This is a genomic window from Vibrio sp. L85 (assembly GCF_963871815.1).
Taxonomy (GTDB): Bacteria; Pseudomonadota; Gammaproteobacteria; order Enterobacterales; family Vibrionaceae; genus Vibrio; species Vibrio harveyi.
Map to the genome: position 1 here is coordinate 1 of NZ_CAWMYL010000246.1, position 57671 is coordinate 57671.

At 44.8% G+C, this 57671-nt stretch carries 54 protein-coding genes (1 of these 54 running past the window's edge); 21 read left to right on the forward strand and 33 right to left on the reverse strand.

Going from position 1 to position 57671, the window contains the following annotated elements:
- Positions 1-174: 174 nt before the first annotated feature.
- The 3 genes from AACR11_RS26840 to aroG form a co-directional block, all read right to left on the reverse strand.
- Positions 175-1737: a methyl-accepting chemotaxis protein gene (locus AACR11_RS26840; protein ID WP_029788561.1), complete on the reverse strand. Its 1563-nt coding sequence runs from the start codon at positions 1735-1737 to the stop codon at positions 175-177.
- A gap of 221 nt (positions 1738-1958) precedes the next feature.
- Complete coding sequence (locus tag AACR11_RS26845; protein ID WP_017190759.1) at positions 1959-3131, reverse strand: MFS transporter; 1173 nt, start codon at positions 3129-3131, stop codon at positions 1959-1961.
- Between the two features lie 168 nt (positions 3132-3299).
- Entirely contained in the window at positions 3300-4352 is a 1053-nt protein-coding gene (gene aroG, locus AACR11_RS26850; protein ID WP_009696367.1) for a 3-deoxy-7-phosphoheptulonate synthase AroG, read from the reverse strand.
- A 476-nt stretch (positions 4353-4828) separates the two neighbouring features.
- Between aroG and AACR11_RS26855 the strand changes: the two genes are divergently transcribed.
- Entirely contained in the window at positions 4829-5812 is a 984-nt protein-coding gene (locus tag AACR11_RS26855; protein ID WP_005452383.1) for an OmpA family protein, read from the forward strand.
- A gap of 522 nt (positions 5813-6334) precedes the next feature.
- Here the strand turns inward: AACR11_RS26855 and cyoE are convergent.
- The 4 genes from cyoE to AACR11_RS26875 are packed head-to-tail and all read right to left on the reverse strand — an operon-like array spanning position 6335 to position 9574.
- The gene (cyoE, locus tag AACR11_RS26860; RefSeq protein ID WP_005452385.1) at positions 6335-7243 is read right to left on the reverse strand and encodes a heme o synthase; all 909 of its coding nucleotides are present in this window, start codon (positions 7241-7243) and stop codon (positions 6335-6337) included.
- Complete coding sequence (locus tag AACR11_RS26865) at positions 7236-8255, reverse strand: COX15/CtaA family protein (protein ID WP_029788564.1); 1020 nt, start codon at positions 8253-8255, stop codon at positions 7236-7238. Before AACR11_RS26865 ends, cyoE begins: the two co-directional genes overlap by 8 nt.
- Positions 8256-8267: 12 nt before the next feature.
- Positions 8268-8810, reverse strand: coding sequence for a hypothetical protein (locus AACR11_RS26870; protein ID WP_029788565.1), 543 nt, complete (start codon positions 8808-8810; stop codon positions 8268-8270).
- Entirely contained in the window at positions 8807-9574 is a 768-nt protein-coding gene (locus AACR11_RS26875) for an SURF1 family protein (RefSeq protein WP_005452391.1), read from the reverse strand. The genes AACR11_RS26870 and AACR11_RS26875 overlap by 4 nt, the downstream gene beginning before the upstream one ends.
- Here AACR11_RS26875 and AACR11_RS26880 point away from each other — a divergent pair.
- A complete protein-coding gene (locus AACR11_RS26880; protein WP_005452392.1) occupies positions 9573-9809 on the forward strand; it encodes a DUF2909 family protein in 237 nt (78 codons plus the stop codon). The two genes, AACR11_RS26875 and AACR11_RS26880, sit on opposite strands and share 2 nt — an antisense overlap.
- A 2-nt stretch (positions 9810-9811) precedes the next feature.
- Here AACR11_RS26880 and AACR11_RS26885 read toward each other — a convergent pair whose 3' ends face one another.
- Genes AACR11_RS26885 through coxB form a run of 4 tightly spaced genes read right to left on the reverse strand, consistent with a single transcriptional unit; the run spans position 9812 to position 14135 of the window.
- Positions 9812-10696, reverse strand: a complete 885-nt coding sequence (locus AACR11_RS26885) for a cytochrome c oxidase subunit 3 (RefSeq protein WP_029788566.1) — start codon at positions 10694-10696, stop codon at positions 9812-9814.
- A gap of 11 nt (positions 10697-10707) precedes the next feature.
- The gene (locus AACR11_RS26890) at positions 10708-11313 is read right to left on the reverse strand and encodes a cytochrome c oxidase assembly protein (protein ID WP_029788567.1); all 606 of its coding nucleotides are present in this window, start codon (positions 11311-11313) and stop codon (positions 10708-10710) included.
- A gap of 21 nt (positions 11314-11334) precedes the next feature.
- Positions 11335-12975 carry a cytochrome c oxidase subunit I gene (gene ctaD, locus AACR11_RS26895; protein WP_029788568.1) on the reverse strand — a complete coding sequence of 547 codons (1641 nt, stop codon included), beginning with the start codon at positions 12973-12975 and terminating at the stop codon, positions 11335-11337.
- Complete coding sequence (gene coxB, locus AACR11_RS26900; RefSeq protein ID WP_017818637.1) at positions 12972-14135, reverse strand: cytochrome c oxidase subunit II; 1164 nt, start codon at positions 14133-14135, stop codon at positions 12972-12974. Before coxB ends, ctaD begins: the two co-directional genes overlap by 4 nt.
- 330 nt (positions 14136-14465) lie before the next feature.
- Between coxB and AACR11_RS26905 the strand changes: the two genes are divergently transcribed.
- A complete protein-coding gene (locus tag AACR11_RS26905; protein WP_029788569.1) occupies positions 14466-16160 on the forward strand; it encodes a phospho-sugar mutase in 1695 nt (564 codons plus the stop codon).
- Positions 16161-16248: 88 nt separating this feature from the next.
- On the opposite strand, the gene AACR11_RS26910 is transcribed toward AACR11_RS26905, so the two are convergent.
- Positions 16249-16668, reverse strand: coding sequence for a GNAT family N-acetyltransferase (locus AACR11_RS26910; RefSeq protein ID WP_005452398.1), 420 nt, complete (start codon positions 16666-16668; stop codon positions 16249-16251).
- A gap of 89 nt (positions 16669-16757) precedes the next feature.
- A complete protein-coding gene (locus AACR11_RS26915; protein ID WP_005452399.1) occupies positions 16758-17390 on the reverse strand; it encodes a LysE family translocator in 633 nt (210 codons plus the stop codon).
- Between the two features lie 250 nt (positions 17391-17640).
- On the opposite strand from AACR11_RS26915, the gene AACR11_RS26920 reads away from it, so the two are divergent.
- The 3 genes from AACR11_RS26920 (at position 17641) to AACR11_RS26930 (ending at position 19591) form a co-directional block, all read left to right on the forward strand.
- A complete protein-coding gene (locus AACR11_RS26920; RefSeq protein ID WP_029788570.1) occupies positions 17641-18468 on the forward strand; it encodes an AraC family transcriptional regulator in 828 nt (275 codons plus the stop codon).
- A gap of 71 nt (positions 18469-18539) precedes the next feature.
- Entirely contained in the window at positions 18540-19283 is a 744-nt protein-coding gene (locus tag AACR11_RS26925) for an AzlC family ABC transporter permease (RefSeq protein ID WP_029788571.1), read from the forward strand.
- Positions 19280-19591, forward strand: a complete 312-nt coding sequence (locus AACR11_RS26930) for an AzlD domain-containing protein (RefSeq protein WP_009696378.1) — start codon at positions 19280-19282, stop codon at positions 19589-19591. The genes AACR11_RS26925 and AACR11_RS26930 overlap by 4 nt, the downstream gene beginning before the upstream one ends.
- Before the next feature lie 8 nt (positions 19592-19599).
- Here AACR11_RS26930 and AACR11_RS26935 read toward each other — a convergent pair whose 3' ends face one another.
- Together AACR11_RS26935 and AACR11_RS26940 are read right to left on the reverse strand one after the other, a co-directional pair.
- Positions 19600-20214, reverse strand: coding sequence for a fumarylacetoacetate hydrolase family protein (locus AACR11_RS26935; RefSeq protein WP_029788572.1), 615 nt, complete (start codon positions 20212-20214; stop codon positions 19600-19602).
- A 204-nt stretch (positions 20215-20418) separates the two neighbouring features.
- Positions 20419-21510 carry a porin gene (locus AACR11_RS26940; RefSeq protein ID WP_009702400.1) on the reverse strand — a complete coding sequence of 364 codons (1092 nt, stop codon included), beginning with the start codon at positions 21508-21510 and terminating at the stop codon, positions 20419-20421.
- A gap of 564 nt (positions 21511-22074) precedes the next feature.
- On the opposite strand from AACR11_RS26940, the gene AACR11_RS26945 reads away from it, so the two are divergent.
- From AACR11_RS26945 to AACR11_RS26955, 3 genes are all read left to right on the forward strand, one after another.
- On the forward strand, positions 22075-23043 hold the full coding sequence (locus AACR11_RS26945) for a porin (protein WP_029788573.1): 969 nt from the start codon (positions 22075-22077) through the stop codon (positions 23041-23043).
- A 435-nt stretch (positions 23044-23478) separates the two neighbouring features.
- Positions 23479-24318, forward strand: a complete 840-nt coding sequence (locus AACR11_RS26950; protein ID WP_029788574.1) for a DMT family transporter — start codon at positions 23479-23481, stop codon at positions 24316-24318.
- A 62-nt stretch (positions 24319-24380) separates the two neighbouring features.
- The gene (locus tag AACR11_RS26955) at positions 24381-24995 is read left to right on the forward strand and encodes a glutaredoxin domain-containing protein (protein WP_005452412.1); all 615 of its coding nucleotides are present in this window, start codon (positions 24381-24383) and stop codon (positions 24993-24995) included.
- A 67-nt stretch (positions 24996-25062) separates the two neighbouring features.
- Here AACR11_RS26955 and AACR11_RS26960 read toward each other — a convergent pair whose 3' ends face one another.
- The 3 genes from AACR11_RS26960 to AACR11_RS26970 all read right to left on the reverse strand — a co-directional run bounded on the left by AACR11_RS26960 (position 25063) and on the right by AACR11_RS26970 (position 26990).
- The gene (locus tag AACR11_RS26960) at positions 25063-25197 is read right to left on the reverse strand and encodes a hypothetical protein (protein ID WP_005452414.1); all 135 of its coding nucleotides are present in this window, start codon (positions 25195-25197) and stop codon (positions 25063-25065) included.
- 134 nt (positions 25198-25331) lie between these two features.
- A complete protein-coding gene (locus AACR11_RS26965; RefSeq protein ID WP_005452418.1) occupies positions 25332-25679 on the reverse strand; it encodes a hypothetical protein in 348 nt (115 codons plus the stop codon).
- Between the two features lie 120 nt (positions 25680-25799).
- Entirely contained in the window at positions 25800-26990 is a 1191-nt protein-coding gene (locus tag AACR11_RS26970; protein ID WP_079325280.1) for a multidrug effflux MFS transporter, read from the reverse strand.
- A gap of 111 nt (positions 26991-27101) precedes the next feature.
- Between AACR11_RS26970 and AACR11_RS26975 the strand changes: the two genes are divergently transcribed.
- Entirely contained in the window at positions 27102-27989 is an 888-nt protein-coding gene (locus AACR11_RS26975; RefSeq protein ID WP_017190772.1) for a LysR family transcriptional regulator, read from the forward strand.
- 257 nt (positions 27990-28246) lie between these two features.
- Positions 28247-30067: a putative bifunctional diguanylate cyclase/phosphodiesterase gene (locus AACR11_RS26980; protein ID WP_005452427.1), complete on the forward strand. Its 1821-nt coding sequence runs from the start codon at positions 28247-28249 to the stop codon at positions 30065-30067.
- Positions 30068-30101: 34 nt separating this feature from the next.
- Here the strand turns inward: AACR11_RS26980 and AACR11_RS26985 are convergent, their stop codons facing one another.
- Together AACR11_RS26985 and AACR11_RS26990 are read right to left on the reverse strand one after the other, a co-directional pair.
- On the reverse strand, positions 30102-31388 hold the full coding sequence (locus tag AACR11_RS26985) for a peptidoglycan DD-metalloendopeptidase family protein (RefSeq protein ID WP_005452428.1): 1287 nt from the start codon (positions 31386-31388) through the stop codon (positions 30102-30104).
- Positions 31389-31511: 123 nt separating this feature from the next.
- A complete protein-coding gene (locus tag AACR11_RS26990; protein WP_005452429.1) occupies positions 31512-32141 on the reverse strand; it encodes a hypothetical protein in 630 nt (209 codons plus the stop codon).
- Between the two features lie 149 nt (positions 32142-32290).
- Between AACR11_RS26990 and AACR11_RS26995 the strand changes: the two genes are divergently transcribed.
- The 4 genes from AACR11_RS26995 to AACR11_RS27010 all read left to right on the forward strand — a co-directional run bounded on the left by AACR11_RS26995 (position 32291) and on the right by AACR11_RS27010 (position 37635).
- The gene (locus tag AACR11_RS26995) at positions 32291-32692 is read left to right on the forward strand and encodes a GFA family protein (protein ID WP_029788578.1); all 402 of its coding nucleotides are present in this window, start codon (positions 32291-32293) and stop codon (positions 32690-32692) included.
- A gap of 157 nt (positions 32693-32849) precedes the next feature.
- The gene (locus AACR11_RS27000) at positions 32850-33521 is read left to right on the forward strand and encodes a YoaK family protein (protein ID WP_005452432.1); all 672 of its coding nucleotides are present in this window, start codon (positions 32850-32852) and stop codon (positions 33519-33521) included.
- Between the two features lie 409 nt (positions 33522-33930).
- Entirely contained in the window at positions 33931-35295 is a 1365-nt protein-coding gene (locus tag AACR11_RS27005; protein ID WP_005452434.1) for a YjiH family protein, read from the forward strand.
- 468 nt (positions 35296-35763) lie between these two features.
- Positions 35764-37635, forward strand: a complete 1872-nt coding sequence (locus tag AACR11_RS27010) for a methyl-accepting chemotaxis protein (RefSeq protein WP_009696385.1) — start codon at positions 35764-35766, stop codon at positions 37633-37635.
- A gap of 59 nt (positions 37636-37694) precedes the next feature.
- Here AACR11_RS27010 and AACR11_RS27015 read toward each other — a convergent pair whose 3' ends face one another.
- The 3 genes from AACR11_RS27015 to AACR11_RS27025 all read right to left on the reverse strand — a co-directional run bounded on the left by AACR11_RS27015 (position 37695) and on the right by AACR11_RS27025 (position 40460).
- On the reverse strand, positions 37695-37997 hold the full coding sequence (locus tag AACR11_RS27015; protein ID WP_079325282.1) for a hypothetical protein: 303 nt from the start codon (positions 37995-37997) through the stop codon (positions 37695-37697).
- A 243-nt stretch (positions 37998-38240) separates the two neighbouring features.
- Positions 38241-39398, reverse strand: a complete 1158-nt coding sequence (locus tag AACR11_RS27020) for an amino acid permease (RefSeq protein ID WP_005452440.1) — start codon at positions 39396-39398, stop codon at positions 38241-38243.
- Between the two features lie 750 nt (positions 39399-40148).
- Positions 40149-40460, reverse strand: coding sequence for a hypothetical protein (locus tag AACR11_RS27025; RefSeq protein ID WP_029788580.1), 312 nt, complete (start codon positions 40458-40460; stop codon positions 40149-40151).
- A 140-nt stretch (positions 40461-40600) separates the two neighbouring features.
- On the opposite strand from AACR11_RS27025, the gene AACR11_RS27030 reads away from it, so the two are divergent.
- On the forward strand, positions 40601-40936 hold the full coding sequence (locus AACR11_RS27030; RefSeq protein ID WP_029788581.1) for a helix-turn-helix domain-containing protein: 336 nt from the start codon (positions 40601-40603) through the stop codon (positions 40934-40936).
- An 88-nt stretch (positions 40937-41024) separates the two neighbouring features.
- A complete protein-coding gene (locus AACR11_RS27035) occupies positions 41025-41756 on the forward strand; it encodes a hypothetical protein (protein ID WP_029788582.1) in 732 nt (243 codons plus the stop codon).
- Between the two features lie 86 nt (positions 41757-41842).
- Here AACR11_RS27035 and AACR11_RS27040 read toward each other — a convergent pair whose 3' ends face one another.
- The 7 genes from AACR11_RS27040 to AACR11_RS27070 form a co-directional block, all read right to left on the reverse strand.
- A complete protein-coding gene (locus tag AACR11_RS27040) occupies positions 41843-42589 on the reverse strand; it encodes a phosphatase (protein WP_029788583.1) in 747 nt (248 codons plus the stop codon).
- A gap of 26 nt (positions 42590-42615) precedes the next feature.
- Positions 42616-43350 (reverse strand): nucleoside/nucleotide kinase family protein, encoded by a 735-nt coding sequence (locus tag AACR11_RS27045; protein ID WP_005452446.1) that lies wholly within the window; start codon positions 43348-43350, stop codon positions 42616-42618.
- A 9-nt stretch (positions 43351-43359) separates the two neighbouring features.
- Entirely contained in the window at positions 43360-43878 is a 519-nt protein-coding gene (locus AACR11_RS27050) for an MltR family transcriptional regulator (protein ID WP_029788584.1), read from the reverse strand.
- 59 nt (positions 43879-43937) lie between these two features.
- Positions 43938-45209 carry a zinc-binding dehydrogenase gene (locus AACR11_RS27055; protein ID WP_005452448.1) on the reverse strand — a complete coding sequence of 424 codons (1272 nt, stop codon included), beginning with the start codon at positions 45207-45209 and terminating at the stop codon, positions 43938-43940.
- A 47-nt stretch (positions 45210-45256) separates the two neighbouring features.
- Positions 45257-46669, reverse strand: a complete 1413-nt coding sequence (locus tag AACR11_RS27060; RefSeq protein ID WP_114145673.1) for a PTS mannitol transporter subunit IICB — start codon at positions 46667-46669, stop codon at positions 45257-45259.
- A 13-nt stretch (positions 46670-46682) separates the two neighbouring features.
- A complete protein-coding gene (locus AACR11_RS27065) occupies positions 46683-47126 on the reverse strand; it encodes a PTS sugar transporter subunit IIA (protein WP_005425097.1) in 444 nt (147 codons plus the stop codon).
- A 478-nt stretch (positions 47127-47604) separates the two neighbouring features.
- Positions 47605-48324: a GntR family transcriptional regulator gene (locus tag AACR11_RS27070; protein WP_009702404.1), complete on the reverse strand. Its 720-nt coding sequence runs from the start codon at positions 48322-48324 to the stop codon at positions 47605-47607.
- A 313-nt stretch (positions 48325-48637) separates the two neighbouring features.
- On the opposite strand from AACR11_RS27070, the gene mngA reads away from it, so the two are divergent.
- The 3 genes from mngA to manA all read left to right on the forward strand — a co-directional run bounded on the left by mngA (position 48638) and on the right by manA (position 54942).
- Complete coding sequence (mngA, locus tag AACR11_RS27075) at positions 48638-50572, forward strand: PTS 2-O-a-mannosyl-D-glycerate transporter subunit IIABC (RefSeq protein WP_029788585.1); 1935 nt, start codon at positions 48638-48640, stop codon at positions 50570-50572.
- A 421-nt stretch (positions 50573-50993) separates the two neighbouring features.
- Positions 50994-53633, forward strand: a complete 2640-nt coding sequence (gene mngB / locus AACR11_RS27080; RefSeq protein WP_029788586.1) for a mannosylglycerate hydrolase — start codon at positions 50994-50996, stop codon at positions 53631-53633.
- A gap of 115 nt (positions 53634-53748) precedes the next feature.
- Positions 53749-54942: a mannose-6-phosphate isomerase, class I gene (gene manA, locus AACR11_RS27085; protein WP_029788587.1), complete on the forward strand. Its 1194-nt coding sequence runs from the start codon at positions 53749-53751 to the stop codon at positions 54940-54942.
- Between the two features lie 237 nt (positions 54943-55179).
- On the opposite strand, the gene AACR11_RS27090 is transcribed toward manA, so the two are convergent.
- Together AACR11_RS27090 and AACR11_RS27095 are read right to left on the reverse strand one after the other, a co-directional pair.
- Entirely contained in the window at positions 55180-55566 is a 387-nt protein-coding gene (locus AACR11_RS27090) for a GlcG/HbpS family heme-binding protein (protein WP_029788588.1), read from the reverse strand.
- A 9-nt stretch (positions 55567-55575) separates the two neighbouring features.
- Complete coding sequence (locus tag AACR11_RS27095) at positions 55576-56544, reverse strand: aldo/keto reductase (protein ID WP_079325284.1); 969 nt, start codon at positions 56542-56544, stop codon at positions 55576-55578.
- Positions 56545-56685: 141 nt separating this feature from the next.
- Here AACR11_RS27095 and AACR11_RS27100 point away from each other — a divergent pair, with 141 nt between their 5' ends.
- Entirely contained in the window at positions 56686-57561 is an 876-nt protein-coding gene (locus AACR11_RS27100; protein WP_029788590.1) for a LysR family transcriptional regulator, read from the forward strand.
- Positions 57562-57570: 9 nt separating this feature from the next.
- Here AACR11_RS27100 and AACR11_RS27105 read toward each other — a convergent pair whose 3' ends face one another.
- Positions 57571-57671, reverse strand: the 3' end of a protein-coding gene (locus tag AACR11_RS27105; protein WP_029788591.1) for an SgrR family transcriptional regulator. It continues 1672 nt past the right edge of the window; 101 of the gene's 1773 nt are visible here — the last part of the coding sequence; its start codon lies beyond the right edge, outside the window; its stop codon occupies positions 57571-57573.

Here is a 57671-nt window from a genome sequence, read left to right on the forward strand (position 1 = left end):
AATGTTTGGTTTCACTGTAGAAAACGTAGTGAACACAGCAAAAGAACTGCTAGCTTAATCGCTTAGTATTATCAGTTTTCTCTATTGCGAATTTGAAAACTGAAAAGCCCCGCTTCGGCGGGGCTTTATTTTATCTAATCATTTTTCAACAACGATTCAGCTAACTGGTTGGAATCACTTCTCTTCAAACTGAATGGCTAGTCGATAGAAATCTTGGACTTGCTCTTTCAACTGCTTACTGTTTTGCTCTACAGAATGTGTTGCCGCTAAGTTCTGCTCTGCTGTCGAAGCAATAGAATGAATGTGCTGATTTACGTCGCTAGAAAGCTGCAACTGCTTATTAGCAGAGTCCGCGACATTCACCATCAAACCACTCATGGTTTGCATCATCTGCTCGACTTCAGATAATCGCAATGCACTTTGCTCTGCGACATTTGAACAAGTGTCCGTTTGTTCTTTGTTGGCAATAATGTCTTTCTGCCAACCTTGAATCGTTGTAAGCATGGTTTCAATGGATGCTTTAATTTGCTCAGTCGCATTCGAAGTACGCCCTGAGAGCGCTCTTACTTCATCAGCAACAACAGCAAAACCACGACCTTGTTCACCCGCTCGCGCAGCTTCAATTGCAGCATTAAGTGCTAGCAGATTAGTTTGGTCGGCAATCCCGCCAATCTCTTCCATTAATTGGCTTACCTTTTGCGCTTGATCGCTCAATTGATAAGTCGTTTCTGTCGCTTTCTCAGCTTGTAAGCTAAGTTGCGCTAAGTTGGTATGAGTTTGGTCGATGGTCTTTTTCGCCATCAGACATGACTGCAACGTATCGTCTATCAGTAGATGCGCGTCGTTAGTACTGGATGAAACTGAATTTGCAGACGCTTCCATCGACTCTGTCGCATCGCGAACTTGCCGAATGTCTATGTTCTGCTGAGTTAGCGCTGATGAAACTTCTGCCGTCGTGCTGCTAAGCTCTTCTGCGCAACTTTGTAAAGGCAGAGCTGAGTCCGTCATACGTCCTAACACGGTGCGAATACGGGCAGAGAGCATCTTGATATGGAAATCTGCAATCGAGAATGGTTTATTTCCGGAATACACCAGACGACTTACACTGTCGTACTGCGCTTGTAACCTTTTAAATTGCAGAGGCGTATCAACAAGTTCCTGGCGGAAGAGAACAGCTAAAACACCTGCCGGTAACAATGTCGTTAACCAAGCAAGAGGACCTTCAAGTGACAGAGCCAAGCTCGTTACTGGTGCTACTAACGCACCAAGAAGAATTGCATAGCGCAAGGTGTCATTTAACTTCAACGCCCACGCTCGACCGGATTTCTCTGCTTTTAGAAGCCCTTGGTACGCTTTAGAAGCGATATCCACCCACTCTCGCTTGGGCTTAACACGAACCGATTGATAACCCACAACTTGATGGCCTTCATAAATTGGGGTTACGTAAGCATCGACCCAATAGTAACCACCCGACTTCGTACTGTTTTTTACAATTCCGCGCCACGCTTTACCTTGTTTTAGGCGAGCCCACATATCACCAAAAGCGGCTTTGGGCATATCTCCGTGGCGAACGATATTGTGGTTTTGTCCGAGCAGTTCATCGTGACTGTATTCAGCAATTCTGCAAAACGCATCATTGCAATAAGTGATAACACCTTTGAGATCGGTGGTGGAGACCAGTTCGTCAGAATCTCCTACGAGGTTTTCTTGAGCTTTATTGAAAGTTGAGGCTGACATAGATGAGACTTCTATAGTTTTTATTAAATTGCGACAGGATATATACACGATTGTTATATTTATTACAAAATGCTAGAGAAAAAATCTTACCGATGCGACATTTAAAGCCCAAAAAACTCACTTAGATAACAATAATTAATCAATAATGTTACGGGTTGTGAGCTGATAGACAAAAAAGACCCAGCCTTAATAGCTGGGTCTTATAAAATTTTGAACTCAGTTTATGCAATTTGAGATTCAGAATTATTATTCGTTTTAACAATAAAGATTGCCATCACCAATAAGACAAAAGGTAAGACGTACAAATTCAAATTTTGCCACCCTACTGTCGACTCCAACCAACCAGACAAAAGTGCAGTAATGGTGACGCAACTAAATACGAAGAACTCGTTGAACGCCTGCGCTTTGCTTTTATTTTTCACTTCATAGCTCTGACTAAACAAACTGGTTGCGGCAATGAACATAAAATTCCATCCAACACCAAGTAAGATCAACGCCGTACTGAAGTGCCATATAGATAACCCATGCATGTTAATTGCTATGCACGCGATGAACAGCACACCACCAGCTAAAATCATTTTCTTTGCACCGAATAGTTCAATTAACCGACCAGTAAAAAAAGCAGGCACAAACATGCCCAATACATGCCATTCAATAACCCCAGCAGCTCTTGTGAAATCAAACCCACAGCCAATCATGGCTAACGGTGTCGCTGTCATTAGTATATTCATCACGGCATAGGCAACCATCGCTGCTAACACCGCAATCATAAAGTTAGGACGATAAATAATGTCCTTGAGAGAGTCTGGTTTTGCATAGCAATTTTGCGTATGCGCCGCTGGAAATCGTATCGTCTGTAGTAAAACTAATGCCGTTATATACAAGACAATGAGTACAGCAAAAGCACTAATATAAAGCCCATCTGTCGACCACTTTTGCGAATAGATAGCGAGGTTTGGTCCCAAAACGGCAGCTAGCACGCCACCTGCCATAGAAATCGAGATCGCTCGATGCCGTGCTGATTCATCACACACTTCTATCGCAGCAAATCGATATAAAGTACCAAAGCCAATCCCTACCCCTAGCAAAAAGGTGGAAGCACAAAACAAAGTAAAGTTTTGCAGAGATAGCGCATAGGTTGCCAACGACGCTCCAGCTATACCTATGATGTTACCTAAGCTAAAACCCAGACGGCGTCCCAGCTTTCCCATAATTAAGGACGCCGGGATCGTCGCAGACATTAATCCGAGAAACTGCAACGCTACTGGCAAAGTGATCATGCTTGAAGAAGGCGCAATTTGTTTACCGATAAGCGCAATGACAGAAATCAGAAGTATGTTTCCCGTCATCAATAAGGCTTGGCAAAGTGATAATAGCCAGACGTTTCTATTCATCTCATTCCTTGAGTGTTTTTTAATCTACCCAGACACCTTAACGGATTTAAGGCTAAAACACATGGGTTATGTGCGACAGGTTAAGCCATGACATAGCTAACTACTCTCTACTTAAACTAAAAAAGCCAGCGAGAAGCTGGCTTTTTGTGAGTGTTATTCGCTCAATTTTTATTTGGCACGACGCGCTTTTACTGCGTCGGATAGCTGACGTAGAACTGTTTCCGTATCTTCCCAGCCGATACATGCATCAGTAATCGATTGACCGTAAGTTGAAACTTTGCCATCAACCAAGTCTTGACGACCTTCAACAAGATGCGACTCAATCATCACACCGAAAATAGCATCTTCACCGCCAGAAATTTGCTCTGACACATCATCAGAAACTAACATTTGGCGTTTAAATTGCTTAGAGCTGTTCGCGTGGCTGAAGTCGATCATCACTTTCTTAGGCAGACCGGCAGCATCCAGCTCATCCTTAATTTGACCTACATGAGATGCGCTATAGTTTGGCTCCTTACCACCACGCAGAATAATGTGGCAATCAGGGTTACCTGCCGTTTCAACGATAGCTGAATGACCGTACTTAGTGACTGACAAGAAATGGTGAGATGCGCTTGCCGAACGGATTGCATCACTTGCGATCTTGATGTTGCCATCTGTACCGTTTTTAAAGCCAACAGGGCAAGACAGACCAGACGCAAGCTCACGGTGAACCTGAGACTCTGTTGTACGAGCACCAATCGCCCCCCAACTGATCAGGTCGGCAACGTATTGCGGCGTGATCATATCTAGAAACTCGCTTGCCGTTGGAAGCCCCATATCAGTTAGATCAAGCAGAAGCTTACGTCCAATGCGAAGACCGTCGTTAAGTTTGTAAGTATCGTTTAGGTATGGGTCATTAATCAGACCTTTCCAACCTACCGTAGTACGTGGTTTTTCAAAGTAAACGCGCATCACAACTTCTAGTTGCTCACCGAGTTCATCACGAAGTACTTTCAGTTTTTTACCGTACTCTACCGCCGCCTCTGGGTCATGAATAGAACATGGACCAACAATCACTAGTAGGCGATCGTCTTTACCTTCAAGAATATTGTGGATGGCGTTACGACATTCAAAAGTAGTTGTGGAAGCAGTTTCGGTCGCCGGAAATTTTTCAAGCACTGCAACAGGTGGCAATAGCTCTTTTACTTTATTAATTCTTACATCATCAGTTTGAAACATTACTTCTACTTCCTAATTACTATCCAAGTCCCACTATTTTGCTCAAACTTTACTCACTGCAACATTGTTCACAAAGCAAGCAATAGTAAGGGCTGTGGGCTCATTTAATCGTGTCAATGCAAGTAACTTATCGACTTCGCCGACCGCTTGCAATCACTTTTTCTAAAAAAATGCAAATTAACTACTAATGTTCAAAACAAAACACAGCGTAAATTTTTATGTACACGGAAAGTTCAAAATTATCATATATTTTCCTGTAACTTTGAAAATCTTGTCTACAATGTAAGAAATATCAGAAGTTTGTGAGGTATTTGGCGACGAAAAGTGTAGCAAGATCTAAGATATTGTTGCTTGATGTTAATTTAAATGAATATTAAACTAATTTCTTATCAAACTAATTTCTTATAACTACCTAGTTTTACTCAAGTTGTAAAAACAAAGTAGAAACTAATATGCAATCAATACAAGGAAACATTATGAACAAAGTAGCAATTGCAGTAGCAGCAGTGGTAGCTGGTGGTTTAATTAACTCTGCTCAAGCTGAAATGTATATCGGGGGCAAAGTGGGCATGACTACGCTAGATGATGCTTGCTATTTAAACAGCCCTTGTGATGATGATGCTTTCGGTGCCGGAATGCACATCGGTTACGACTTTACCGATATCATTGGCCTTGAGTACGGTGTTGATTACTTAGGTGACTACGAAGCTAATTTCAAGTCAGGGGCTAATACAGTAAATACGATCGACGGTGATCTTTGGGCATTAACGCTTGCGCCTAAATTCAACTGGCATCTAAACGATACGTGGAACCTATTCGCGAAAATCGGTGGTGCTTACATGATTTCGGGTGACGAAAAAGATTTCGTTCCTACAGGTTCGCTTGGTGCTGAATACACTATCGATAGAAACTGGAGCGTTCGTGCTGAATACCAACGTTACCAAGATATCTCTGATGATGTCCTAGATGATATGGATGCAAATTTCTTTGGTATCGGTGTTAACTACAAGTTCGCAGCAGCACCTGTTGTTGCAGCAGTAGTAACAGAAGAAGTGGTTGCAGAGCCAGAACCAGTAATGATGACGAAGACGCACAAAGAAGAGTACGGTACAGGTACGTTTGAATTCGACAGTGCGAAGCTAACTGATTCAGTATCTGAGCGTCTAGACAACTTCGTAAACTTCTTGAACGAGTACCCACAAGCTCAAGTTGAAATCACTGGTTACACAGATAGCTCTGGTCCAGCAGCTTACAACCAAAAACTGTCTGAGCGTCGTGCTCAATCTGTTGCGGATTACCTAATCGCAGCAGGCATCGATGCAGACCGCTTCACAGTTACTGGTATGGGTGAAGAAAACCCAGTTGCAGACAACAGCACTCACGAAGGTCGCGAGAAGAACCGTCGTGTTGAAGTTGTCGTACCTGAGTTCCAATACGAAGAATTGGTACAACCAGAATAAGAGTTCCCGCTCTAATCTAGTCTAAGGGGTGCTTCGGCATCCCTTTTTGTTTGCTTCAGCTTTACCCTTCACTCTTTATCAAACTCATTCAGTTTCTCTGTTCGCCCTTCTCCATCCTATCTGGTTCCGACTCTTATACTAAAGGCGACCTGATGGTACGCTCGATTAAATATTTGATTTCAAGTTTGGTGAAAAGTAGCAGTTTTCTCAAAGACTCATAGTTCATCGCTCTTGGTTCCAAAACCAATATACTCAAATGATTCCACGACGCCGAATTCAGAGCATTGTCATCGCTCCCTTGATTACCGAAAGTAAGTAAGGAAAACAAGGTCGTGTCATAGCCGGTTCTTTCCATGTTGTTTGACACAGTAATCGGGTCAATCACACGCTCCCGAAGGACGAGTTGACTGGGGTATAAACATTATTGGGAACGACAGCAGCAGACCCTAGTATTGCGCCGTACAAACAAAAACTGCACCGGAGTTCGGTGCAGTTGTGAGCTTGCCCTTGTGTGGCTCTAGATCATAAAAACACACCAATATAGTGATCCACCAATAACGCAACAAACAGCGCCAATAAGTGATAGATGGAGAATTTAAACGTTTCCATTGCGCTATTTAATTCCGGTGAAAACTTTAACTTCCACGCGTGATACATAAAGCCAGCATTGAGGAGCAATGAAGAGAATAAATATACAGAGCCGACCATCCCCACCAGCACAGGCAAAATACAGACAAGCGTGAGTAGAATCGTATACAAAAGAATTGATGTCTTGGTGTACTCAATGCCATGAGTGACTGGAAGCATTGGGATATCCACTTTGCGATAGTCTTCGACACGATGAATTGCGAGCGCCCAGAAATGTGGCGGCGTCCAAATAAAAATAATCATTACCAATAGCCAAGCATGTGCGTGTAATTCTCCAGTTACCGCCGTCCAACCGAGTAGTGGCGGCATTGCGCCTGCAATCCCTGCAATCACAATATTCTGCGGGGTTGCTCGCTTAAGATACATGGTATAAACCACCGCATAACCTAACAAGCTTAAGAAGGTCATCCATGCCGTCAGTGGGTTGACCAATGCATGAAGCAACACAAACCCAATTCCCCCCAGAGCAGTAGCAAAAATCGCAACAGACAAAGGGTTAGTATCACCGGAAGGCAAAGGTCGCTTGTGCGTGCGAGCCATTCGCGCATCAATACGGCGATCAATCAGGTGATTAAACGCTGCAGCAGAGCCTGCCATTAGGCCGATACCAGTAAGACCAATGGCAGCTTGTAACCAAGGAAAGTCAGCAACCGGAGCTAAGCTCATCCCAACAATAGCCGTAATTAACATAAGAGCGACGACTTTTGGCTTTGTTAGTTTTAAATAGGTTGACCCAATCTTTCTCTTACCACTTTCTAGAGGTAGCGCGATCTCTTTACTCATAGCGAACTCCTTTCGCTTGATGACCCCAACGAGCTTTACCCTGCCATAGGTAGAACTGACTAACGCAAATAAGTGTAAGCATAATGGCAGCGCCGAGGTTGTGTGCCACCGCAACATAAATAGGGAGCTGGAACACAACGTTACTCACGCCCAATAAGATCTGACACACCAAGGTGAATCCAATCCAGATACCGAGGCGTTGGGAATGATGTGAATCTTGTTTTAATAGTAAGGTGCAGTAAATCAACACCACGCATGCGGTAATAATGGCACCAATACGGTGGCTAACATGAATAGTCATTCTGGCAGGGTAATCTAGGACACCGAACTCATAGTTATCAAAACCTGTCTGCCAAAACGAAAATGCCTCTTTCCAAGACAAATAGCTTGTCCAGTTACCTTCACATATTGGCAAAGTGGTACACATTAATGCGGCATAATTTGATGATGTCCATCCGCCAAGCAACACCTGCAACAACACCACACCAAAAGCCATCAAAGAGAATGTTCTCACGCTCTTGGAAGAAGGAGAAAAGTAGAGGCTGTTTTTAGATTGTAATTGGCAGTAGAACAGCGCTTGAAGTGCAAGCAACGTAAAGCCGCCAAGTAGATGAAGCATAACTATCACTGGCATCAGCTTTAACGTTACCGTCCACATTCCTAATGCCGCTTGGCCCAAAACAAGAACGCAAAGCAAAACCGGAATTGTCGGATCAACTCGCTCTGCTCTCACCGCCATGATTGCCATCATCAGAATGACTAAGCCTAAAGTTCCAGCGAAGTAACGATGAATCATCTCTAACCACGCTTTTCCTTGCTCCACTGCTCGCTCCGGAAACAGAGCATTTGCCTTAGTAACTTCAGCTTCAGTTTGGGGTACAAATAACTGACCATAGCAACCAGGCCAATCTGGACACCCCAACCCCGCATCAGCCAAGCGCGTATATGCTCCCAACATAATGACTACAAGAGTAAGACACAGGCTGAACTTAACCAAACGACTTAACGTCATATTGCACTCTCCCTAGCCTACGCGTGATAACTTCAATAGCTTTCGTAAGTCCGCCAATACATCTTTACTTAACCGCACCAAATCCTCGTTGGCTTCTGGCGTATAGGACATAACTAGCTGCCCGAGAGGATCGACGATCAACATCTGCCCTGCTTTCACTCTCGATGACAACGAATCATTCATTTGCATCACCACAATGCTCTTGCTCTGGGCAACATTATTGGTCTCTTCCGAAGTCCAGATAACTGGCACCACACGCTCCTGATATTTACCTAATGCAATGTGGCTTTGTTGCATCAAATGTATTTGTTGTTGGCACTGTTCTTTACACTCCGGAGGCAACACATACGCTAATTGCCAACCTTTTTCGTCTAATGGTGATGGCTGACCTAATTGTTCGAGCGTGATATATGGCTCAACCAATTCACCTCGATTGGTTACCCCCGTTTCGTACCAACCTTGACTCAATACAACCTTGGCAATAATCGCGGGGAGCGCAAATAGACAAATCAGAGACACCAATACAATTCGTCCTTTCGTGACTGCATTTGTCATTTCTCACCTCCTTGTGAGCGTGGTTGTCGAATCCAACGAATAAAAATCAGGATTGTGATAAACAAAAATACGCCAGACATAGCAAACCATTGAAAAGAATAACCAAAGTGCTTTGCACTGGTTAACGGTAAGGGATTCCAAGGAAATGGGTACGACCATTGCGTTAGATTGTCAGGTTGAATGACCGTAGGCATTAACTCAATATTAAGCAGTTGGCTAAGTTGATTAATGTTGAGGTTTTGCACTCTTATCGTATCGCCCATTTCAGCCATTAGGTCTGAACTTAGTGGATTAGTAGATTTACGATACAAACGCCCTGTGATGTCATATGGCGTTGTCAGATATTCAACCTTCGGAAGTACGGCTCTGGATCTTTTCCCCTTCACAAATCCAAGTTCAAGCAGCGTCAGAGTCGCAGGATCATGAGACATCGATACGATTTGAAACGCTAGGTAACCCACTTCACCCTGATAGGTCTGGTTATCTAATAAAATAATTGGGAGTGATTCAGGCGTCACATTTGCTTTTACTTTAATCCCTATAACACTTTCTTCTCGCCAATCGTTCTTTTCCAGTACTTCAGATATGTCCTGATAAGAGGTATTTTCCCTTGCTAAAATCGCTTGTTCCAAACGCTGCTTTTCATTACCACGTTCCAATTGCCAAAAGCCCAGTTTGACCAACAGAGAAAACACAGCCACAGTTAAAAAGACAGCAACCCAAACCCATTTCGATAATATCGACGACGAAACCGGAGGTGCCATGTCCACCGTATTTCTGTTTAAGTTAACGCTTGTCCTTTTGCTGCTTTTCATCATCTTTAACCTCGCAAAAGCGCTTATCGAAATGGTTCGCGAAGACCCAGAGGATTCATCGAAGAAAGGCAAACCAATGAGCCACTATCTCGGTCGTCGTGTCATGTTTTCTGCGTTAGTCGTGATTCTCCTTCTCGTAGCGTTAGGGGCAGGATGGATAGCCCCAAATCCTCGTCCTTACTAGCTTTACAGCACATAAACGAAAACAAATAAGCATAGCCAAACCACGTCAACGAAGTGCCAATACCAACTGCCAGCTTGGAATGCGAAATGGTCTTTCGGAGAAAAGTGGTCCTTGGCGATGCGGAATAACAGCACAATGAGGAAAATGGTACCGAGACAAACGTGCAAACCGTGAAAGCCCGTGAGCATAAAGAAGGTATTACCGTAAATACCGGACTGCAACGTCAGCCCAATATCTTGATAAGCGTGTGCATATTCAACGGCTTGGTAATAGAGGAAGAAGCCCGCCAAGACGATGGTGATTTCCAACCAGACAATCAGTGCAGTTCGTTTATCTTGCTCTAAACTGATGTGTGCCATATGTAACGTAATCGATGACAATAGCAGCAAGATGGTGTTGGTTAATGGGATACCCTGCCAAGGCATTGCTTGGGTCGTATCACCACCCGGCGTGGTGGTGAGTGGCCAGATTGCTTCGAAACTCGGCCACAATACCTCATGTGTCATTAAGTTATTATCTGCACCACCTAACCAAGGCACGGAAATCATTCTTGCGTAGAAAAGAGCACCAAAAAAAGCACCAAAGAACATCACTTCCGAAAAGATGAACCAGCTCATCCCTTGTCGAAATGAACGCGTGATTTGCGCACTGTACTTTCCGGTAAGAGACTCTGTGATGACGTTGCTGAACCACCCTGCCAGCATATAGAGCAAAAACAACATACCAATGGCGAGAATGATGCCGCCTAACGTACCAACCGCGCCATCACTTTGAGTACCTTGAACGGTCATTCCGGCACCGACAGCGACAAGGAATAACGCAAATGCCCCTACAATAGGCCAGCTGCTTTGTGCGGGAACATAATAGGTATCAGGCTTGTTACTCATGAGTTCTCTCCTTACAGACGCGCTTTGGTTTGAGGCGTTAAGGTCTGTTTCTCACTCCCTGAGAGGCTAGCTGTCGAAGACTCGCCCGATTGAGGAGGAAATTTGTAGAGTGTGTAAGACAAGGTCAATGTATGAATTGAATCCGGCACGTCCGGCTCAATGTAGAAAATCAAAGGCATACTCGCTTGTTGCTTACCTTCCAATGGTTGTTGATTAAAGCAAAAACACTCGATCTTATTGAAGTAAGCCGCACCAGTACCCGGCGATACGGAGGGCACAGCTTGACCTACTAAATTTTCACCGCTTTGATTAAAAGCAAGATATTCCGTTTGAATCACTTCGCCAGGGTGAACATCCATGGACACAACTTTTGGTTTGAATTCCCAAGGCATGTCTGGACTGACGTGCGCCATAAATTCCACACGAATCGTTCTACTGATGTCCGCTTGCATGCCTGTTGGCTGAATCGCTGCAACCTCACTGGTTTTACCGTTAATACCCAATGCATCGCACATAATGTCGTAGAGTGGTACCAAGGCAAAACCGAAGCCGAACATCATTGCTGTCGCTAACAGCAACTTGATAGTGAGTTTCTTATTAGATGAATTACCTTGCATCTCGCTCACCTCACTCTTTTCTTAATCGACTTTTGGCGGCGCTGTAAACGTGTGGTGTGGCGCTGGACTTGGTACTGTCCACTCTAGACCTTCTGCTCTCTCCCATGGCTTGGCTGGTGCTTTTTCACCACCACGGATACATTTAATCACTAACCACAAGAAGATCAGTTGGGAAAGACCAAAGGCAAAGCCACCTATCGATACGATTTGGTTTATGTCAGCAAACTGGATGGCGTAATCGGGAATACGTCGTGGCATCCCGGCTAAGCCCAAGAAATGCATTGGGAAGAACAGTACATTAACCGAGATGATGGAACACCAGAAATGCCACAGACTCAGCTTGTGGTCATACATATTGCCTGTCCACTTCGGTAACCAGTAATACGCCGCCGCCATGATCGAGAACACCGCACCGGATACCAATACATAATGGAAATGTGCGACAACAAAGTAAGTGTCATGGTATTGGAAATCCGCAGGAACAATTGCCAGCATCAAGCCTGAGAAACCACCTATTGTGAATAAGACAATAAACGCGATGGCAAATAACATCGGTGTCTCAAACGTCATTGCACCTCGCCACATGGTCGCCACCCAGTTAAACACCTTCACCCCAGTTGGTACCGCAATAAGCATGGTGCAATACATAAAGAAGAGTTCAGCGAAAACCGGCATCCCCGTGGTGAACATATGATGCGCCCACACTAGGAATGAAAGCAGCGCAATACTACAAGTCGCGTAAACCATCGAATGGTAACCAAACAGTTTCTTGCCACTAAACGCAGGAATGATTGCCGAAACAATACCAAACGAAGGCAAGATCATGATGTATACCTCTGGGTGACCGAAGAACCAGAAGATGTGTTGGAACATCACCGGGTCACCGCCACCAGCGGCATCAAAGAAGCTGGTACCGAAGTATTTGTCGGTCAAAACCATGGTCACCGCACCGGCTAATACGGGCATCACAGCTATCAGCAAGAACGCCGTGATTAGCCAAGTCCAGACGAACATTGGCAACTTGAACCATGTCATACCTGGTGCACGCATGTTTACGATAGTCACGATGACGTTGATGGCACCCATGATGGAACTGATACCCATGATATGGACTGAGAAAACAAACAACGCCGTACTGTCAGGGCCGTAGGTTGTAGAAAGTGGAGCGTAAAAAGTCCACCCGAAATCAGGACCACCACCCGGTAAGAACAAAGAGCCGATCAAAATGAGGAAAGCAAAAGGTAAGATCCAAAAACTCAAGTTGTTCATCCGTGGTAAAGCCATATCTGGAGCGCCAATCATCATTGGGATCATCCAGTTGGCTAAACCAGTAAACGCTGGCATGACGGCACCAAACACCATCACTAGTCCATGTACGGTCGTCATTTGGTTAAAGAACTGAGGGTCAACCAATTGCAGACCCGGTTGGAATAGCTCAGCACGGATGATCATCGCCATCGCACCGCCAGTGAGGAACATAGCAAAGCTAAACCATAAATAAAGCGTACCGATGTCTTTATGGCTGGTGGAATAAAGCCAACGCGCTAGCCCTTTTGGTGCGTGATGATGATCGTGGTCGTCTTCAATCGCAATGGTCGTGTTTGCAGTAGTTTGCGCTTCAGCAGGAGCAGACTTCACCGCTTTTTCAATTGGCTTACTCATATTTCCTCCTTGGCACTGTCTTGTGCCTTAAAGGCGTTAACATCGGATGCTTGAACGGTATCGCCAGTATCATTTCCCCAAGCATTACGTTGATAGGTAATTACAGCGGCAATTTCTTGATCGCTTAGTTGGTTAGCAAAAGCTTGCATGGCGGTGCCAGCTCGACCGTTCACCAATACATCGATGTGAGCAACAACCGGACCTTTGGCTATCTCGCTGCCTTTGATTGCCGGGAACGCGCCCGGAATGCCTTCGCCGTTCGCTTGATGACACACAGCACAGCGCGCGGTGTAAACCGACTCGCCTTGTCCCATCAAATCTTCCATTGAAAGGTCTTGCGTCAATGCTTCTTGGGCAGCCGCCTTTTGTAAGGCAATTTCTTGTTTCTTGTCTGCCATCCATTGGTCAAAATCATCTTCCGCCATCGCATGAACAACAACTGGCATGAAACCATGCGCTCGACCACAAAGCTCCGCGCACTGACCACGATATACGCCCGGTTCGTCAATCTTGGTCCAAGCCTCATTAATGAAACCAGGGATCGTATCTTTCTTAACAGCGAAATCAGGTACCCACCAAGAGTGAATTACGTCATCAGAAGTCATTAAGAAGCGAACTTTACGGTTGATAGGCAAAACCAGCGGGTTATCCACTTCGAGCAAGTAGTGCGCCCCTTTCGCTTCGATGCCATCGATTTCTTTCTGGCTGGTAGCAAGTAGGCTGAAAAATTCGACATCCTCGCCGAAATAACTGTAGTGCCACTTCCATTGAGAGCCGGTGATCTTCACAGTAAGGTCAGATTGGCTGGTGTCTTCCATCGCCACCAGCGTTTTGGTCGCAGGAATCGCCATAGCGATAAGAATAATGACCGGAATAACGGTCCAGATGATCTCCACTTTAGTGCTTTCGTGGAAATTAGCGGCAACTGCCCCTTTTGACTTGCGATGTTTGAAGATGGAATAGAACATCACACCGAATACAACAAAAGCGATAGCGCAACAAATGTAGAAGATCAGCATATGTAATTCATACACTTGCTCACTGATCCCCGTAACACCTCGCGTCATGTTGTAATCACTCTGCTCTGACCAACTGGACGAAGAAAACGTGATAAAAATCACATTCGTTAATAAGGCTAGAGTAGTTGCTAATCTTTTCAAAAGATCTCTCCTCTGCTCAGCCGCTGCGCTTGCGCGAGCTTCCTTGCTTCCCGATGCAAATATCGAACAAATTTACGAAAAATCACAAAAACTACGATTTCAGCACTCTTTGTTATATTTATGTTAAAAGGCTAGTTATAGTTCAATAGTTCTTCAAGAAATTAACTGTGAATAAATTCCGGACAGACTGAAAAATAAATTCGGTTTATCGATTGCCCTCTTTGAAATGTAATTGAGAACCATTTACATTAATTAAAAGAAAACATTGGGACGCTTTTAAGCAAAGAAGTGTCTAAACAAGTAGGCTCCCCCTACTAAGGAAAGACGAATATGACAGCACAAATTACTCAATGGCTAGCACGAGACCCAGATCCAAAAACTCGTGAAGAGCTTCAACACCTAGTCGATACAAATAACGAACAAGAACTGACAGATCGATTTGGTTCACGCTTAGCATTTGGTACCGCAGGTCTGCGCGGTAAAGTCGGTGCGGGTCCAAATCGCATGAACCGTTTAGTGATTCAAGAGACAGCAACAGGTCTCGGTCACTATCTGATTGAACAAGTGAAAGACGCATCGTCTCGCGGTGTTGTTATTGGCTACGATGGTCGCCCAGATTCTAAACAGTTCGCACACGATACAGCTTCTGTACTTACTGCTTTGGGCATCAAGGTTTACCTAACCTATAAAGTAGCAGCAACGCCAATTGTTGCTTTTGGTGTTCGTGAATTAAATGCAGCCGCTGCTGTGGTTGTTACCGCAAGCCACAACCCACCAGAATACAATGGCTTTAAAGTGTACTGGGAAAATGGCGCACAGATTATTCCACCTCACGATTCTGGTATTGCTGCAAAAATCGATGAAGCAACAACAAAACCGCTTCCTCTGATGTCACTGGACGATGCAAAACAAAAAGGTTTGTTAGTTTGGCTTGAAGACGAGTACTACCAAACTTATCGCAAAACAATGAACGACAATGCCCTGCTAACACCGGACAGCAACACAGATATCTCAATTGTTTACACGGCAATGCACGGTGTCGGTGCGGACATGGCAGAAACGTTGCTCGCAGACGCTGGCTTTAAAAAAGTCGCAAGCGTTCCAGAACAGCGTGAACCGGACGGTACGTTCCCTACCGTAAACTTCCCGAATCCTGAAGAAGCAGGCGCAATGGACATGGTGATGGCACTGGGTAAATCTGTCGGTGCGGACATTGCTTGCGCGAACGATCCAGATGCAGACCGTTTTGCTGTGGCTGTAAAACGCCCAGATGGTGAATATCAGATGCTAACAGGTGACCAAGTGGGTTCATTGTTTGGTGACTACTTACTGCAAGGTCAACCAAATGCGCTTGTTGGGAATACCATTGTGTCTTCTCGTCTATTGAGCAGTATTGCGAAAGCACACGGCGCAGAATACTACCAAACGTTAACTGGCTTTAAATGGCTAACTAACGTAGCAATGACACAAGAAACTGAAGCGAACCCATTCCTATTCGCTTACGAAGAAGCACTAGGCTACACAGTAGGTAATAAGGTATGGGATAAAGATGGTTTGTCAGCACTGGTCGCTTTCTCTCAATTGACAGGTAAATTGAAAGCACAAGGCAAAACGCTGTGGGATAAGTTAGAAGAACTATACCGCCAGCACGGTTTCTACTTCAACGCGCAGCGCAGCATTGCACTTGACCCTAAATCACCACCAATCGGTGACAAACTTCGCGCAAACCCACCGAAAGAGATTGCGGGTAAACGTATCGAAGTGATTGAAGATCTGAAGTCATCACTTCGCTTTGTGACCGATGGTCCAACAGAAGCGATTAACTTGCCAGCAAGTGACGTACTGGTTTACCACTTAGAAGACAAATCACGTGTGATTGTTCGCCCTTCTGGTACTGAGCCTAAGTTGAAGTGTTACTACGAGGTAATCAGCGACTTCCCAGCAGAGATGGATTACGCGCAAGCTAACCAAGCAGCGGAAGCGAAAATGAACGCACTTATCGAAGCGCATCAACAAAGCTTGTAATTCGAGTTTGAAACATCGATTCTGTGACAGCTACAAATAGCAAAAGAGGCGCATCGAGCGCCTCTTTTTTTGTTTAATTCAAACCAAATCAAGCAATCTGTTTTTGCAGAAAATGTTTATCAATACCTGCTGCTGGGTAGCCTGAATATTGCCCAACTTTTTCAAAACCCAATTTCAAGTAAAAATCGAGCGCTTGAAAGCTATAGGTATCGAGATACAAATGCGTGACTCCACGCGGTTTCACTTGCTCTTCCAGTAGAGCGATCAGCTTGCTTCCTAATCCCGAAGTGCGTGCCTCTGCATCAACCCATAGATATTCAACAAACACGGTGTTATTAAACATTTCTCCCGTGAGTCCGCCAACAACCTTACCCTCGTCATTACGAGCAAAACAGCCAATGGCGTCTACGTCCCCATCCGGTAGATGCATGTTGTTATAAGCTCGGATGCCATCACGGATAAAATCGAGATCGTTTTGTTCTGGATTGAGTTTAAATTCAAGTTTCATACTGCCACTCCTTGGAAAATCAGTGTGATACTAAAACAAAAAGCCAGCGAGTGCTGGCTTTTGTTCAAACATCTGATTATTCCTACACATTACATCGCGAAGCTACTGAGCATCCACACCGCAAGGATAACGAACACCAAGCCCATTAGCTTACCTTGGTACATGCGGAATTTATCGTTTTCCAGCAACCCTTTGCCTAATGTCCCCGCCAATGCAACTAACAAAATATTGAATAGCAAGCCTAATACGTTTAGCAGCAAACCAAGCGCGAGCATTTGCTCACCCGACGATGCGGTAATGTTGCTAGAGACAAACTGAGGCAAAAACATCACGAAAAACACCAAGGCTTTCGGGTTCAGCAGGTTACTCATCAAAGCGCGTTGATAGTAAGTCGATGCCATCTTGTTTTTCTGGTCAAGCTCTGGCGCAGCAGAAACGTCCGCTCGTAAACAGTCCCACCCCATTTTGAGCAAGTACGCGCCCCCCAGTAGATGAAGCACTTTTAACGCGATTGGGCTCATGGCAATCAAGGTCGACACACCCATAGCTGCCAATAACGTTAAGATCACGCCGGATGTCGCGTTGCCTAAGCTTGCAAACAGACCAACTTTTTTGCCATAACTCATGCTAGAGCTGGCAATCAACAACATGTCAGGTCCAGGCAACAAAAGAAGTGCAATAACAGCGGTGAGATAAACAGGGAGTACAGATAAATCGATCATGGTGGAACTGGCTTTCTAAAACAGGCGGCGGATCTTATACCAATGAATAGATAACAACCAGACCAAATATCTTTCTACGAAGCAATATTCAGAAAATACAAAAGGTTTAATGCTCAATTTAAAAACAATTAACCTTTTTGATGTTTGTTTTTAATACCAATAGCAATTTTGTACAAAAATAAGCAGGATGGATCCGGTAGACTCCAAATGATGTGGTGCTACTGTTTACGCTTGAGCTATTTGGACCGAGATGAAAGAAAAGAATAAGGAAATCGCGACTTTTAAGATTGCTCAAGAGTTGGGCGGGTTAGAGCTGCTCGATGCAAAATACGAAAAACAAAACTTCTCTCGCCATAGCCATGAAGGCTACACCATTGGGGTGATTGAAAAAGGCGCACAGCAATTCTTTCGTACCGGTGGCAACCACATTGCACCGCAAGACAGTATCATTCTTGTAAACGCTGATGAGGTGCATAATGGTCACTCAGCGTCAGAAGGTGGCTGGGAATACAAAGCCATGTATCCCGTACCTGAGCAGTTTCAAACGCTTGGGAAAGAACTTGGCGCGCCCAATGTCGCGCAGCCCTACTTCCCGCAACCCGTCGTTTACGATCCAGAGCTCGCAAACCAACTGCGATTAGTGTTCGATACTCTAGAGAAATCCGATAATCGCTTGCTAAGAGAGACACTTGTCTACGGCACACTGATCAAACTTGCCAGCAAGCACAGTACACATCGAGCTCCTCTTCAAGATGCAACCAAAGCGCAAAGGCAAGTGCACCTGGTCAAAGAATTTCTTGAAGACTTTCCTCAAACCGATGTCTCTTTAGAAGAACTGGCGAAATTAGCGGGATTAAGTCCTTTTCATTTGTTGCGTGAGTTTCAAAAGCAGTTTGGTTTCCCACCGCACGCATTTCAGATTCAACAGAGACTCCGAATGGCGAAAAAGCTGCTCAAGCTAGGACAAAAGATTTCCGATGTTGCTCAAGAATGTGGTTTTCACGACCAAAGCCACTTGCATCGTCATTTTAAAAAAGCCATGGGGGTAACGCCTGGGCAGTACATCAAGCACTGTTAGCAATTTTGTACAAGGCAGCATGCTTAGGTCAGCCTACCTTAACAGCATGTTTTTCTATTCAAGTTGAAGTTATGGATACTACTTTGCCAACTCATCAAGACTCAAAATTCTCACTCTTTTTACAAGGTATCATCGCAATGATGCCATTAAGCATCGCCGTACTGCCTTGGGGATTACTTGCGGGCTCATTTGCCATCGATACTGGCTTACACCCGCTGGAAGGTCAGGCGCTTTCCGCCATTCTGTTTGCTGGCTCCGCACAACTTGTTGCCATGGGCATGATTAAAGCTGGTGCAGGCTTAACCACCATGTTGCTGACGACCTTTTTCATTACCTCTCGCCATTTTCTTTATAGTGTTTCGATGCGCAGTAAAATTTCGCCATTGCCCTTAAAGTGGCGTCTTTCACTTGGCTTCTTACTCACTGATGAACTGTTTGCCATCGTCGGGCACCAATCCGATAAACAATTTGAACGATGGTACGCCCTTGGCGCTGGATTAAGCTTCTACCTATTTTGGAACTTCGCAACACTTGCTGGCATCGTCGCTGGCAGTTTGATACCTGAATTGAATGAGCTCGGATTGGAATTTGCCGTTGCTGCCACCTTTATCGCGATTGTGGTGCCAACGATTAAAAGCATTCCCGTGCTATGCAGTGTATTGGCAGCATTAGTTAGCTCAGTGACGCTGAATTATTACCAAGTGGAAGGAAGCTTGATGTTCGCGAGCATTCTCGCCATGTTGATGGGCTATTTGGTTGAACAGTTTACGACGAAAGCCCCAAACATTGAGAATACACCGGAGGAACGCCAATGATCTTTTTGTCTATCTTAGCCATGACGGCCTTGGTATTCACTAGCCGTTATCTATTTCTCGAACCAAAATTGCCGCTTAAATTGGGGGTAAGAACTCAAAAGATATTAAGCTACGCAAGCCCTGCAGTGCTCACCGCGATCTGGGCTCCTATCGTGTTTATGCCAGAAGGTGAACTGAGCGTCACATGGCAAAACCCATTTCTATTGGCTGCCCTATTAGCTGCTGCGATTGCATACCTCACAAAGAATGTATTGCTCACCACCATCGTAAGTATGGTCGCGTTTTTACTGCTTCGAATTTGGCTATAAGCTCGCGACTAAACAGCCAACCATTCAATCTCTAATAAGGTGATGTCTCCACACTTCAAACGTCCAAGGAAGACATCGCCTTGATGCACTTCACCCACGCCCTTTGGTGTCCCTGTCATCACGACATCGCCATCTTCTAGCGTTGTGTAGCTCTTCAACTCATCGAGAATGTTCATCGGTGGGTAAAGCATTTGCTTAACATGCCCTTTTTGAACATGAACACAGTTAATCAAAAGCTCTAAGTTGAGATCGTCAATATCGACACCTTGAAGAGAACGGAAACGGCTGAATACCGCTGAGCCATCAAACGCTTTGGCACGTTCCCAAGGTAATCCTTTTTCTTTGAGGTTAGTTTGTAAACCGCGTTTGGTCAGATCTAAGCCGAGCCCAACCGCGCAGTATTGACCGTTTTTGATCACAAAGCAGATTTCGGCTTCGTAATGCAAAGGCTCTTGATGGAATGAGGTGAGTTTGGTTGAAACGGAAGTCGCCGGTTTATTGAACACTACCATTTGCTCTGGTACGGCATTATCTAGCTCTTGAATATGCTCAACGTAATTACGTCCGACACACAGAACTTTGCCGACTTTGATTTTCTTCTCTTCAACCTGAACGACGCTCATTGCTCTTCCCTGCAAAACAAAAAACGCATAATAATCCAACACGTTACGTTGTTGACACTAGTTCTCGTTTCGAGGTGTTAAAAACAAGACATTCAGCCCGTTTTGAGTAAATCATCACTAAATTGAACTTCGACAAGGTAAGAACCACAGACAAAAAAAAGCCAGCACGAAGCTGGCTTCCATAGTAACTAGGACAGGTTACTATTATAGGTAGTAACGACCACCGATAGCCCATTTGTCGTCGGTTTTACGATCGTTCGCATCGTTTAGGTCGAACTGGTAACCAGCGTAGCCAACAAACTTAGGAGTGAAGTTGTATTCAGCTTGTACCGCCATCTCTTCACGAGCTGTTTCAGTTGAGCTAGCTTTAGTTGCTTTACCTTCAACCATTTCGTAGTTGATGCTTAGGTTTAGGCTGCTTGGAAGTGCGTAAGCTAGTAGCGCTTCGTACGCATCGCTCTCAACTAGACGTTGTGAACCGTTAAAGTTCATGTATTCATTTGAACCGTATACTGCAGCAACGTATAGACCTTGACCGTAAGAACCGTAAGATGCAGATACTAGGTGTGATTCAGCCGTTTCTTTCTTTGGTGCAGCAGCAGATGCAGTGATGTCACCAGTGTTGTAGGTGTAGCCTACTTTTGCCCCTAGCACTGAGTAAGTAAGAGCAAGTTGTACGCGGTCACCGTAGTTGTTACCAGAGTACTGAGTTTCGTAAATTGGGTTGCCACTACCGTCATCAACAATTACTTCATCTACGCTTGATTGATCGTTGCTACCTTGCCAACCTAGACCAAAACCAATAGAGCCCGCTTCACCTAGTTCGATAGCGTTACGGTAAGAAAGCATCTTGTCCGCACGACCTGTACCTAGGTTACCGTGATCGTCGTAGATAAAGTCGTTCGCAAACGCGATTGGCATATCAGCAACGCCAGCTACATCGTAGTATGGTGCCCACTGAGTACCACCAACTGCGCGACCATAAACATCGTGAGTAATACCGATGTAACCAAGACGAGTAGAAAACGTATTTTCACCACCATCTAGGTAGTTTAGTTGCCATTCACCGCGAGCGTCAGCAGTAAAACCGTTGCCTAAATCCTGAGTTGCTGTGAAGTTGATACGTGGAGAGTTAGAGCCAACATCAGTATCACCTTGCTCTGAACCGTTCACGTTAATAGATACGTGACCGCCAACAGAGAACGTTGTGCCATCGTTGTTGTAAAGCTCCACTGCTACTGCTTGTGTACCGAATGTTGCTGCTGCGATCGCTGCTGCTAGGAATTTTTTGTTCATTATAAAATCCATGTATTTATTCATTAGTTTATAAGTCAGTTTTATACAAAAGTAGATTGGGGCATCTTCTCCACCAATGTGCGTCACTTTTGATTAACAACTGCCAATCAATGTATTTCAGAAGTTCCCCAGAGCAGAGTGAAAAGATGTAATAAAAAAGAAAAATCGCAAACGTTTACCTTTTTTCTTTATACAAATTCTGAAAAATACACCCAAACTGGAAACAAATGCTTACATGTAACAACAAAAAATCCAGCTAAATCATTGTTAAAACAAACAATGAAAATTCAAACATGAAATCTTGAATTACAATTCGAGAAGAAAAAAATGATTAGGATCTTTTTTAAAAATATGTCGTTCGGTAGTCATTAGAAAAACATAAAAAAACATAAAACCCCCTTTTTCTCTTATTTTCATAAATAAGAAAGCATTCATACATTTGAAATAAATATGCAAACAAATCATAACTTAATAGAAATCTATCTTTAATTTTCTCGGTTTACCTTAGCGTCATCAATACATCGAGCAAGAAAGCTCATCGATTACAACTAGGGTAATAAGAAAATGAAAAAGGCAGCACTAACTACTGCAGTGTTAACAGCATTGGTATCAGCACCATCTTTTGCGGCGACAGTTTACAAAGATGGCGGCACTGAATTGAAGGTTGGCGGTCGCGTCGAGTTTCGTGGTGACTTTATTGGTTCAGGCGGTGCTGAAGTAGACGGTTCTATGGAAGATAAGTCACGTGCGCGTCTAAACCTAAAAGGTAAGGCTGACATCGGTAACGGTCTGTCTGCATTTGGTGTTTACGAAGCGGAACAAAAAACCGGTAAGAGCGAATTTAAAAACCGCTACATGTACGCTGGAGTAAGTGCAGATGCAGGTAGCTTCTCTGTAGGTCGTCAAGACATGGCTGCCGTTATCATCTCAGACATGACGGATATCACCGAGTTTTCTGGCGTTCAGCAAGTCATTGACTCATCTTCGGATAAGCAAGATAGCGTTTTCGCTTACCGTGATGAATTCGATGCTCTACAAGTTCAAGCCACTTACCAAGCTAACTCCGAGGATAGCCAAGATAAATACGGCATTTCTGGTCTTTACTCTCTACCAATCGGTCTTGACCTAGGTCTTGCATACTCAGGCGGTGATGTAGACAAAGACAATTCAGAAGACCAAATCCTTGGTGGTATCGCTTACTCACTGGATAACCTCTACCTTGCAGGTACGTACTCACAAGGTGCACTGACAGATTCTGAAGACTTTACCGCTTATGAGTTAGTTGCAAGCTACAAGATCGCAAGTAAGTTTACCGTCGCTGGTCTTTACACTTTCCAAGAAAACGATCCAAATGGCGCTGCAAAGTACGATGCAGTTGAAGGTTTTGAGCTTGTGGGATACTACAAACTGAATAGCAACTTCCGCACTTACCTTTCTTACTACATGAACCAACTTGATGAAGCGAAAGACGCGGAAGGTAAAGTAACCGAAGGCGAAGATACACTTCGTCTTGGCGTACGCTACGACTTCTAACTGCGGCTTCTGCCCAAGCCAGCATCGCAGCAAGTTTTTGACCGGCACTTCGTGTCGGTCATTTTCTATTTATTGAGATAAGACCGACAGCTTTTCTACTTAAACCTAACTGCCCTCTTTTAATGCATTTACTCCCGAAGTTAGTGCAATTCCTCTAGTAGCCGTTAGACACGCCCTTCTCACCCTTTAAAAATCAACACGTTAAAAGTTGGCACACTAGCTGCAATATTAAAAACGAGCAAATGCATGGCAGCGTTTGTGCTTCTCGTTCTTTGTACCTACTTCGGTAGGCACGTCCTTTGAATTGGTAATGTCGCCTCCCTCTGGGAGGCATTTTTTTATTGGCTACCCCAACATTAGAACGTATGATCCTATCTATTGTTTAAAACCGGAAATATCCAATTGAATCATCATCCTGTCCAAGGAGCATCTTGGATGCTTACCGCAGGCTTGGCTTTTGCCATCGTTAATAGCTTTGCTCAAATCGCAAGTATTCACTTTGGTGTGTCATCCACGACATTTGCACTCTTCCAATACGCTATCGCCTTTTTCGCTATCTTGCCGTATCTGCGAACATTAGGAATTCGTCAGTCTCTACGTACTAACCACTTTGGGTGGCATGCATTGCGCATCTTCTTGGCGGTTATCGGTATCCAGCTTTGGTTATGGGCTCTCGCTTATCCGGTTCCTATCTGGCAAGGCATCGCTTTGCTTATGACTTCACCGTTGTTTGCAACGGTAGGTTCAGGTTTAATTCTGAAGGAAAAAGTAGGTGTTGCTCGTTGGATCGCGACGCTTACTGGCTTTATTGGCGCAATGATCATTCTTGAGCCTTGGTCAGACTCTTTTACCTGGGCAACGTTACTGCCTGTCGGCGCGGCTTTTTTCTGGGCATCTTATTCTTTAATGGTGAAAAAGCTGTCGGTGAACGATCCACCATCAACCATGGTGGTTTACTTACTGCTCTTGATCACGCCCTTTAACATTTTGCTGGCGGCACCTACATTTGCAATGCCTGAAGGCTGGAACATTTGGGGAACCTTAATCGCCGCAGGCGTACTTACGGCACTAGCCCAGTGGGCAGTAGTCAAAGCTTACGCTGTCGCTGATGCATCGTTTGTACAACCATTCGACCACGCGAAACTGCCCTTAAATGTCTTTGCAGGCTGGCTAGTATTCAACTGGGTGCCACCAGGTCGACTATGGCTTGGTGCTGCAATCATTATCGGCTCCATTGCTTTCATTACTCATTGGGAAGCGAAAAAAAGAAAGTAATTTGAAAGAAATTTCTCGGTTTTGAGTTCTATATTTTCAGGAAAGGAAATGAGGAGCATCTTATGACACAGCCAATCAAAATTACATTGTATCGTTGGGCCGGCAGTTGGGGACCATTCAAAGTCAATATCCCATGCGGGGAATGTACATTAACCAAAGATATTCTTGCTGACACATTTGAAAATGAATTAGCAGATGTGCCAGTCGAGCTAGAAGTGAAAGATTGGTTGTCTCATTGGTGGGAGCCATTAAAACTTGGAGCATGGCATGCCCCTATCCTAGTCGTTGAAGGCAAAGTCGTCAGCCAAGGGGAAGCGCTAAACCGAGGCGTGCTTGTTCAATCTGTCATTGCTGAATGGACCAAGCGAGATCAGCTTAAAGGCAACATCGTTTACGGTAAGGCGACATGCCCTTACTGTGTTAAAGCGAAAAAGTTGCTTGATGAAGCTGGCGTTGACTACAAATATCACGATGTAGTGAAAGACAGCGCAGCCCTATATCGTATGATCCCTGAAGTGAAAGCCATCATTGGTGAAAAAACACCAGTGACCGTGCCACAAATATGGTTAGACGGTAAGTACATTGGAGGCGCGGATAATCTGGAAAAGTGGTTGGCTGAGAAAGGATTAGATAGCGTGCCAGATAACGTTGTCGAGATCCCAAGTCAAACGGCCTAAATATATCGATTGAGATACCTAGAGCGAAAATGCAAAAAGCCCCGATATGACATCGGGGCTTTTCTTATTAATTCGCTAGTTTTTTCATTACGCGAGCAAACATAGAAGGCTTTTTCTTCTTCGCTTTACCGTAAAGCGCTTTGTGCATCGCGTCTTTAGCCATCATTTGACCAAAGTAAACACCACCAAGTTCGTAACCCATGACCTTCTCCTAAGAAGCAATTAACTGGTTTATGTTGTAATTTTACACCACAAAAACCATAAAACAAGATATAAGTCACATTTATTTTGTAATTTAATTACAAGAATTTTTATCCTAGCGAATAAGAAACGTAATTAACGTTTAGGTTGCTGGTATGTTTTACCTGCTGCTTTGTAGGTGTCTTTCGGTTTAATTTCAAAGAAAGTCTCGAAGAACCAAGCCGCAAACTTGATCAGGTGGTCACCTTCATTCATTACATGCTCAACGAACTCTTTCTCTTCACCAGACTCATCTGCTTGAACCGTAATGTGGTAAATACGTTTTTCACCTTCTACTTCAGCAAGACCGAATTGACCTGTTAGCGATTCAGCAGCCTGAGCGACTTCTTCTTCCTCAGATGCTTTTAATAGCTCTAGCGCTTGAGGTAGGTTTTCTTGTTGACCGATTTCTTTCAGTAGAGCTTCAAATTCGTTTTGTTGCATGATTTCACCTAACAATGAACGGGTGTTGTCGATATGCCACTATTAACCAAGTGTAGATAACGACACAATAATTGGTTGCGCATTTTAGAGAGGACAACATGCCCTTGCAACCACATTCAACTAAGAATGCTCTGGTTGGACTAAACCACCAGAAGGGGTACGGAACTGTCCAGCCACCAGCACCAAACAAGAAATCACAGCAATCGAAATATAAAAGACGCCGAGTTGATGTTGAGTTGTTACCCAAGTTTCTACCAAATAGCCGCCAAATAGCCCTGCTAAACACATCTGAATAGAACCCGACAATGCAGATACCGCACCTGCCTGTTGTTTATGAGGCGATAGCAGTAAACTGATCGAAACAGGGAAAGACATGCCTTGCGCGAAGCTCAAACACGTAAAGGCTATGAGCAAAGATGTCGCTGTAAACGGCAATATAAGAAGCATCACTCCTGAAAAGGCAACAGTGACAAAACTCATCAAAAGGATCTGTTGCTCTTTGTATCGAGCATTGATGATGTTGAGAACTAAACTCCCCATCAATAAACCTGCCGAAGGCACAATCATCAAGGTACCGTAATCGGCAGCAGTGAGACCAAGCTCTTGTTGCATTAAGAACGGATAGAGCGACAGTGTCACCAAAGCTGATAAGTAACTCAACCAGTTGTAGCTTGCGCTGCCTATTACTTGTTTGTTGGTCAACAACTCAAAGTAATTGCGCATCACACGCTTTGGCTCAAAGCGGCGTTTGGGGTATGGCAACGTTTCATGCAGCACAATAAAGCCAAGGGTAAAGATCGCCGTAAGATAAATAAGAACGAAGACAAAAACCGCATGCCAACTAATGTGATAAGCAATCCATCCACCAAACAAAGGCGCAACAATCGGCATCACAGAAGCAGTCACCGAGATGTATGACAACGCCTTTGTGAGCTGCGCTCCATCATAGCTATCTCGCAACACAGAGCGCCCAAGAACAGAGGCACTCCCAGCCCCAAGACCTTGTAGTAGACGTCCGGTCTCAAGTGCAAAAATGTGGTCCGCAAAGGCAATACAGATGATGGTTCCGACGAGATACACACTTTGTCCCAAGATAAATACAGGACGGCGACCAATTGCGTCGGATAAAGGGCCATAAATTAGCTGTGAGACACCAAATCCGACAAGAAACAGCGTAACCAAGTTTTGAATCGTATGCTGAGGAAGATTCAAATCGTGACCAATCAAAGGCAAAGAGGGAAGATAGATACTGACGCCTACTTGACCAGTCGCGATAATCATCATCGCCAACAATAATGGTGTTTTACGCAATATACCCTCCTTACATCATGACAGTTTCACGACAGACAGTGTATATTTGATACTCAAAGATGATAATAAACCAAAATGGAAAGGGATTATTTCCCCTGAGGATGGAATAAGATGGATTGGATTCAGAGCGTTAATAGCTATATTCGCGTAGTCGAGGAAGGTAGCTTTAACGCAGCAGCGAGAAAACTCAACACCACCAGCTCCGCCATCAGTAAACGTATCCAATGGTTAGAGGACAAGATTGGTGTTCAATTATTAAAGCGAACCACTCGCTCGATCAGCCAAACTGAAGCAGGCGCTTTGTTTTATGAACGAGCCAAAGTCCAACTCGACTCTTGGCAATCCGTTTTAGATGAAACCCGCTCTGTTAACCAATCACCAGCAGGACTACTTAAAATTGGTGCGACTTTGGCGGTAGGCTCTAAGTTTTTAGTACATTATCTTGATGATTTTCTTGAAAAATACCCTGATATTAAACTTCAGCTGATCACCACGCTACCAGGTCAGATACCAGAACTTAGCCTAGATTTGTTTATCAGCCGTGAGTTGGAGCAACTCAATTCCCTCAGCTTTAAAGCCAGCCCATTGTTCGAGCACAAAGCTCAGTTTTATGCTGCGCCAAGTTATCTAGAGAAACACGGTACACCAAAAACAATCGAAGAATTGTCGCAGCATAACGTTTTAATCTGGGGTGAGAAACCAGTACGAGAAATCAAGACCAATCGTGGAAAACGTGTCAGCCTATCGGGAAATTTCGCCACGACGAACCCAGAAGCCCTCTTCCATGGTGCTAAACGAGGCATGGGAATCTTGCTGTCTAATAACGTGATGATCAAAGAAGACCTAAAATCCGGCGCTTTAGTACCCATTCTTCCGGAAGTGACCGCTGATGAAGCGACTGTATATGCCTACTACCCAAAGCTGGACTATCAACACACCCGAACTCAACTGTTTCTCGACTATCTAAAAACGCGCTTAGAAGAAGAGAAACGTGCCTAAACTTTTGACTCTCTGGTGCTTCAAGTACTAGAGAGTAACTAGCCTTCTCCAAAGCGACTACCACTTTGATGAGAGTTAGCTCCCCTAGCACCTCACCCTATGGTTGAAAATCACCAATAAAACGTATCTTGAGTTTGAAAAATCACCTGAAGTAAACAATAGTTAACGTGATGCATATCGATTAAATGAGAAAAGATCGTGTAATAAAGCCAACACAAACACGATATGGGTAAACACAACGTCGGGTGAAATGTTCAATGGATCATGAACAAAAAAGTATCCAGTTACTTGATGAAATTCTAAAGCTCAATGGTAGCGCACTACTCGACAGAGTAACGCTTGAGCTCCATCAGCAATTTCAAAGCTACTGTACTTGCGTAGTTGAGATAGCACACCTACAACATTGTGCGGTGACACTTTCCAACTCTAGTGGCGGAACCATCGCAGACAGCATGTGTTACGGATTAGAAGGCACTCCTTGTGAGCAAGTCGCACAAGACATTGGCGAACTCATCTTCTATCAAGATGAAGTTTACAAGCTATTTCCTGAAGACCAAATGTTTCAGGACGCTGGCATTCAAGCGTATATCGGACTTCCTTTAAAAACACATACAGGTGAAGTGTTAGGCATCTTAGTGTCAACATTTACTCACTCCATCAGTGAAGCTGAAGCCGAAGAAATCATCTTCCATCACCGTTTTTATGCAAACATCATCATCCATAGTTTGCGAGAAAAGTGGATCAGTGAACGCTCAGACAAACTTCTCAACCAACTCAGTTACGAAGTCTCTCATGACAATCTAACAGGGCTGCTCAATCGCAGTTGTTTAGCTGATACGTTGGAGACCTTAACTCAGCAGGCAACTCGCCCTTTTAGTCTTGCGTATCTAGATATCGACAACTTTAAATCCATCAATGACATCAACGGTAACTACATCGGTGACCAAATCATTAAGTTCACTGCAAATGCGATTCAACAAAGCTTAACCTCGCCCAACAATGCGTTTCGAGTCGCAGGTGACGAGTTTGCTTTTATTACCTATGACGAAGATCCTGTTAGCGTCTGCCAAGAAATCCTCGATAAAATCGAAGCAGGCTATTCAGACAAATCCAATCGTATTTCTTTCACTGTCAGTATCGGGATCGCGAGAGCGCCTGTGCATATGCTGAATAGTGATGACTTAATACTGAATGCGAGCCTTGCGCTAAAAGACTGTAAAAAACGCCGAGATACCCGTATTCAACATTACGACACCCACTTAAGTGCACTTTACCATCGCCAGACACAACTGATTGAAGCACTGCGTGAGCAGCTTCGTTTAAGCATTGATGAAAATGAAGAGCTTTATGTCGTAGTCCAGCCAATTGTTGACATCACCAGTGACCGTTGGGACTACTTTGAAATCCTCGCGCGTTGGAACAGCAGCGTTTATGGCAACGTCTCGCCAGTGGAATTTATTGAAGCCGCCGAACAATCGGGGTTAATCATTGAGTTAGGCGAGCGCATCGTGGAACTCGCCTGCCGCGCAAAACAAAACTTAGAACGACAACTGGGTTACACCGTCAAGCTTTCAATTAACTGTTCAGCTCATGAACTTATTGATTCTAATCGCTACATGAACTTCCTTACTCGGATTCTAGAAAAATACCATCACCAAGCTACAGACTTTGTTATCGAGCTTACAGAGACAGTCTTGCTGTCACAAAGTGGTCGAGAACAGATGGTATTGAATTCGTTACGCTATCTAGGCTTTAAGGTCGCATTAGATGATTTCGGCACAGGCTACTCAAGCTTAAACTACATTCACAACTACCCTATCGATAGCATCAAAATCGACGCGACATTTGTACGCAACATGCTCTCAAATACGACGTCAGAACAAGTCGTTTTGTTGATCGCTCAACTGGCTCAGTTGCTTGAGGTTGATCTTATTGCTGAGGGGGTTGAGGATGACAGAGCCTTGCAAAAGCTCATTGAAATGGGTTGCCACCATATTCAAGGTTATTTTTATTCGAGACCACACAATGTTGACGAGCTAATTGGCATCATCAACGAAAAGCAGATGAAAAGCGCATAAAAAAGACCAAACAATGTTTGGTCTTTTTTGTGATTTATAAAACGGCTTGTTCTTTGTCTTTAAGCAGTTTGTCCATCTCGTCTCGAGTAGCAATAAAGCTCGCCATTTCCTTTTTAGGCACAGAGCTTGCCATCGGGATCTTCGCTCGCATTGCATTAACAGGACGACCGTATTCGATCAATTCGTAGTGAAGGTGCGGACCTGTTACACGTCCCGTTTTACCCGATAAGCCAATACGTTGACCACGAGAAACTTTCTGACCTTTCTTCACTAGGATCTTACTTAGGTGCAGATAGCGCGTCTTGTACTTACTGCCGTGCTCAATCACTACGTAGTTACCCGCATATGGGTGTTTACGTGTCATGATAACCGTGCCATCCCCCGTTGCTTCTACTGGTGTACCGATAGGCACAGCCCAGTCAGTACCGTTATGAGGTGCAACTCGACCCGTTACAGGATGAAGACGTTTCGGGTTAAAGCCTGAGCTGATACGCCAGCCTCGACTAACAGGGTAACGTTGGAAGGCACGCTGTAGGCTCTCACCTTTCGCATTATAGAATTGACCGTCGGTATGAAGATAAGCAGTCACTTCACGACCACGGTTGTAGATCTTAATTGCTTCGATTTCGTTCTTGCCAGTCGGCACGCCATCAATACTTTGAGAACGACGAACAACTTCGAATCGGTCACCTGCGCGTAAGTCTTTACCGAAGTTAACCTGCTCTTTTAGTAGGTTCACTACTTGGCTGATTTCCGCTGAGCTCAAGCCCAAACGATTTGCTGATGACGAGAAACTACCATGAATCACGCCAACTAAAGGTTCTTGATGCCAAACACCTGGGATTGAGATGTCCGAGAAATCGTAGCTGCCATCAGCATTACGACGATAAACGACTTTGTCGGCGATAGAAAATTGAAGCTCCATCTTTTCCAATTCACCCGTCGACTCATCACGCCAAAAACGCAATGTGTTGCCGGGTTTTAAAGTATCAAGAGCAAGGAAGTTCAAATCCGTCTCCATCACTTTCATCAACGAACTGTAGCCGAAGCCCAGTTGGCTAAAAATGGAGCTCAGGTTGTCACCTGCTTGGATTTGGTATTCAAAATTTGGGGGAGAGACAACTTCTGCTGTTGTTGCCTCAAGAATATTTTCTACAACTCGCGATTCAGGCAAGTTAAGGGCGATGGTTTTAGTAAGGGAAGACTCTTTGAGAGAGTTAGAAACACCAATCGCAACTAATACTGGCAAGGAGTACAACAGTAGCGCTTTACGACTTGTCAGATTCGGCAACCGTCTTGTTGTAATTTCATTTGTAGACACGGGAATTACTATCTCCTTTATAACAAGGCTCATAGCTTATGCATTCCCGCATAAGAAATCACTATGAAATTACGAGATCTAGCGCAGAAAACACTTATTTTTTACAGAAGACAAAAAAATTCATTACTGTTGCATATGTAAGTTATTACCTACACGTTTAAGAGTGGTTGTAATCAATTGATTTGGTTGTTCTGCCATCGCTTGATCTTCTCCATGTTGAAGATATGAAAGCGAAATTTGTGTATCGCTGTTCCATTTCAATGAAGACATCTTGATTCGATCACCAATGAAAACGCTGTTAAGCAATACAACACGGCTTGGTACAGCATCAAACTTAAATAAACCGATGTAGTAAAACGCCCCAGAACCTTGTGTTGTCACGATCACAGGAGCCACAATCCAAGGGGTCTCACTTACGTTACGCTGCGCAATAAACTCGGTAGGTACCAGTACCTCGCCTTTTGTTGCACCGGCATCATACTGACCTTTTAAAAAGCCATGCTCTTTATCCCACTCATCAAGAAAAGTCACCGCACCCTGCTCTGGAACTTGAACAGTCCACGGATTTCGTGACTGAATACCCAGCACTTCCGCTACGATTGAATTAGATTGTGCCTGCGCTTGAGGAAACTTTGCCATGATCTCATCATCAGAAAGGCTAAACCGGTAAATGCCCGCAATAATAACCACAGCTAACAGTACGATTGGGATCAGGAGAATGAGGGGAATAGGTAGGATTCTCTTACGAGTCATGAAGACTTCCTTGTGTTCTTGTTCTCTGAATTATGTTCGGAGTATATACCATTTATAGAGCGAAGACCGCTCTGCCTATCCGTTCATTTTGACTCAAGTGTTTCAAAATTAAACTAAACTGTTTGGTGGGCAACCAATAGGTAATAACGATGACAAAAATCACCCACACATGCGAGTGTGCCTGTGGCTTAGTCCAACTGCGTTGCACGGCGGAGCCCATTCGCACTTCTATTTGCCACTGTTTCGAATGTCAAAAGCGCACGGGGAGTGTGTTTGGTGTTCAAGCTCGGTTTCACAAAGACCAAGTAATATTAGATGGCGATACCACCAGTTATACTCGTATCGCCGATTCAGGAAATCAAGTGCATTACGAATTTTGCCCGGCATGCGGTACAACAATGCGCTTACTGCTTTCAGACGCCCCAGACTACGTGGTGATCCCAATAGGATTGTTTAACAATAAAGAGTTTCCACAACCCACTATTTCCATTTATGAGCAAAGAAAACAGGGATGGGTCAGCTTTGATTGCACCATGGAACACGTTAGATAAATATTTGTTATGCAGAATTTGAACTCTCTCAACATTTGAGTTTGCTCAACAATAGTTGAGACTTTATTGAGAATGATCAACCAAGTAATCGCGTAAGTACTTTCGTTCCGCGCCACGAGCGCTATAATCTGCTCCTAACATTTGGTGAGGCTTTATTGTGATTTCCAGACTTCCTCGTTGGGTGGAATATGGCGCTTTTCTGCTTGCTCTTCTCGCAGGCTGCGTCAATGCCGTGGGTCTTCTCGGCTTTCAACATCAAGCGATAACGCATCTTTCCGGAACCGTAACTCAGCTAGGGAACAGCTTGCTAACAGGTGTGGATACAACCATTCACCTGCTCCTTATTGTATTTAGCTTTTTGATTGGCTCTGCATTTAGTGGATTCTTTATCGAAAGCAGCGCGCTCAAGCTTGGTCGTCGCTATGGTGTAGCTCTTTGCATAGAGGGTAGCCTGCTGTTGCTCAGCTTGGGCTTTCTGGTACAAGGTAATGTTTATGGTCAATACCTTGCCTCTGCCGCTTGTGGCTTACAAAATGCGATGATCACAACATTCAGCGGAGCTGTCGTCCGAACCACTCACATGACCGGTATTATTACTGACCTCGGTATTATGATTGGAGAGAGCTTGCGAGGACGTCAGTTTGACCGACGTAAAGCCAAGCTGTTTATCTTTATCTTCCTTGGCTTCTTATTAGGCGGTACAGCTGGTGCAGGTTTATTTAACGTTTACGAGCTGTACGCATTAGCCTTCCCGGCTCTGTTAGCTTTTATAATTGCCATTGCATACTGGAGTTACCTCTACTTGCAGAGCCGCAACCAAACCGTCTAGTTTTTAATGACGGTTTAAGCATTCGACTTAAACCGTCTTATCTCTCTTGTCACTCGGTTAGCCTATAAACCCTATCTACTGGCAGAAAACGCTGTCATTGGCTTGAGATCCCAATCACATTTGCTAGGCTTTTTATTGCTCTAGTCACACTGTACCCCTTAACACTCTGCACTGAGCAGCTTACGTGCTACAATTTTCTAACACGAGCAACAAATTCATATACAAGATTCTAGGTTTAGTACTTTTAGCCGAAAAAACGGCTGAATAACTAGATGTATTTAATGAATAGTATTGCAATGGATGCAGTTTGCGGGTAATCTCCGCACACTGTGATTAAATACGGATGTTTAGTGAATATTTATGTCATGGAATATGGCGAGTATTGACTGGTAGTAACATGAGACAAACAATGCATAACAACACTAATGCTGCTGAAGCGCCTAAGGGCAACTTTTGGATGTTCTTCATCCCATCCCTAATCGGTCTTCTACTTTTCATGGCACCAATCTCTTACGATGGTGGTCTGACAATCCCTGTCGCGGTAATGGCAAAAGTCATTCCTGCAGTTCTTGGCGATACTTTAATTGCTATCGTAACCGCTATTGTTGCTTTCATGGCGCTAGCTTCTGTTCTTTGCAAAATTTTCAAGCCAGCAGCAATCCTACGTAACGGTTTCTTGAACGGTCTATTTAATCCGTCTCCACTTTGGTTGTTGGTTCGCCTAATTGGTGGTGCAGCGGTGCTGATGACGTTCTTCCAAGTGGGTCCAAAAGCAATTTGGGAAGAAAACACAGGCGGTCTTGTTCTTACTGGTCTGCTACCAACGCTATTCGCGGTATTTATTTTCGCAGGTCTATTGCTGCCTTTATTACTTAATTTTGGTCTATTAGAACTGTTCGGTGCCCTACTAAGTAAAGTAATGCGCCCAGTCTTCAACTTGCCAGGTCGTAGCGCGATCGACTGTATGGCTTCTTGGTTGGGTGATGGTAGTGTGGGTATCCTACTAACCAGTAAACAATACGAAAACAACTTCTACACTCAACGTGAAGCTGCGGTTGTAGGTACGACTTTCTCAGCAGTATCGATTACCTTTAGTTTGGTTGTCCTTGCTCAGGTTCAACTAGAGCACCTATTCCTGCCTTTCTACGGCGCAATCTGTCTAGCTGGCGTTATTGCAGCAATTATCATCCCTCGCCTACCACCATTGAGCCTAAAGAAAGACCGTTACATGGATGGCAGCGAACCGAAAAAAGATGCGGACGCAGTACCTGCTGGTCACACGACTTTTTCTTGGGGTATGGATCTTGCGCTAAAACGCGCTGGTCAAGTGACTTCTGTACAGTCGGTATTTAAAGAAGGCGTACATAACGCAATCGACATGGTGTTTGGCGTACTTCCTGTGGTTATGGGCCTTGGTACCGTGGCATTAATCATTGCAGAATACACGTCTGTATTTGAGATCCTAGGTCAACCATTTATCCCTTACCTAGAGTTGCTACAGATCCCTGAGGCAGCAGCAGCGTCTCAAACTATCGTTGTTGGTTTTGCAGATATGTTTATCCCAGCAATCCTAGCGGCATCTATCGATAACGAAATGACTCGCTTTGTAATTGCAGCAATGTCAGTAACTCAGCTTATCTACATGTCAGAAGTGGGCGCTCTGCTTCTAGGTAGTAAGATTCCAGTGAACATCGTAGAACTGTTCGTAATCTTCATTCTACGCACGCTGATTACGCTACCAGTCATTGCAGGTGTAGCTCATCTTATTTTCTAAATTTGATGCAATTAATAAAGGCTCCGCTCTGTCGGGGCCTTTTTTGTATTTGTAACATCAGTTTGTTTTCTTAGCTCATATTTACCATATTCTTTGGTTCTACCCTCGCTTTCTTTACGTCTCATTTTTGATACAAAACTTATAAATATCATTTCAAATTCATCTATTTAAATTAGTTAGACACCCAAGATAAGACTTGTTTCTATAAGGCTCAGTGATACCATTCTTATGTTTTTAACAGTTTAATGACGAAGTCCAACAATTCAGATCAAAGTCACAACTTTTAAATTCATCTAGGCTTTTTATCCCGTTTCGACAATAAAAGCCGTAAATAGCCTTCAGGTTTCTGATAAATCTGTCGATAAACAAAATAACAAACACAATTCTGTGTTCACATCTGCCGAAATCACCCAGGGAAGAAGAGGTGAAAGCAGAGTAAACCAGCCGGGAGACTCGAGAGGGAAAAGTATGAAATTCAGACATAAGGTTGTAACTGCCTCTTCTATTTTACTGCTTGTTACTGTGGCATTGCTGTCGACACAACAGGTTATGACTATCCGTTCGCAGATCGAAGAAAACATTGATACGAGTGTGAACGAAATTCTCTCCAGTGTGGGGAACACTGTAGAGTCCGAAATGAACGCGAAGAAAGATCTTGCTCAATCAATGACCGAGATCTTGGAAATTAATCCAAGCGATCACGATTACGTAAAAGATGTACTAGAAAAGCCAATGCCAAAATCAAGCTTCTTGGCAATCGGGTACGCATACGACCACGATGGTTCCTTAATCGAAAACGATGACGGCTGGGAAGCTGGTGCCGACTATGATCCTCGTGTTCGCCCTTGGTTTGTCTCTGCAAAAGCACAGGGCAAACTTATCGTCACTGACCCTTATGTTGATGTCTCTTCTAAGAAGGTCATTATTTCTATCGGTACGCCAGTTCGCGAAGCTGGTCGATTCCTAGCAGCGATGTTCTACGATATGGAGCTGACCACCCTTTCTGACTTGGTAAACCAAGTCAATCTATTTGATGCCGGCTACCTCTTCCTCGTTACTGCAGACGGCACGACGATTGCTCACCCAGAAGCGAAATACAATGGTGAGAAGCTATCGAGCTACTTGCCACAAGTCGAGATCAAACCTGGCGCTCAACACATTGAGATTAACGGCAACAAATATATGGCGAGCCTGTCGCACATTGCGGGTGAAAATTGGTATGTAGGCGCGCTTGTCGACGAAAGCATTGCGTATTCTGCAGTAGGTAAGCTGCGTAATAGTGCAATCATCTACTCATTGATTGCCGTGATTGCCTCTATCATCGCACTGACTATCCTCATCCGTACCTTGATGCGCCCTCTTGATGAGCTAAACACAGCAATCCAAGCCGTCGCATCAGGCAAAGGCGATTTAACGCAGCGTTTGGACACCAATACCGATCAAGAATTCTCAGAACTAGCAAAAGGTTTCAATACCTTTATGGAGAACTTGCAGCACCAGATCATCGAATCGAAGAGTATCTCTGATCAGATCCTCAGCGGAACGCAAATTACTGCTGAAGGTGCACGTGACTCTGCGTCTGCGATTCAGACTCAACTTCAAGAGCTAGAACAACTTGCAACAGCTATGCACGAAATGTCAGTAACAGCAACCGAAGTAGCTAACAACGCACAAGGCGCAGCAAGTGCAGCGAAAGAAGCGGATGAAGCAACCATGCAAGGCTCTTCTATCGTAAATGAGTCGACAGAAACGATTAACCTACTTTCTGACAGCATCGATCAAGCGGTTGAAGAAGTTCAAGGTTTAGAGTCTGCGACAGCTAACATTGAGACTATTCTTAAAGTTATCAACGATATTGCAGACCAAACGAACCTACTTGCACTGAATGCGGCAATCGAAGCGGCGCGTGCAGGTGAATCTGGTCGTGGCTTCGCAGTGGTAGCCGATGAAGTACGTACTCTTGCACAACGTACTCAAGAGTCTACGACCGAAATTCGCAGCATGATTGAGCAATTGCAATCAGGCGCATCTTCTGTTGCTAGCGCAATGCACCAAAGCAAAGGTAGCGCAGTAGAAGCGGTAGAAAAAGCAGGACACGCAAATGACGCTCTACAACGCATCCGCGATGCAATTCAACGTATCTCGGACATGAACTTGCAGATTGCTTCGGCAGCTGAAGAGCAAAGCTTGGTAGCAGAAGAGATCAACAACAACACGGTCAACATCAAAGATCTATCGACTCAAGTTGCTGACTCTGCAAACCGCACCAACGATGCAATGCAAGCGCAGAATGAAGACGTTCGTAAACAAGACGAAATCCTTAACCGCTTTACGGTGTAACACTTCTCTTACTTACAAATGCAAAACAGCGAGCACAGTGCTCGCTGTTTTTTTATCGATTACAACACCACATGAACATAACGATCTTTTGAACGCTTGTAATAGTGCTCATCCACCTTCAGGTAGGTAAAGTTCCCAATCTGGATATACGTACTGCGCGGTGGAATACGCTTGTAGTGATAATAATAATGTTTTGGTCGTTTGTGTTTCACCACGACGACCTTTTTATGCTTGTGTTTATGTTTATGGTGATGATGACCGTGTTTATTATGATGATGCTTTGGATGCGCGGAAACATCAGCGCTGAACACTCCTAACGAAAGCATCATTCCAATCATGGTAAGAGAAAGTCGCTTCGACACTCAATTCCCTTTTTCTTAATAACTTGGGCGTTATGATAAAAAGAGAGGCAATCGCTCTTGTCAGGCGCTAGCGAGACAATTTCATCCCATGGTCAAATATCATCACGATTTATCAAGCCAAGGCCAATCCGATAAGAGTTACAGATGTATCACTCGCCAAAAGGTATAAAAAAGCCGTTTACCCCACGAGGCAAACGGCTTTTTAAAATTTGAGTCGCTTAAGCGTCAATCAATCAGTGGATACTACACCGCTTGTGCAAACAACAGGAAACAACCAAATAGGAAGATCACGCTCATGCCCATCGCACCGCCACCTGCTTCGTACACATTGTCATCATCCACAGGCACACGACGTACTTTCATCGTCATTGATAGTGGGACAAAAACTGCTAAGAACACGAGGATAATACCTGCGTAGCTTAGGATTGCGAGAAAGTGTTCTGGAGCAAACACGGCACCAAGCAGCGGTAGGATGAACGTTGTCACAAATACCACAGGCTTGCTAGCTTTAAGAAGGTCCGCATTTTGGTCATACAACGCCATTGCTACACCCAAGAAAGACGTTAGAAGCGCCAGACCAGTGAACATCGATAGAATGAATTCTAGACCCGAGTATTGTTGACCAAGCACAGAGATCAACTCAGATACGTTAGAGAATTGAATAAGCTCGTGTGGAGGTAGGTTACCCACGACTGCAAACAACCAAAGTAGGTAGCACACAAGAGGAATCGTAGAGCCAACAATGATCATGTTGCGCAGTTGATTCTTACTTGCTTCTTTGTTGTAGGTCACCAAAGAAGGAATCACCACCATAAAGCCGAAGCTGGTGAATAGAACTGAGCTCTGTTTGATCAATGCCATTTTGTCTGCATTTACCACTTCACTTAGACCTTCAAACGACACATTTGGCGCAAGAGAGAATAGCGTTAGAATGAGCGCGACAATCATACCGATGAACAAGCCACGGTTTAGCTTATCCACCACACCAGTACCCGCTGATACGATAAGACCAACCAGCACAGTAAAGCCAACTTGGCTAGAAATCGTAGAAAGTGGTAGTCCCATTGACGTGGTGACTTTTTGTACCAAGTCACCCGCACCAATAATGTAAGCCATTAGCAGACAAACAAGTAGTGCATACAAAAGACCATTAGTAACAAGCTGACCACCTTTACCAAGGGTTTCGCGAGCGATTGCATTCATGCTGACACCACCACCTACTTTGCAGCTTGCTTCTAATAGAAGAAGTGCAGCGTAAGTTGTACCTGCCCAAATGAACAGCATAAGGAGAGTGCCCCAAAGAAGGCCAAATTGAGCAAGCACCATTGGTATGGCAAGCATACCAGCGCCAAGAGCAGTACCTGCTACGATCAGGGAGCTGCCGACAAGTTTTAGGTTCACGGTTAATACCTCTAAATTTAATCCGTTTTATTGTGACTTATCGTACTTTGGTTCGAAGTACGATCTACGGAAACGCCCTACCTTACAGCCCCAGAACTCAGCGCGAAGCCGGAATTCAGGATGCAAAAAGCCTAGACTCAAGACGGATCTATCCTGTCTGAGCATATAAAGGGTGTAGGGAATCATTTCCGGGCAGAGTTCGATTAACGGAACGTCTCACTTTGGGTTCGAAGCAAAATCAGCGCATCCTTTTTCGTCAATCCCATTCTCTGCTGAATGGATTTGGTTCGAAAGGATTGTAAGGCATAAATAGGACGATTGAAAAGCAAAAGCTCCATCTTATAGCCATATATTTTAACAACTATCAGTTGATGCAACAGATATGTTGTAAAACCGCCGTTTATTTAGCCTTTTGTCGTTATAAAGAATAGAAAGTGAGCGATGGCACTCAATTTTTGAGGTGTACATGAAAATGTACACTTTGTTGGAAGGTGTTAGAAACCCGGAACATAGCCTAGATTCAGCAATATCGTTATTATTCGCTCCGTACCGACATGTTTCGGTTCACATACCTCTAAACACTGATTTACGGTTCGAAAATATAGGTAAATGAGTGTTCCGAATGCTGGGTTTGGTTCCCCAGCATTTGTATCCTTTCGTTAATTATTCCAAGTGCTTTTATTTCACACAAACGCCGTTGTGGGATTTCGCTCGTCCGTATTTTGTTAAACGAACCAAACCTTCAACGCATTACATCTCCTTGTCTAGCGCATCAATAATGTATGTCAGCACAGCAATCCCCAAATCAGCAACCGAACGTTCCATCAAACTCAAGTGTTCATATGATTGAACCAACTCCTGTTGTTCAATATCACTGCGATGTAAAAACAGCTCTTTATAGTTCATCAATCGCTTTTGGGATTCTCGCGTTAGCCAAGTAACATCTAATCTTGTATCCCGGCTACGATTGCGAATTTCATCAAGAAGTTGATCTAAAATGCGTTGCATTTTGCGAATATTAACTTCGCCAGAAATTGTTTTATAAAACTGATATTTTTCCATTTTCTGAAACTGACTGAATTCACGTTATTTTTTTGTGGAACGTCATTCTTATCACTATATCCATTCGGGTAAATATGGGGTGGTTAAACTGGTCCGGTTATTGCGTGCTTCAGGACAAAACTGTCCACTAAGGAGGAGCGATGCAAGTAGACCCGTTGATTGAAGTTCTGATTAGGCGACGCAAAATGAAAGGCGTGTCACGCGAACGAATGGCAAAAATTGCCGGAATGAGTGAAAAGACGTATCAGCGAATAGAGCGAGGCGAATCTGATTTAAAACTCTCACAATACCGTTCAATTTTGCGTGCATTAAACCTGACCGATTTAGACATCGCATTGGATGCAAGAGGTGTTGATTACATTTCTGCAGAAGACGTTGCGTCTGCGGCAAGATTACTTCCCCCGGAAGCACAATCTATGCTGACCAAGCTTATCTTCTTAGTGCTAGAGCAAAAAACTAAGACATCCCAAAAGTAGTGCTCTAGACGCATGAATCAAACACAGTTATGGTGAGCTAAACTTAAAGATTAGCGCTTCGATACTCCAAATTATGGGGGAATGTACTATGAGAAGCATCTGGGTAATCGCCACCACCCTACTCTGCTTGGTTGGGTCAACAAACCTTTCTGCACAGTCACAGGTGAAACCAGCAGTAAAACCGATAACTCAACCGGGTAACAAACACGATTTACGCCCAGTAAACCGCCCTTACCGTCCCATTAAGCCACCGCACCATTACCGTCCGCCTTACTACCGACCACCCTACTATCATCGACCTCATTATGTCGTGAGACCACCTCGTTATCATTCGTCGTTTATCTATGTAAGACCGGGATATTGGTATCCACCTTATCGTGGACGTTACTATTATTATCACAGTGATTTAGTAGACATTGCGATCTTTGCTGTCTTCGCTGGTATTACTTATGCCATTGTTCAAGATTCCTATTACCGTCGTGATGGTGTCCGCTATGTGTACGTTCGTTATCCACCAAGTGGTAACTACACCATATTGCGCGATGACCGTGTGATAACGTCATCGACGACCAATGATGCTCCGCCTTCAAGGCAGATCGTTTCGCCATCATTAAGCTCAAACACAGCAAGAGTGAGTCCAATACCACCAGCGCCAAAGCCTGAGCCAAGCCCCTATAAACTTGGTGAAATCGTAGACTCGCTGCCTCACACTAAAGAAACTGTCGTCGTTAACGGGCAAAGTTATTTCAAATATAAAAATACTTGGTTTGCACCACTCAGAGCCGAGCGCAAATTTGTTGTGGTAGAGCCACCGTTGTAGTGCTTTTTGTTTCATCCTAAACAAACAAAACCCGCACGCTGCGGGTTTATGTCTCTTAGCCGATAACCATTTGGATCAGTCGCTTCTCAATACAGCGCTTCGAACTCTGGAATTTTCGCCTTGCCCCTCAGCAGTAAGAAGTTCAAGAACCGGCTCGTTGATGTAGTGAGTATTTTCTCTTCTTCAACACCATGTTTTTCCAGCAAAGCAATGGCCAACTCTAACTTGGAAATCTCTTCACTGAAGTGAGCATCCGATCCTGTGGTGAAGTAAACGCCAATTTCTTTACCTAGCTCCACAATACGGTCACAGCGACTATCACTGCCCTTACGGCTTTTACCTGTCAAAGACGTATTGTTTACTTCTACCGCGACATTGTGCTCTTTTGCACAACGCAGAACCTGCTCCATATCGAATGGGTAATTCGGGTTACCTAAGTGACCGAGAACATCCACTCTGCCACTTTTGATTGCATTAATCAGAGCGGCGGTATGCTCAACTTCCGTTGTGGGCTTAAACACGGGTTCATGAAAGCTCGCTATCACCCAATCAAGATGTTGATCAGAAGAAGGCGGTAAATCGATCTCCCCCTTCACATTAAGCGTGTTGGCTTCGACGCCACGAAGAATACCAACCTCATGCAAAAAGCGGGGCAAAATTCTTTGATTATTGAAATGCCAGTAGTGAGGGGCGCCTGGCATCTCAGGAGCATGATCGGTGGTACAAAGAAGTTTTAGCCCCTTATTCTTGGCAGCCAACGCATTCTCTAAAATTGTGCTATAAGCGTGTCCACTGGCAATAGTATGGGTGTGGCTATCAATCACGATATCCATGGTAACCTCCTGAGATTGTGGACGAACTATCGAATTTCGAACGAGCCGTTTTGATTAAGGAACAAAGATAAGTCAGCAGGAACCGAATGATTCAGAACTTTATCAACGTTGACTGCATCAGAACGTAAATAGAACTCCAATGCCGCTTCTGGGTCTGTACCGCCGCGGATTTTACGATTGACCAAACGATCTTGTAGAAACTCCGCTTGGGTATCAATAAACACCGTAAAATCTGCCAAACGATGCAGTTCTTTCCATACTGGTTCATCAAGCAGCAGCCAGTTACCTTCAACAACGACAATGTTGCGATTAACTTGAATGGCATCATCAACTGGGTCATGTAAGTTGCGGTCGTAGTAAGGCCACTTACTGTCTTTCACTTTCAGTTGTTTCAGCTTGTCGATAAGCTCCGTGAGATTGAACGTCTCGTAAGAGCCTTTAATGCTGCGCAGTGGAACACGTTCACCATTACGCTCAATGGTGTTGCTGTCGAGGATTTCATTCGGGTAGTGAAAACCATCAAAAGGCAGAACCTGAAGTGGCTCTTGGTTTTCATCTTGTTCTGATAAATATTCCCAAAAGGCTGCTAGCGTAGACTTTCCACTCCCCGGAGGGGCGCACAAGAACACAACAATACGCTCCTGCTTCTCGTGATAAAGGCGGGTAAACTTTTCGATAAGAGGTTGATGGATTCGCTTTACGTCGGCTTCAGGAAAGGTAGCTTCGGTCTCAAAACCACTGACGTTTAAATTCACTTTCATGGTGAACCCTTATTGATTTATCTCCCCTTCGATTCTTTCTATCAACATTTCGCACGACAGCTTTAATACTGTTTTGATGAGCGCTTCGTATCTCATTTGCGAAAAGGACTCAAACGAAGAGAACTTAAGCTGATTGATCGACTCAAGATAAAAGCTGTCTTGCTGGGAAGAGAGTACTGATTGGTTTTTGATGAAGTCGTAAATCACGTCATCGGCAAATTCGACCTTTTCCGACTGAGTGACCGCGAACTCCAACACCTGATCGTACAACCCAATGTCAGCGTAAGTTTCCAGTGAGATCTTGCCCATTGCAAACATCAACTTAGACACCACATCGGTTGTTGCTAACGGACCATCTTCTTTCAATAAAGGATCCACAGCATACTCCTTCACGAGGTCGTCTTGAACGAACACTTTCGGAAGCAGTGCTTTTAACTTGAGGTTAATTATTTTGTTAGAAACCTGAAGAAACGCAGTGGCATTTTCGCACTCGTCCAGCTTCTCCAGTAATTCATCTTCACGTGACAACGTCTTATGACCTCTCCATTATGTGGCAGCACAGAGGCTACCACACAAATTCGTTGCAACTAAACCGTTAAGCTCACGTCATAAAACTCAAGTAACGCTTTTTCTGCATGAGCATTCCACACATAGTTGTTTGCGTTCAAAATTGCGTCTAATTCGACGAAGAACGGGTCTTGGTCTGCCAACGATAAAAAGTCATCAATCGCGGTCAACGGCAGGTCAATATGCGGGTAAATCAACTTCTTACCACCCGGAATATCCAACTGATTCAAAATCGTATGTGGCGCAGCTTGCAGACCACCAACGTGTGTGATCATGAACGATGGATTGATCTTACCTTGTGAAGACAAGTCGATAGACTCCACCATGTCGCCAGTTGAGCCACCAGACGTGCCCACAATATGCGTTGACTCGTAATGCACATTGTAGAAGTTAAACGGTACTTTAAATTTCTTATCGGTAGGTCCTGCGAAGAAGTTCAAGCAGCCGTCGTTACCCAACAGCTCGTCGGCTTGCTCTAATACTTGCGATACTGCTGCGTATACCATCACGTCATCGTAGCCTTTGCCGTCGTTAAGCGCTTTCAAATAAGTGACAGGATCATCAACTTGGGCTGTATTCACGTAATGCAGCTCAACGCCTTGCTCTTTTGCTTTCTCAACCGGAATTAAGCACTCTGCTCGGTCTAAACGTGCGGCGTCGATGTCCGTCACCACGATCAATTTTGGCTTCACTGGTCCGTTAATCGCGTAATCAATCGCGCCAATCCCCATTGGACCAGCACAAGCTAACAGCGCTAACGCCCCCCCCTCTTTGATGCCCATATCGTGCTCGTACACGTATTGTTTAGTGTGGTAACTAGCATGGTAAGCACCGATGATGCATGACATTGGCTCAGCCAAAGACGCATCTGCAAAGTAGTCACCGTGGTAAGGCAAAACGCAACCTAAGTCGATAGCGATTTTAGGAATGATGGAATACGTTGCGTTGCCGCCAAAAGTCTCATAGCTGTAGCCTGCCGAGTAACCAGTAGGCAAACCCATTGCAGGTTGCAGAACAAAGTAATCGCCTGCTCTGTATTGGTCTTTTAGGTTCTCACCGACTTCAACAATCACACCGGCGTACTCATGGCCCGTCATCACCGGCACTTCATCAATGTTCTCAGGTACGCGTTTGTGTTTGCTGCCTAGCAATGCCGCTTTGTAAGTGGAAAGGCAGATGCTGTTTGAAATGTTTTTAACCAGAAGTTCATCGGCTGAAATGTTTGGCAAATCAAAAGTTCTTAGTTGAACGTCTTTCTCGCCACAGATAACTGCTGCCGTTGTTTGTACCATGATTTCTCTCCTACATGGGGCGGAATGTTCCACCCCATACTGCATTGTTAGGCTGGTTGCTCAGTCGCGACCGTTTGTTGCTTAATCTTATCCATCAGCTCGTCAAGCGCTGGGTCATTAAGGAAGTTCTTAATTGTCACGACAGGCAAGCCTGTTGCGTTTACTGCGCGGCTTTCTAAACTTTCGTGTGTCACGACAATGTCGGCCTCACTTGGCACTTTTTCGATGGCAAAGTTCTTCACTTCAATATCAATCCCGGCTTGTACTAACTTGCGCTTGAAGGTTGAAGCCCCCATTGCGCTTGAGCCCATACCAGCGTCACAAGCAAATGCGACAAATGAAATTGGTTTGTTTACTTGTTGCGTTGCAGGTTTAATTGCACCTTCCGCTTTCATGTCTTTCATCTCAGAGACAGACTGTTCAAACTCGTCTTCTTTGTTTTCTGCTTTGCTCATCTTCAGAATCGCACTTGCGACAAGGAAGGAAACTATTGTTGCTGTTGTGACACCTGCGATGGTCGCTAGGAAACTGCCTTTTGGAGTAAGAGCTAGGTAAGAGAAGATTGAGCCTGGACTTGGACCTGCTACCAAACCGGCATCCAGTAGGTTGAAGGTTGCGATACCAGTCGCCGCACCTGCAATCATTGCCACAATCATAATTGGCTTCATTAGCACGTACGGGAAGTACAGCTCGTGAATACCACCAAAGAAGTGAATGATGATGGCACTTGGCGCAGAACGTTTAGACAGACCTTGACCAAACTTCGCGTAAGCCAACAGCATACCAAGACCCGGACCTGGGTTAGATGCCACCATAAAGAAGATAGATTTGCCTGTTTCAGCTGCTGCCTGCAGACCTAACGGGTAGTAAATCCCTTGGTCGATGGCATTGTTAAGGAACAGCACTTTCGCTGGTTCATTGATGATCGCAAGCAAAGGAAGGAATCCCGTTGCAACCAAAGCTTCAATGCCCAATTTAACGAATAAGTTAGCCGCCGTTACTGCAGGACCAACAATCTCATAGGCGAATAGACATAAAATCATGCCCACAATACCCAATGAGAAGTTGTTCACCACCATCTCAAAGCCCGAAGGGATGCGATGTTGGATTCGTTTATCCATTTGCACCACAACCCAAGCACTGAGCGGACCCATAATCATTGCGCCGACAAACATTGGAATGTCAGCACCAACAATAACGCCCATGGTACCGATGGCACCAGCAACCGCTCCGCGTTTGTCACCAACAATCTGACCGCCCGTATATCCAATTAACAGCGGCAATAAGTAAGTGATCATTGGACCAACAAGTTCACCAAATGCTTCGTTTGGCATCCAACCCGTTGGAATAAAGAGTGCAGTAATAAAGCCCCAAGCGATAAAGGCTCCGATATTTGGCAGCACCATGGCGGTCAAATGACCCCCGAAGGCTTGCACATTGGCTCGCATGTTTGGTTTCACGTTATATTCCTTTTTAGTATGCTTTTATTATGTCTAGCACTTGCTCCTTAGATGAGGCTTGTGCCAGCTTTGCAATGTTCTCTTCGTCCACAAACATCTCGCTTAACGCTTGAATCACCTCAATGTGGGTATCAGAGTCTTTTGCAGCTAGGGTAATAAGAATATTGGCAGGACCAAGGTCCGAACCAAAATCAACTGGTGAAGGGAAGATATGAATGCCCAAGCCCGTTTTTAGCACACCGGTTTCTGGACGAGCATGTGGCATTGCCAGTCCTGGGCACAACACATAGTAAGGACCATTTTCTTCGGTCGATTGGATGATGGCATCCGCATATTGCTGAGAAACGTAACCTTTGTCTTCTAGGTATTGCGTTGTCTTTTTAACTGCGTCTTGCCATTGGTAAGCGCGGTCATTAATAACATCTACTAGTTCGTGGTCGATTAATTCATACAGCATTTTTAAACCCTATCAACAGTTCGGTTTCGATGGGTTAATTATCAATAAGAGTAGCTAAACCACGCAACCACGCTCCTTTTGTGCAACAAATCACAATTAAATAGCTGTCAATTTGTTTTAATCAACGTAGTTCAAAAATAGACAAAGAAAATTAGCAACAAATTTTCTTTAAGCAACATGTCAATAGGCATAGTTTGAACCCACGCACCAATCCAAACATTTCTAAAATTTACCAATAATATAACTTGATCACATTACGACTCTTGACTCACTATTTATCGTGATTAAATTCAAACTTCATTTTCCACTGATTCGGTGCCAACACGTTTCGAACAGGGACAATCATCACACTTGTTTGCGAAAAGAAATCGAAACGTTGCTTAGTTTCAGAAAATAATGAATAGCAAGTAGATAGTGAATAGCAGATACAGAAAACCCGCCGAGTGGCGGGTTTGAGAAGAAGTGAGTTGTATCGCACTTACGACTTATGACGTTTCGCCACCAGCGTAAACTTATAGTCGGTCGATTTAAAATAGTTGCGGCTGTATTCAAACACCACATCACCTTGTAAGAAACCACGTGTGCGCTTCTCAATGATCGGTTGTGCTGGGTCGATGTCTAACAAGTCTGCAATGTCTTGCGGCGGCAATACCGGGATGATTTCTTGTTCGCTGCGATCAATCACCATGCCCTTCTCTTTCTCGATAAAGTGATACTTAGAGCCTTGCATCACTTGGTAGGTGAGATCAGGGAACATCTCTGTTGGTAGCCAGGTTTCTTCTACTGTAATTGGGTTGTTATCAAGATAACGAACACGCTTCACGTAAAAGATTTTGTCGTCCTCATTAATGTTCAGAGCTTCAGCCATAGTTAACGATGCTTTGGTGATCTCGAACGCAACCACGTCACTGTGCGTCACCGCATTTAAATGCGCCCACTTCTCTGCAAAGCTGGTCTGCTGGTAAATATCGTAGTTAACCTTGTTCTCTTTCACATAGGTACCGCTACCCTGCACGCTTTCCAGTTCACCATTTTCAATCAGCAATTTTAACGCTTGGCGAACCGTGACTCGGCTACAAGAGAATTCCTCGCGTAACTGGGCTTCGGTAGGAAGAGCGGTTCCTACTTCGTATTCGCCATCGCTGATCTTTTCACGAATCGCATCTGCAATCTGGCGATACATTGGCAGTCTTGCCATGTTTACCTCTATAAAAACAATACAAATGATCGTTCAAGTGAGCTTGTTTGAGACAACTCAAGAACCGAACACACCAGAGTGAACTATCATTGCAAGAAAGACTTGGTTTATAGACTCTATAATACGAATTCAGGTCAACATGACAAGCACTTGTTCGCATATCGGCATACAAAAACAAGCCAAAACAATACAACAATAATACATATTTTAATTCAACTGCGATCCTGATCACGGATCATTTGTATTTAAAAGGTATTATTCACATCATTGTTGAATGCACAACAATGTCGAATGTGACAATGGGACAAAAGTTATGAAATTAACCTCTCTTACAAACCCATCGCTGATAAACCTACAAACGACGTTTGAAAGTCGTGACGCAGCGATTCGTGCACTTGCCGACCAGCTAAACCAGGAAGGCAAACTGCATAACAAGGAAGAATACCTACAAGCAGTGTTTGCTCGCGAAGAGCAAGGTCCGACGGCGCTAGGCGAAGGCTTAGCAGTACCGCACGGTAAGACAGATGCAGTAAAAGAGGCGGCATTTGCCGTAGCCATACTAAAGCAAGACTTAAAGTGGCAAGGTCTGGATGAAGACGAAGACGTAAACCTGATCTTCTTAATCGCAATTCCAAATGCGGAAGCAGGTTCAACACACATGCACCTGTTGACCGAACTGACCACAACCCTAGTGGATGACGATGTTCGTGAGGCAGTGCTAAATGCTACAAATGTAGAACAAATTTTCGCTTTGCTTGATGGTCAAACAGAGCAAGAAGAAAAACAAGACCAATTAGATACAAATGCACCAACCATCGTTTGTGTGACGGCTTGCCCTGCGGGTATTGCCCACACCTACATGGCAGCAGAATACCTAGAGAAGACAGGTAAGAAGCTGGGTTACAACGTACATGTTGAAAAGCAAGGTGCGAACGGTATTGAAGATCGTCTGACTGCCGAACAGCTAAACAGTGCAACGGCAGTCGTTTTCGCGGCAGAAGTGGCGATCAAAGAACTTGAACGTTTTGAAGGCATTCCTCGTGTAGAAGTACCAGTTGCTGAGCCAATCAAACACTCTGAGCGCATTCTTAACGAAGCGATTGAAGCAGGTAAAGCAGGTCGAAGCGCAGGCGCTGCGGTTGCAACCAATGACAAACCGAAGAAGCTACCGCTTAAGACTGAACTGAAACAAGCACTGCTATCAGGTATCTCTTACGCCGTTCCTCTTATCGTTGCTGGCGGTACCGTACTTGCTGTTGCCGTGCTATTGGCACAAATGTTCAACCTACAAGATTTGTATGCAGAAGAAGGCTCTTGGCTGTGGATGTACCGCAAGCTAGGTGGTGGTCTACTGGGTACATTGATGGTTCCTGTACTAGCAGCATACACCGCTTACTCATTGGCAGATAAACCAGCGCTTGGTCCAGGCTTTGCCGCAGGTATCGCTGCAAACCTTATCGGCTCTGGCTTCCTTGGTGGTGTTGTCGGTGGTTTGATTGCTGGTTACGTCATGCGTTGGGTAAAAGAAAACGTACGTCTAAACCCTGCGTTCAACGGCTTCCTAACTTTCTACTTATACCCGGTTATCGGTACTTTGGTTGCTGGCTCACTGATGCTGTTCGTTATCGGTAAACCTGTTGCTTGGCTAAACCAAGGTTTGACGGACTGGTTAAACGGCATGTCTGGTACCAACGCCCTACTTCTAGGCGCAGTAATTGGTTTATTCGTATCGTTTGACCTTGGTGGTCCAGTCAACAAAGCCGCTTACGCATTCTGTCTGGGTGCAATGGCGAACGGCGTTTACGGCCCATACGCTATCTTCGGTTCGGTGAAAATGGTCTCTGCGTTCACAGTAACGGCTTCAACCATGCTTGCACCTCGCCTGTTTAAAGATTTCGAAATCGAGACGGGTAAATCAACGTGGTTGCTTGGTCTAGCGGGTATCACTGAAGGTGCGATTCCGATGGCTATCGAAGACCCAATCCGCGTTATTGGCTCATTCCTACTTGGCTCTGTCGTAACAGGCGCAATGGTGGGCGCTGCTGGCGTAGGTCTATCGACTCCGGGTGCAGGTATCTTCTCAATCTTCCTACTACACGATGCAGGTCTAGGCGCATTCACAGCTGCGGCAATCTGGTTTGGCGCTGCGCTGATTGGTGCAACTATCTCGACCATCACTCTCATCATGTGGCGAGCACACGCAGTAAAAAAGGGCAAATTTGTCACTGAGGCTGCCGCTCAACATTAACTCGAATTATTTATACCCAAGTAACTTCAAGCTGCTTGGTTCAGCGAGAATGACTTGGTTTGTAGACGCGGCGGCGATTTGAAGGTCTAGTGGGTCTAAATCAAAAATCGGCAACAAAGTATACATGCCAAGGCAACTCGCCCTTTGGGAGCGTGTCATTGACCCGATTTCTGCTTCAAACAATTTGGAAATAGAGAGCTATTACACTGCATTGTTTTCCTTGAACTCGAATCAATGACAACGCTCTGAATCCTGCAGTTTGAAATCACTTGGGTATATAGATTCGCTCAACACAAACTTTGGGCGTGGGATTTCTGCGCCCTAAATATTCGTCGGCAAGCATAAACGCCGCAAAAACGAATAGAAAACAATCAAATTTAAAACAAATTAACGGCAATTATTGCCTAAGACGGTAAAAGTTATGACTACATCTCGCGTTCATATTACTCCTCACATGCACTGGGATCGTGAATGGTACTTCACTACAGAAGAGTCTCGCATTCTGCTAGTGAACAACATGGAAGAAATCATGACTCGTCTGGAAAACGATCCAGACTACAAATACTACGTTCTAGACGGTCAAACCGCAGTTCTGGAAGATTACTTCGCAATCAAGCCAGAAAATAAAGAGCGCGTACGTGAGCTAGTACAAGCAGGCAAGCTGATTGTTGGTCCTTGGTACTCTCAAACAGATACGATGCAAGTATCTGGCGAATCTATCGTACGTAACATGCTTTACGGATTGCGCGACTGTCTAGCGCTAGGCGAGCCAATGAAGATTGGTTACCTGCCAGATTCATTCTCTATGAGCTCTCAGCTGCCAGCTATCTACAACGGTTTCGGCATCAATCGCGCGATGTTCTGGCGTGGTTGTTCAGAGCGTCACGGCACAGATAAAACCGAGTTCTTGTGGCAATCAAACGATGGCAGCGAAGTCTCTGCGCAAGTCCTGCCACTGGGTTACGCGATTGGTAAATACCTACCGCAAGACGAAGAAGGTCTGCGCGCACGTCTAGATAAATACTTCCCAGTGCTAGAAAAACCGTCGGTAACCAAAGACATCTTACTACCAAACGGTCACGACCAAATGCCTATCCAAAAAGACATCTTCGAGGTGATGGATAAGTTACGTGAAATCTACCCAGACAAAGAATTCAAAATGAGCCGCTTTGAAGAAGTGTTCGAGCGTATTGAAGCCGAGCGCGATCAGCTTGATACCATCAAAGGCGAGTTCAACGACGGTAAATACATGCGTGTTCACCGTAGTATTTCTTCAACGCGTATGGACATCAAACTGATCCACGCAGAAGTAGAAAACAAGATCGTAAACATTCTTGAGCCACTAGCGTCTATCGCATGGACACTAGGTTTCGAATACCACCACGGTCTAATCGAGAAGATGTGGAAAGAGAGCATGAAGAACCACGCTCACGACTCGATTGGCTGCTGCTGTTCAGACAAAGTACACGCAGAGATCTTGAACCGTTACATCCTTGCTGACGACATGGCGACCAACCTGATCAACTTCTACAAACGTAAGATTGTTGACCACATGCCTGCACGCGAAGGTTGCGACAAGCTAGCACTATTCAACCTATCGCCATACGCTCGTGAAGAAGTGGTAAACACCACCATCACTATCCGTGCAGAACAGTTCAACCTGTTTGATGAAAACGGCACGCCAGTTGAATACTTCATCCAAGATCAACGCGTGATCGACCCAGGTAAGATTGACCGTCAAATCGTTCACTACGGTAACTACGACCCGTTCATCGAATACGACATTCAAATCAAGCACACTGTGCCAGCGATGGGCTTCACTACCCTACACATTCAAGCGAATGAGAAAGGCACGCAAAAAGTGGCTGAGCAGAAAGAGTTCCTTCTTGAGAACGAATTCTACCGCATCAACATAAACGCAAACGGCACTCTGAACATTTTCGACAAAGAGACAGAGCACCTTTTCGAACAAGCGTTGCGCATTGAAGACGGCTCTGACGATGGTGACGAATACGACTACTCACCTTCTCGTAAAGAGTGGCTGCTGTACTCAGACGAATTCGACGCTGAAGTGAATGTGAAGCACGAAGGCTTCCAATCTGTCGCAACCATCAAACTGCGTATGAACTTGCCAGAGAACCTACAACAACGTGAAGAGCGTACAGGTCAAAACGGTTACCTAGACGTGAACTGCCAAGTGGTTCTAAAACAAGGTACACGCCGTATTGAAGTTCGCATGGAGCTAGACAACCAAGCAGACGACCACCGCGTTCGCGTATTAGTACCAACACCGTTTGTGTCTGAAACCGTGGTAGCGGACAACCAGTTCGGTTTGATCACTCGTCCAACGAACGATCCAGAAATGGCGAACTGGGAAGCAGACGGCTGGAAAGAAGCACCAGTGCCGGTTTACCAGCTAATGAACTTTGCTGCGGTTGAGAACGCACAAGGTGGTATGGCGCTAATGAGCAACGGTCTGCGTGAGTTTGAAGTGATTTCAAGCCAAGGCAATGGAGAGCGTGACACATTCGCCCTAACCCTTCTGCGTGGTATAGGCGTATTGGGTAAAGAAGAGTTGTTGCTTCGTCCGGGTCGTCCATCTGGTATCAAGATCCCGACGCCAGATTCACAAGTACGCGGCAAGATCGTTTGTGAGTTCGCACTATTCGGTTTCGCGGGCAACCACATCGAAGCAAACGTAATGGCAGCGGCGCGTGACAACGTGACTCCAATCCAGTGCTACAACAAAATCCCTTACAACGCGATGAAGCTGAACGTAGGCGAACAAAACCTACCGCTAACGCACAGCTTGCTAAACAAATCGCTAGAGGGTGCGGTACTGAGCGTGCTGAAGAAGGCGGAAGACGAGGATGCACTCATCCTACGCGTCTACAACCCATCAGAGAGCGAAGTGATTAACGACACAGTGGCGTTTACTTCAGAAGTAACGTCATGGAAAGAAACACAGCTAGACGAGAAAGTGCTACTAAATGAAGTGGACACTGCATCGTTCGGTACGCTGAAACCGTGTCAGGTTAAATCTTTCCAAGTGAAGTTCTAATCCGGTTCTCAGGATAAGGTCATCAACTAGATAACCCGTCCAAACCGACTCAGGCTTGCTCTCATCGTGGAGCAAGCCTCTCCTCTTCTTTCGTTCCAATCAAGAGAATATCGCCATGCAACACGCTCTATTCAAACTGGACAATGTGATTCAAAACTACGCTTGGGGCAGCCACACCTCGATTCATGATTTATTCGGCATCGACAATCCAGCGAACGAGCCACAAGCAGAAATCTGGATGGGTGCTCATCCAAACGGTTGTTCAAAGCTTGCTGACACCAAACAACTGCTGTCAGAAGTCATCAACCAAAACAAAGCGCAATCGCTGGGTGATTACACCGCTGCACGTTTTGGTGAACTGCCGTTCCTATTCAAAGTACTGGCAGCTGAAACACCGCTGTCCATTCAAGTACACCCAAGTAAGCACAAAGCAGAAATGGGCTTTGCTCGTGAAAACGAACAAGGCATTCCACTTAATGCTGCAAACCGTAACTACAAAGATCCAAACCACAAACCGGAATTGGTTTACGCGCTGACGTTCTACAAAGCGATGAACGGCTTCCGTCCAATTGAGCAGATCTTATCTCTGTTTAAGCAAGCGAACATCTCTACTCTAGAGACAGAAATCAACGCACTGAAAGCCACACCAAACAGTGAAGGTCTAAAAGTGTTCTTCTCTGCAATTATGTCGTTAGAAGGCGAGCGCAAACAACAGGCTTTGAATGAGCTTTACGCGAGCCTAGAGCGCCCTGCGAAAACCGCCATGGCACGAGAAGCCTATGACTATATTCAAGACTTCCGTCAGCATTACGCGGACGATATTGGTCTATTTTCGCCATTGATGTTGAACACGATTGAACTCGCTCCGGGCGAAGCAATGTTCCTCCATGCAGAAACGCCACACGCATACGTTCAAGGGACAGGTTTGGAGATCATGGCGAACTCAGACAACGTGCTGCGCGCTGGCTTAACACCTAAGTACATCGACGTTCCTGAGCTTATCGACAACACCATCTTCAACGCGATTGACCCAGAGCAGATCAAGCTCGCGCCAGTACATAAACAAGGCAAGCTTAGTTACCCAATTCCGGTGGATGATTTCGGTTTTGAAGTGATGGCAGTTGAAGGCGCTGCAACGACTCAATTCGTACGTAGCGCAGAGATTTTGTTTTGTATCGAAGGGGAAATCTCGGTTTCTAGCCAAGACGATCACATCACATTGAAAGCGGGTGAATCGGTATTCGTCTGCAGCAACTCAGTAAAGTACGTTTGCCAAGGTCACGGAACCTTAGCTCGCGCCTTTAACTGATTGGCAAAATGAACTGACAGCTTATTGGATAGCGGCTTTCTGTTATCCAGTAAGCACGCTCCTAACCTAGGTTTGCGCTGATTTTGTCAGTGGTCAGCAATAACTACCTTGTCACGCTCCACTTCGATGACGCTTTTCGAAGACGAGCAGGCATTTACCGTTGATATTCGTGGTCAACTCCATCATTTTGACCATCCCCACCAATGTCTAGCGAAGAGCATTGGTGGGATTTTTTGTTTACAGCGCTTTTAATACTTCCATCGCAAGCGCTTCATCGTCTTGCTCTGCCAAACCACTGATACCAATTGCACCGACGACTTTCCCCTCTTGTTCTACAGGTACCCCACCCATAAAGCCCGTGATCTTTGGGTCAGTCCAATAACTCAACTGCTTACCCGTCTCACGAGCCCAAGCGCCCAGATTGCCACTAGGTTGACGGTCTCTAGCCGAGGTATAGGCTTTGTTTTGTGCCAACAAACCTGCTTGCACGCTCACATCATCCATTCGGACAAAACCGAACAATTCGCCATGTGTATCAACCACGGCAACCGCAATGTTTTGCTTGCGAGCAGTCGCAATTTCCAATGCCGTTTGAATCAGAGTTTGAACTTGTACGTATTTCATTTTTCTCTCCTACGGGATCTCATGACCAAGGGTTTTCTCAAACAAGCCATACCAATGACTGCGCGACAGCGTGACGTTCTCTACTTGAGCACAAGCGCGAATACGCTGTGGGTTCGCAGTACCAATAACAGGCTGGATTTGGTTTGGGTGACGCGTCAGGAAGGCTAAAACAATCGCCTCAGACGACACGCCATATTCAGCTGCTAGCGCCATCACCATCTCCGCCGTCTGTCTGGTATTGTGATCATCAGAATGTAAGCCACGCTCTGAAAATCTTCCCTGCACCATACTGCCCCACGCTTGCAGTTGGATATTGTGCTTACGGGCATGTTCCAGTGTTCCTGCAACGTAGTCAGATGCAGACGAAGGAATCCCCATGCCTTGCTTGATGAAGTCAGACTTAGCCAGACTCATTTCCAACTGGTTCGCCACAACAGTTTCGCCCGTTGCTTGTTGAAGAAGATCAATTTGAGCACTGTTCATGTTAGAGACACCGAAGTGGTTAACTTTGCCAGCTTGTTTCAGTGCTTGGAGCGCTGTGCCCAGTTCTTCAAATTCAACCAAAGGATCTGGGCGATGCAGCATCAAAACATCAAGATTCTCCACGCCGAGGCGCTCAAGAATGCCCTCAACAGAAGCCGTCACCCATTTAGCAGAGAAGTCATACTGCTTCACACCTTGCTCATCTCCTAGACGGATGCCGCACTTGGATTGCAGATAAATTCGCTCTCGTAACGTTGAGTCACTGGCTAAGATGCGCCCAAACACTGCTTCTGCCTTACCGAATTTGTAGATATCCGCATGATCAAAGAGATTGATGCCCACCTCTAATGCTGCCTCTACTGCGGCATAAGCTTGGTTTTCATCTTGGGCGGTTAACGGGTTGCGATTCCACTCCCCTCCAAGCCCCATGCAGCCGAAGACCAAGCGGCTAACGTTAGGTAAGGTTTTGGCGAGCGGTAGTGTTGGATTGTTCATCGTTATTCTCACTTTTCCGATTTCTGCATTTTCAACTTCTGAAATTAACTCGAACTATCTTACCGTTCGTAAAAATTAGTTTAATACCGTAAAATCGAATTCATTATCCTCATTACCGAACAATTAAAGCGAACAATCAAGATGGCAGATTACAAGAGAATCGAAAAACTGATGCTGTTTGCCGAAGTGGCTCAAACACTCAACTTTTCTAGGGCAGCGGAGCAACTTGGCATTTCTAAAAGTTACCTGTCGGAACAAATCAAGCGACTGGAATCGGAGCTCGCCACGCCTTTGATTGTTCGAACCACACGCAGCGTGAGATTGACGGCAGAAGGTGAATCGATCTTTGCACAAGCGGAAGATCTCAAACGCCGCGTAATGGAAATGGAAAAGAGTTTAAGTCAGCAATCTGAGCAAATAGACGGTCTGATTCGGCTTACCGCTCCCAAGATGTTTGCTGAAGCGGTACTGCATGATTTGTGCGTAGCGTTTCGCGCTCTACATCCAAACGTAGAATTCGAGATCCTTTCTAGCTATCAAGCGTTTAATCTGACAGAAACCAGCGTCGACTTTGCATTTCGAGCGACAAGAACGCCGCCCGAGAATATGATTGCGCATCACCTTTTGGACTACTACCACTGGCTGGTTGCTTCTCCTCAGTATCTACAAGAAGAAGGCACCCCGAAGACATTAGATGATTTACAACATCATCAATGTTTAACCACACTGCACCAAAAAGAGTGGCCTTTAAAAACGGGAACGGTTCAAACCCAAGGTTGGCTTTCTAGCAATGAAAACCGCTTACTCAAAGAATCAGCCCTGTCTGGCAATGGCATTGCACGATTAGCAAGTTACTTTGTCGAGCAAGACGTTGATAATGGCCGACTAGTGCAGGTTCTGTCGGAAGAAACTGACCACCAACACAACGCAGTATACTTAGTGTATCCGCAACTCATCTATCAATCGGCGAAAACCAAAGCCTTCATTGAATTCGTGAAGCAGTACTTTGCTCAATAACTGAGGCAGTTAATCCGCTGACCACACCGAGCGAATATCCGGCCAGCCCCAGTTGGTTAGGGCAACGTCTTCTAGAACACCTTGAAAGCGTAAAGTTTGCGTATGATGGA

Bases quoted from the DNA above. Each gene is read 5' to 3' on its own strand.
- mngA (WP_029788585.1), top strand. From the start codon at position 48,638: ATGAAATTAACCTCTCTTACAAACCCATCGCTGATAAACCTACAAACG.
- AACR11_RS26865 (WP_029788564.1), bottom strand. From the start codon at position 8,255: ATGACGTTAAGTCGTTTGGTTAAGTTCAGCCTGTGTCTTACTCTTGTA.
- AACR11_RS26915 (WP_005452399.1), bottom strand. From the start codon at position 17,390: ATGATCGATTTATCTGTACTCCCTGTTTATCTCACCGCTGTTATTGCA.
- manA (WP_029788587.1), top strand. From the start codon at position 53,749: ATGCAACACGCTCTATTCAAACTGGACAATGTGATTCAAAACTACGCT.
- AACR11_RS27010 (WP_009696385.1), top strand. From the start codon at position 35,764: ATGAAATTCAGACATAAGGTTGTAACTGCCTCTTCTATTTTACTGCTT.
- AACR11_RS26965 (WP_005452418.1), bottom strand. From the start codon at position 25,679: ATGCAACAAAACGAATTTGAAGCTCTACTGAAAGAAATCGGTCAACAA.
- AACR11_RS27055 (WP_005452448.1), bottom strand. From the start codon at position 45,209: ATGGTACAAACAACGGCAGCAGTTATCTGTGGCGAGAAAGACGTTCAA.
- AACR11_RS27065 (WP_005425097.1), bottom strand. From the start codon at position 47,126: ATGCTGTATGAATTAATCGACCACGAACTAGTAGATGTTATTAATGAC.
- AACR11_RS26880 (WP_005452392.1), top strand. From the start codon at position 9,573: ATGTCCACCGTATTTCTGTTTAAGTTAACGCTTGTCCTTTTGCTGCTT.
- AACR11_RS27090 (WP_029788588.1), bottom strand. From the start codon at position 55,566: ATGAAATACGTACAAGTTCAAACTCTGATTCAAACGGCATTGGAAATT.
- AACR11_RS27095 (WP_079325284.1), bottom strand. From the start codon at position 56,544: ATGAACAATCCAACACTACCGCTCGCCAAAACCTTACCTAACGTTAGC.
- AACR11_RS26925 (WP_029788571.1), top strand. From the start codon at position 18,540: ATGGATACTACTTTGCCAACTCATCAAGACTCAAAATTCTCACTCTTT.
- AACR11_RS26945 (WP_029788573.1), top strand. From the start codon at position 22,075: ATGAAAAAGGCAGCACTAACTACTGCAGTGTTAACAGCATTGGTATCA.
- AACR11_RS27035 (WP_029788582.1), top strand. From the start codon at position 41,025: ATGAGAAGCATCTGGGTAATCGCCACCACCCTACTCTGCTTGGTTGGG.
- AACR11_RS26840 (WP_029788561.1), bottom strand. From the start codon at position 1,737: ATGTCAGCCTCAACTTTCAATAAAGCTCAAGAAAACCTCGTAGGAGAT.
- AACR11_RS26990 (WP_005452429.1), bottom strand. From the start codon at position 32,141: ATGACTCGTAAGAGAATCCTACCTATTCCCCTCATTCTCCTGATCCCA.
- AACR11_RS26885 (WP_029788566.1), bottom strand. From the start codon at position 10,696: ATGAGTAACAAGCCTGATACCTATTATGTTCCCGCACAAAGCAGCTGG.
- AACR11_RS26980 (WP_005452427.1), top strand. From the start codon at position 28,247: ATGGATCATGAACAAAAAAGTATCCAGTTACTTGATGAAATTCTAAAG.
- cyoE (WP_005452385.1), bottom strand. From the start codon at position 7,243: ATGAGTAAAGAGATCGCGCTACCTCTAGAAAGTGGTAAGAGAAAGATT.
- AACR11_RS26935 (WP_029788572.1), bottom strand. From the start codon at position 20,214: ATGAGCGTCGTTCAGGTTGAAGAGAAGAAAATCAAAGTCGGCAAAGTT.
- AACR11_RS26845 (WP_017190759.1), bottom strand. From the start codon at position 3,131: ATGAATAGAAACGTCTGGCTATTATCACTTTGCCAAGCCTTATTGATG.
- AACR11_RS26855 (WP_005452383.1), top strand. From the start codon at position 4,829: ATGAACAAAGTAGCAATTGCAGTAGCAGCAGTGGTAGCTGGTGGTTTA.
- AACR11_RS26875 (WP_005452391.1), bottom strand. From the start codon at position 9,574: ATGGCACCTCCGGTTTCGTCGTCGATATTATCGAAATGGGTTTGGGTT.
- AACR11_RS26905 (WP_029788569.1), top strand. From the start codon at position 14,466: ATGACAGCACAAATTACTCAATGGCTAGCACGAGACCCAGATCCAAAA.
- AACR11_RS26955 (WP_005452412.1), top strand. From the start codon at position 24,381: ATGACACAGCCAATCAAAATTACATTGTATCGTTGGGCCGGCAGTTGG.
- AACR11_RS26940 (WP_009702400.1), bottom strand. From the start codon at position 21,510: ATGAACAAAAAATTCCTAGCAGCAGCGATCGCAGCAGCAACATTCGGT.
- aroG (WP_009696367.1), bottom strand. From the start codon at position 4,352: ATGTTTCAAACTGATGATGTAAGAATTAATAAAGTAAAAGAGCTATTG.
- AACR11_RS27045 (WP_005452446.1), bottom strand. From the start codon at position 43,350: ATGAAAGTGAATTTAAACGTCAGTGGTTTTGAGACCGAAGCTACCTTT.
- ctaD (WP_029788568.1), bottom strand. From the start codon at position 12,975: ATGAGTAAGCCAATTGAAAAAGCGGTGAAGTCTGCTCCTGCTGAAGCG.
- AACR11_RS26890 (WP_029788567.1), bottom strand. From the start codon at position 11,313: ATGCAAGGTAATTCATCTAATAAGAAACTCACTATCAAGTTGCTGTTA.
- AACR11_RS26920 (WP_029788570.1), top strand. From the start codon at position 17,641: ATGAAAGAAAAGAATAAGGAAATCGCGACTTTTAAGATTGCTCAAGAG.
- AACR11_RS26995 (WP_029788578.1), top strand. From the start codon at position 32,291: ATGACAAAAATCACCCACACATGCGAGTGTGCCTGTGGCTTAGTCCAA.
- AACR11_RS27005 (WP_005452434.1), top strand. From the start codon at position 33,931: ATGCATAACAACACTAATGCTGCTGAAGCGCCTAAGGGCAACTTTTGG.
- AACR11_RS27040 (WP_029788583.1), bottom strand. From the start codon at position 42,589: ATGGATATCGTGATTGATAGCCACACCCATACTATTGCCAGTGGACAC.
- AACR11_RS26950 (WP_029788574.1), top strand. From the start codon at position 23,479: ATGCTTACCGCAGGCTTGGCTTTTGCCATCGTTAATAGCTTTGCTCAA.
- AACR11_RS27100 (WP_029788590.1), top strand. From the start codon at position 56,686: ATGGCAGATTACAAGAGAATCGAAAAACTGATGCTGTTTGCCGAAGTG.
- AACR11_RS26960 (WP_005452414.1), bottom strand. From the start codon at position 25,197: ATGGGTTACGAACTTGGTGGTGTTTACTTTGGTCAAATGATGGCTAAA.
- mngB (WP_029788586.1), top strand. From the start codon at position 50,994: ATGACTACATCTCGCGTTCATATTACTCCTCACATGCACTGGGATCGT.
- AACR11_RS26930 (WP_009696378.1), top strand. From the start codon at position 19,280: ATGATCTTTTTGTCTATCTTAGCCATGACGGCCTTGGTATTCACTAGC.
- AACR11_RS26910 (WP_005452398.1), bottom strand. From the start codon at position 16,668: ATGAAACTTGAATTTAAACTCAATCCAGAACAAAACGATCTCGATTTT.
- AACR11_RS27070 (WP_009702404.1), bottom strand. From the start codon at position 48,324: ATGGCAAGACTGCCAATGTATCGCCAGATTGCAGATGCGATTCGTGAA.
- AACR11_RS26975 (WP_017190772.1), top strand. From the start codon at position 27,102: ATGGATTGGATTCAGAGCGTTAATAGCTATATTCGCGTAGTCGAGGAA.
- AACR11_RS26870 (WP_029788565.1), bottom strand. From the start codon at position 8,810: ATGACAAATGCAGTCACGAAAGGACGAATTGTATTGGTGTCTCTGATT.
- AACR11_RS27025 (WP_029788580.1), bottom strand. From the start codon at position 40,460: ATGGAAAAATATCAGTTTTATAAAACAATTTCTGGCGAAGTTAATATT.
- AACR11_RS27030 (WP_029788581.1), top strand. From the start codon at position 40,601: ATGCAAGTAGACCCGTTGATTGAAGTTCTGATTAGGCGACGCAAAATG.